Raw genomic sequence first — 57,091 nt, 5'->3', positions numbered from 1 at the left:
GGTAGGGGCGTTCATGTAAGTATTCTACGGTATTGAGTTGCGCCAGATCTCGTAAAATTTCCATTAAGCAAAGGAATTGTGTAAAGTCCTCCTTCTGCGCCAATTCAAATAATCGTTCCCCGATATCGTGTTTGTCCGGCCCGGTAAATGCAATTCCGCGAGCCGAAGCCTGAAACAGCTTTTCAACAGGCTGAAGTTCCGGGGCGCTCGAAAAATGAGATTCTACAAACTCTTTATTCAGGTGCAGGACTACTTTTTCATAATCGGTTTGTACCCCATAGTCAAAATTCAGGTGTGGTATGTTCGAACCTATCAGGACCAGATCACTTCCCGCGTAGTCTGTAATATGTTCTCCTACGTGTCTCTTGCCATGCGCATTGCGGATATAAACCAATTCGTATTCCGGATGGAAATGCCAAAAGAACAAATCGCTCAGCCTGGGATTTACCATCATGCTGAAGGAACTGTTTATGCTGTTGGTGATCGTCTCAAGTTTAACCTCCATATAGCATTATATTACTAATAAATCAGCATTAAAATATGAATAATATCAATATAGTACAAATAATGGTTAAATCACGTAAAATTCCTGGAGGGTACAGTCCTGAAATTTGTATCAGAAACAAAAAGAAAGGATCATGATAGCAATGCAACAACAAGAAAAGTCAAAAGCAGCCCCAACAAAGATCAAGGATAACCAACACACGGATATCCCAGGTAACCCTTCAACTGCAAAAAGCAGCAAGCAGCAATTGCGCAAAGAGGCCACTGCAGAATCACTTCGCGTACTGACTATGGAAGATTGGAAATTCTGGAAGGAAAACGGATACATTGTCATAAAGCAAGCGGTTCCGCGCGAGCAGGCCAAAAGAACAGCAGACTTCCTCTGGGAGTTCGATGAAAAGGATCCAAATAATCCTGAAACCTGGTATACTGCTCCCAGGGCAGATATCGCCATGAAGGAATTGGCGGGAACCGGAATGGTGGAGGTTTACAATAATCAATACCTCTGGGACAATCGGCAGACCGAGCGCTTGTATAACGCATTTGTAGATATTTGGGGGACCGAGAAACTTTGGGTTACCATAGACCGGGCAAACCTGAACTTCCCGATTCGTCCGGGACACGAATACAAAGGATTTATCCACTGGGATTATGACCCGGAAACCAAACCACAGAATGTGCAGGGGGTCTTGGCCCTGGCCGATCAGACCGATGAAAATATGGGAGGTTTTCAGTGTATTCCCTGGCTATACCGAAACTACGACAGCTGGAAGTTGACCCAGCCAGAGGACAGGGACCATTTCAAACCCGATATCACCGGATTGGAAGATAAACTGGTAAAAGTGCCACTGGAGGCTGGAGATCTCCTCATCTTTAATAGCTCACAACCACACGGAATCCGTGCCAATAATTCCGGAGATAAGGTTCGCATTGCACAGTATATTTCGATGATGCCAGCTCAGGAAAACGATCAGGATTTAAGGGATTGGCGAATCAATTCCTGGAGGGAGCGAATCGCTCCGGAGGGATACGCGTTTCCAGGTGATCCCAGAAAATGGGAGCAAACCCGATATGAAAAAGCTAACTTGAGCGAGCTCGGGGAAAAACTCCTGGGTCTTCGAAACTGGTAAACGATGGATTTAGGATTAGCGGGTAAGCAGGTTTTTATTAGTGGATCGACGGCCGGAATTGGCCTGGCCGTCGCCAAAGCCTTTTTAAAGGAAGGCGCAGCAGTTTTAGTTAATGGACGTAAACAAGCCACGGTCGATCAGACGGTGGCTTTGCTGCAAGAGGAATTTCCAGGACAGCAGGTAGGGGGTGCAGTTGCTGACTTTACCGATCCGGATTCCATTGCGCGATTAATCGATGACCTACCGCTAATCGATATTCTCATAAACAACGTTGGTATCTATACGGCTCAGTCTTTTTACGAAGCAACGGATGCCGATTGGACGCGCCAGGTGGAGGTAAACCTGATGAGTGGAGTACGCCTTTCCCGGGCATTATTACCAAAGATGCTCGAGCGCGATTGGGGTCGAATACAGTTTATATCCAGCGAATGCGCTTCCCTTGTTCCCGAAGACCTGATCGCTTACAGTACCACAAAAGCGGCCTTGCATGCGCTTTCCCGAGGTCTGGCCCAATTGTGCAAGGGTTCCGGAGTAACGGTAAACACCTTCATGCCGGGATCGACCATGACCGAAGGGGCTGCAGTTTTTCTGGAGCAGCTCGCTGCGGCGAGGAATACTTCTCCCGAGAATGCCGAAAAAAGTTTCTTTACTGAAGACCGTCCGGCATCGCTGTTGGAGCGCTTCGCTGATGTCGCGGAAATTGCCAATACGCTGGTGTATTTTGCAAGTCCGCTGTCCAGTGCTACCAATGGCGCGGTTATAAAATTGGAAGGCGGCAGTACCGGGGGATCCCTTTGAAAAGAATGTGTACATTCACTTCATGAACAAAATCGTCGCTCTTGTTTTCCTTTTAGTCGGCGTGGTAGGACATGGTCAACAGCTTCCACCAGAACGTATCAACGACCTGGCCGACCGCTATTTACCTGAAGGGATCGAACGCTTAGCCGAATTTTTAAAACTTCCGAATATCGGTTCCTCGCCTGAGGACATTCAGCGCAATTTAAATTGGTGTCAACAAGCATTCCAGGAGATTGGTTTCGAAACTGAGGTATTACTTCAGGATGGCATCAAGCATCTGCTGGCCCAACGCAATTTTTCTACAGATGCGCCAACAATGCTCTTCTATTTACAAATCGATGGTCAACCTGTTGATCCTGATCAATGGGAACAGGAGCATCCTTTCGAACCCGTATTCAAAGATTGCTCCTCGGGGAAGTGCGAATTGTTGCCTTGGGATCCCCGGAATATTAAAAAGTACCTGGAGGATTTCAATCCCGAATGGCGAATATTTGCGCGCTCTTCTTCTGATTCCAAAGGTCCGGCGGTGGCCTTGCTGCAGTCCCTTGGCATACTTGTTGAAAATGGGATTCTGCCGGCCTATAACATCAAGGTAATCATGGATTTCCAGGAGGAATTGGGATCTCCAACCCTTCCTGACCTGGTATTGGCCAATGCGGACGCCTTTGAGGCAGAAGGAATGCTCATTATGGATGGGACCCGCCCTCCTGGGAATCTTCCCAATCTCACCTTCGGAGCCAGGGGGATTGCAACGGCCCGACTTACGGTTTACGGACCTACGGAGAACCTGCATTCCGGACAATATGGGAATTATGCGCCGAATCCGGTTTTTGCGCTTTCCCGGCTTTTGGGGGCCATGAAAGACGAATCGGGGCGTGTCTTGATCCCCGGCTTTTATGATGGGGTAACCCAGGATTCCGGGTCGGCAAAAACGGACATAAAACTGAATCAGGAACCGGAAGCGCTGTTAAATCGATTAGGAATTGCTCGTCCTGAGGCTGTTGGCAAGTCTTATCATGAAGCCCTGCAATACCCTTCTTTAAACGTAAGGGGCTTACAGGCCGGTTGGGTAGGTTCGGAAGTTCGGACAATAATCCCGTCCCAGGCACTGGCCGAAATTGACATGCGACTTGTAGTGGGAACTCCTGCAGAAAAGCAAATTGAACTACTGAGGGATTTCGCCATCAGCAAAGGGTTTTATGTAATTGACCATGAGCCTTCGGCGGAGGAAAGACGTGCGCATCCGAAAATCATGAAGTTCGAGTATCGCATTGGTTCTCAACCCTTCAGAACTCCCATTGAATCTACTTTTGGATTGTGGTTATCGGCGGCTATGGAACAACAATTCGGGGCTGGACAGTATACTGTGGTACCTACAACTGGCGGGTCACAACCCATTGCTCCCTTTATAAACACCTTAGGGATTCCCGCTGTTTCCGTGCGTATTTCGAACCCCGATAACAATATTCATGGGCCCAACGAAAACCTCCGTTTAGGTAATTTTCATGAGGGATTAAAAATGTGTCTCTCGATATTGACGCGACCGGTGCGTTGATCGGTGCTAATTAACTTCGGAAGCGAACTTGATGCTAATGGAGTTCTGCGCGCTATTGATATTGATGATAGCGTTATGAAAAAGATTCATTCCTACGCGCACCTGGCTGCTTTGGTTTAAAGAAACCTCGACATTTTTGAATATCAAATCCCCGATGCGCAACTCGGGCAAGACGGCAACTTTTTCAATGATTGAACGCAAGCCTCCAATGGTATAGCGTTCCCTGGGGCGGTCTTCAAAGTCATATGTTTTGAGCAGCTCCGAGGCCAATGGACTGTCTATGGGAACGTTGAGCATGGCCACAGACCCCAAATCAACTATAGCTTTATGCACCTTCCCATCGAGTTCTATTCGCGTGTAATCTGCGCCGCTACTCCCTTGCTCCAGGGGAATCTCGGTAAATCCTTCGTCTGGAAATATTTCACTGGAGATAACAAACTCTCGCTTCGGCATATCGATTAGCCAATTTGTCCGGTCAATAATGGGCCGGCCAAGGATACCCCCGAAGTTGGGTATCTGCTCTTTCAGCCCTACATAATCCTCATTGGTAGCGAAGGTATTCCGGAAATCAACGTCACCGATTTTAAAGGATTTCAGCACTTCCGTCCCGGATTGAATTGTTCTGTTGCTCGCACCCCGAACGGTAACCCGACGACCCTTTGTCTGTGTTCTTTGAATGCTTGTTAACTGAGAGCCTGAATCAAAGAGATAGTTTTTTACCGTCCCCTCAAATTCGGCAGGAACCAGGATAATACCCTTGGTCGTGGTAAAGCTTACTTTTTCCGTAAAGTTCTCAGGTTCAACGCTTCCCCTTTGCATTTTGCGCGATAGGGAACAACCAAGGACTAAAGGAAATACAAGTAGTAATATGGCGTAATTAATCTTATTTGCCATGGATTCCGGATTAATAGGCAGCTTCAATGCGCCGCATTAATTGATCTTTTTGGGCTTCAGTAGCAAAAGAGTGGGCTATTGCCTCGATGTTACACTTTTTAAAGTGCTCCAGGCCCCAGTTGAAGGTCTTTGCCATACATTCGTACTCTTCGCTTAGTGTGGTATTGGAGATCGTCCGGCAATCGGTATTGATCCCTACCGAAATTCCATGATTGAAGAGGATATTGGCACTATGGTCCTCAATACGCTCAAAGACGTTTACCTGAATATTACTCGTAGGACATATTTCCAGGTGAAACTGATGTTCCCTGAGGTAATCCATCAACTTCGGGTCCTCTGTGCCTCTTACGCCATGGCCAATGCGGTCAGGGCGGAAGTTTTCAATGGTTTCCCACATACTCTCAGCACCTTTCGCTTCCCCGGCGTGGGCGGTACAGGGGATACCCTTATCATGAGCAAACCGAAAGGCTTCAACATGATTATCTATAGGAAACCCGGCTTCATCGGCTGCAATATCGAAGCCCACCACCCGGGTGCCCTTAAATGCTTCTACCAGCTGCACCGTAGTCATACTGCGGTCCTCGCCGTAATGCCTTAGGGTGCACAGGATGAGGTTCGCCTGGATCCCTGTTTTGGCTATACCTTCCTGGGTGGCCTGTTCTACTGCTTCCACTACCTCCCGGGGCGTTAGTCCTCCTGCTACATGGTGAAAGGGTGCAAATCGAATTTCCGCATAGATAATACGATCCGCCTCCAACTGCTCAAAAAGATCAAGGGTTACCATTCGCAATTGCTCCCGGGTTTGCATGAGTTTTACTGCCCGGTCGGCCCGGGTAATGTAGTCGGCCAGGTCGGTGCATTTCGCAGGGGCAATGAATTCCGCTTCGTACTGCTCCCTCGAAATCGCAGGATCTATTTGGCTAACGACATGGTAACTCAGGGAACAATCCAGGTGGAGGTGTAATTCTACTTTTGGAAGTGCCGAATAATCCATAGTTCGCTTTAATTACTAAGAAGGCTAAATCATTTTAGCCAGTATTTCTTTCATGAGCTTTGCTGCAAGAAAGGCGGTCATATCCTGGTGGTCCCGCTCGGGATTGTATTCTACAATATCTGCCCCAATAATCTCAACATCGAGTCCTTGAATAAGCTCAATCACCTGTCTGGAGCTCAAACCTCCTGCTTCGTGATGGCTTACCCCCGGTGCAAATGCGGGGTCAATTCCGTCCAGGTCCAGGCTCAAATACACCGGGTTTTCGAATTTGGAGATCGCTTGTAGCTCGAGATTGCGCATCTGGTGAATTTCCACCTGGAATTTTTCGGCCTGAGCGGCCTGGTGGGGGGTCAGGGTTCTGACGCCTACCTGTACCAATTTCCCGGCAAGCCCATCTTCCATGATACGTGCGAACGGGCAGGCATGCGAATATTTGTTTCCTTCGAATTCCTCGTAGAGATCGCCGTGGGCATCGATCTGAAGGATGTCAAACCTGGGATATTTTTTGGCATAAGCCTTCAGGATAGGGTAGGTAATGGAGTGATCTCCGCCCAGGGTTAACAGTTTCTCCCTGGCCTTGAGATTTCGGGTAGTGATTTCTTCAATATCGAAGTATTCTGAAACCTCAAAATCTCCAAGGTCTATCACTGCCGACTTTCCTTCCTCAAAGTCTGCTTCAACCACAGGTTCTACCCAAGTCAGATTTTCCGAGTACATATTAAAGGAGCCGCTGTGCAACGCCGCACGGATAAGGGGAGGAGCCAGTCGCGGACCCCGCAAGTAGGAAGAATGCGCGTCGAATTCAATACCCTGTATACCGATTTCAGTCATTAGGCTTGTCGTTATCGCCTGTACACGCGAACCCAGTCGACTAACATCGTAGCGCTATCTGCGTAATTCGCAGAATTACGATCCTCGAAAAACAATCCCCCTACCGCGGTATTCAGGACTATTTTTTGCTTTCTACCAAAGAACCGTGATATATTGTTTGAGCCATTCGCCCGGTAGGTATGAATCAATTCTTCATCAAAATAAATTTCGATCATATTTGCTTTCCAAACCATTTCATAAATATGGAAATCAGCTGTTAAGTCAATGCCGATATTATGTTCGGCCACTGTATTGGAATTGATATTGATCCCAGGATCAGGTCCATAAAAAATATTCGAAATATATTCCTGGGTTTCTCCCCCGCGAAACTCCAGGATATCGATTTCTCCTTGAGTAGGCCATGGGTCTCCATAGGTCCAGAATGCCGGCCACATGCCATGTCCGGCCGGTAGCTTTATTCGAGCCACAAAGCGATATTCGCGCTGTCCCTCAAAATTAGCAGGAGCAAATTGCATTTTACTTTCAATACGCCCGGACACGTATTCGAAGTCTTTGGGAGTGGCGTCTCCCGGCAGGGCCGGACCAGTGACAGCCTCCCGCTGAATAGAAATTTCCAACAACCCATCGGTAAGTTGAATTTGCTCGCCGCGATAGAATTGTATTTCTTCATTGAAAGCACCGGAATTCCAAATATTCCAGCGACTGAAACCCTGGTCAAATTCCTCTTCAAAAACCAGTTCCCAAGCAGTATTTCCTTGCTGGTTTTCGTCTGGATTGTCTGCAGCAGTGGGCTCTGAGTCAGTCTCATTATTAAGCGGTTGGTTATCACTTTGAGAGCATGAACTGATTGAAAAACAAAAAAGCGATAGAAAAAAGAACAGTGATTTACGCATCGATAGGGCATTTATTAAGCATTGTCTAAAGCTATTAAGAAAAGCTAAGAAAAACTACCGGAAAACTCCAGCCAGTGGCAGTGATTAAACTTCCAGGTTGTAGCGTCTTTTGGCTTCCTGAATCTGATCTGCTTCCTGCGTCTCCGGGTAAAAGAGGTAACTGGGAGCGAGGATGGGTTTGACCGATTCCACCTCCATAACTATAATCGAGCCGAAGGGAAACTTCCCCAAAGTCATATCTTCCAGGGTTTGTTTCATTTCCTGATACCCGGGATCGGACTCCGTAGCGATGCGCGCATTTCCTTTTAGCTGATAGCCTTTTTGGACCAACACTTCAACGAAGCTTAAGCAGACTTGCGGTTGTGTTTTAATATTGCGAACCGTTTGCGGGGAAGCAATATTGGCAATTATGACCTGGTCTTGCCCGAAGGCGGTGAAAATCTCTTTTGGGGAAACGTTGGGCATACTTTCTTCCGACACCGTAGCCAGCCAGCAAAGCACGCTTTGTTCCATCAGCTCCTTAATTTCCGGCTTAAGTATCACAGTTGTTTTTGGATTTTACAGGGATTTCCAAAGGCCAGGACATTGTCCGGGATATCCTTGGTCACCACACTGCCGGCTCCGATAGTAACATTGTCCCCGATACTAACCCCGGGGCAGATTACAGAGTTTCCGCCAATCCAGACATTATCTCCGATAGAAACCTGCTTGGCCGAAGTACGATATGGGGTTTGCGATTCTGGTCCCAGAATACGATCAGCGGCCTTGAGCGGATGATCGGCAGTATATATCTGGACGTAGGGCGCTATGAGCCCGTTCTTGCCAATGGTTATTCTGTTGCAATCCAGAAAAATGCAGTTTGCATTGACAAAGGTGCCGTTCCCTATGGTTATATTTTCCCCATAGTCACATAAAAAAGGAGCCTCTATCCAAACCTTTTCGCCCACACTACCCAGCAACTCCTGCAGGATTTGTTGTCTCCTTTCAAAATTTTCGGAATCAAGGGAATTATATTCGGCCCCGAGCCGCCTGGCTTTGTGATACATCTTCAGTATTTCCGGGTCCCGGGAATCATAGAGTTCCCCATTCAGCATTTTTTGTTTTTCGGTCATGGAATTCGTGAGGCTTAAACGGTCAAAGGCTTTGGTTCAAATCGCTGCAGTTTCTCCTTGAGTAAATCCAGGGAACCCGGGTCAATAATTTGCGTATTGATGATGAGGTCTTTCCCCCCTGTGGTCTTCAGGATCAGATCCCCGGCAAAGTATTTAATGCGTACCACCTCGTCCCAGGCTATCCGCCTTCCGAATAAGCCATTGGTTCGGATGTAATTTTCAGTAAGGACGAGGTATTTTTGAGTAGTGCAATACCAGTAATTCCCAAAATACCATAAACTCAATGCCAACCAGGCATAAGCAATCCAATCTTTCTGCTCGGTAAAGAACAGGTTTGCCACAAAGAACAGGAACCATACCAATCCCTGCAATAGGATTACCCTCAGGAATTTCCGGGTATATGCGATTTTTGTTTCAGACATCTGATTCGTTATCGACGTTATTTTCATTCCCAATTTAAGGGATAATCTGCCTCGGCGTATCCGATAAGCCAGGGCCAGTATTCGGGTTCTTTAACACCGTGGTACCAAATCCGGAATTTGCCGTTTTCAATGATCCCATCAGGGGCGGTAACTTCACTATCCCATTCAAATAGTGGATCGACTATAGCCTCAGGGTAAATTTGATAACTCCCTGAAAAGGAATTAGATCGTGCGATGCCTATACTCCTATCTGTAGAGAATACAATGTACCACCAGCCATCCTCTGATTTCATTAAGGTGGCTTCATTGATATCGGGACTATAGGTGACCTCCGAGGGACTGATTATCGGGGCTGCGATTTTTTCCCATCGTATTCCATCGGTAGAGGTGGCGCCGAGTATGCGTATCCCTGCATTCGGGCCTGTCCAATTGTCAGCCACATTCCATCCGGCATAAATCATATAGTAGGTCCCATTTTCATAAACGACCCCTGGGCTGGTCATAGCATGGCGGTCCAACGTATTATCATTGGAAACATCTCTTTGGATTATGGGAGCCTCGATACTTTCGGCAACGCGCTCAAAGCGCAGACCATCCCGGGAGGTTGCCAGGCCTATCTCGTAATTTTCGGCTTGAGGGGTATCTCCTTCACCTTCCCGGTAGCCCGTGTAATACATCTTAAATTCTTCGTTGACTTTAATTACCTCAACGGTTTCCAGGACATTATCCCAGGCATCGGGACGCTTTTCTAATGCGATAAAATCAGAAGACGCATTGGTTGGTCGCATCCAGTTTTGACCATTATCTAAAGAATAAGCCAGAGCGATTCCTTCTTCAGCGGTATAATAGAGCAGCAGGGAATCTCCGCTTTTCAGTATTGATGGATCCCCGGCTAAACCAATTGGACTACTGTAAACCGGCGACTCAGTCCTTTCAAAAATAGATTGTTCGGACATAGGGTCGTTTGCGGATCGGGAGCAGCACAATAACAGGCAGCTGACGAATCCTAACGTGAGTACGATCTTTTTCATAACAGGCAATTTTTCAAGCAATTACTACAAGTTATGAATTTTACAGTTGTGTGGGGATAGCAAGGCGACTTATCAATCTATAGGGCAACTCGTCGGGAATCTCTTTACATCTCTACTTACAGCACTTAAGTTGTGATCGAATCAAAAAAACACACCATGAAGAAGATCTATGTTGCTTTAATTTTACTTTTTGCCCAAACCTTTACCCAGGCTCAGGAATTATCGACCTACATCAGCGATGTGGTCGCTCGGGATCTGGATCGCTATGCACCTGGCTTGCAAGCCTATGCCAAGGGGGAATATCAAAAGGCTTTTGAAGGCCTGAGTGCGGAAACCAAGGCAGACGGGCAGTACGACTTCCTAAATAAGCTTCGCGGGTACGCGCTTGTTTATCAACGCGATCAGAACCTGCTAGGAAGCAAGCTCAAAGAAGATCCGCAATTATTAAATGAATTCTATCAATTCTACGCAACTCAACCTGCAATGGAAATTGCACTTGAGGGAAAAACGGCTACACCACTGGATAAAAATCTGTTCACAGCCATTTTAAATGGAAAAGATACCCTAACCGTGATGTTGGATACGGGTGCAGGAGGAGTGGGAATCAATGCAGAATGGGTTCGTAAATACAATATGGATCGGGATACTACGATAGTGCGAAGTGGATCGCTCCCTGCCTTTGGAATAACCTTTGAAAAACATCCGGTATTGATCCCGGAGATTCAAATTGGATCGATGATTATGACCAATATTCCCGGGAGTTATACCGCTCCGGATTCGGAATCTGGAGGAGAATACACCGGGCCAAAGTTCGATATGATTATGGGTCTGGACATTTTCCTTGGTTTTATAGAACAGGTAACATTCGACTGGACTACTAATGAATTGGTTTTCCACGAGAAAACTGAAATGACAGAAGGTCTTCCATTTATTTTCTATGGTAGCAAGCCCATAACTTCAACTACCTTAAGGGGAAAGAAATACACAACTGTACTTGATACAGGTTCCGGGGTGGATATCATTCCACCTGAGATTTATTTGAAGGATTATTCCAAAAAGGAGGAAAAGACCTACGAGCAATACAGTTATGTACTCTACACATTGCCCGTAGAACTGCCGGGCACCAAAATCACAGAACTGCAAATAGGAGATTTTACCCGGGAATTCGACCTGGTCCTGGATGGTTTGCCGGTACCTTTTCTCATTGGGCATAAGCACCAGAAAATGTCCTTTAACCTGGCACAAAACCGGGTGATAATAGAATAAGTCAGCGTTTTTGAATTAGCGCAAGGGCCTGCTCGAGGACCACATCACGGCCTTGTTGCAGGTCTTCCTTTTTTATAGGCACCACTATATCAGGCATTACTCCTGTATTGGGTTGTGGTTCCCGGCTAAATCCTCCCATAACCGGGCTGTCGATTTCGATTTGGGAATGAGGCAGGGTTAAAAAAATGATCTGCCCGCCATTGATATCGTTCAGGTTTCCCCCGGTTTCTCCACCGATCATCACACCGAGGTTCTGGGTTTTAAATCGAAGGGCGGTATAAAAAGCCAGGGAAGTGTTGGCAGGACTGGTAAGCAAATAGGTGTTCCCTTCATAAATCGGCTTCTTACTCTTTTTACGATTTCCCTCCTCCTCAAAGATGTAATATCCTTCCTCGGTCATTGCCGTTTTAGGCTTTAACTCATAGTACCAGGGATTATCCCCCCAGGTACGGATATGGGATTTCAGGGATTCCGGGAATGACTTGTAGCGCGTCCGTCCCTCCCGATCGTAAGCCGGCATGGTTCTGGCCAGGTATTCAAACAGTTCTATCGCCATTTCATCGTTACCTCCGTTATTCTCCCGGATATCAATAATGAGGTTGGAAATACCACTATTCCGAATTTCGGAGAAAGCCGCATCCAGAAACGCTTTATAATCGATAGTCATTGCCTTCCAGCCCATCAGACCAAAGGAATTCAGCGTAAGTTTGGCGATTTCCCCAGGCAGGATTTCAAAGGACCACATTTCGTCCCGGGTTTCGGGAAAATCCGGATATCTCGAAGCGAGTAGGGCCGACCGGTCTTCCCGGGTTAACGTAGTCACGGTAATAGCTTTGGTATCGGTTTCCCCGGGTTGTCTAATTTCCAGTTGAACTTGATTGTTCTCTATGGGATAAAGCAAGGGGAAGAAAATATCGAAGGCGTTGTACCGGAAATCGTACCCGTTTATTTCCATTTTGTATTCCCGATTCTTATCCGTTGCTCCATCGGCTCCTATATAAGGAAGCATTTCCCTTTTTATATCTCCCACCGGAATACCGTTTATGGCCACAATCTCAGTGCCTCGCTGCAGTTCGTTCTGCTGAGAGGCATTTTCTTTTAGGATCATCTCATCGCCAAACCACCGAAAGGTAAAAGGCAACTTATCGGGTTGGTAGTGAATTATGGAATTAATGATCGGGGTCTGATTATTAAAACCCGCTTTGGTATGATCGCATTGCAGGGTTGCCATCATTCGGGATACGGCCAGATAGGCTTGCTGGTGGGTTTGGGGTTCGCTAAAGGCTCCCTTAAGCCGATCCAGTGCTGCCTGGATCTCAGATTTTGATTTATAACGATAGGTGCCCGGATGAAGATCCAGGACCAGGGTTTCCACGAGTTTGTAATCCTCCAGGAGGAGTTCGGGAGGAATGGGTTCTAATTTGCTGATGTCCAGGACCTGTTCCCGATTCCACTTCGCATTGACTGTGATAAGCTCCCCGGTAGCCGGTAGTTTGAGACTGCGATTGGGCGTGTTTTCCCAGATAACGTCATTGTCCCTTTCAAACAATACGAACTTGTACTCCAGGTCTGCCCCGGACTGGGGAAATGTAAGCTGAATCGAATACCCCGTGCCCGAAGGTTGTAGCACGGCAGAACTTTCCCAGCTCAAAGGGGCCGTATTCCCCCTGATCCCAACATTTTCGGTCCCTTCAGGAATATCTTCTACGAAAAATGTTACCTCAGTTTGAGCATTTAGTGTAAAGGACAGCAAAAAAATGAAGCAGGGAAACAAATTCTTCAAGGCAGGGAGTATTAGCGGTTTTCCTACAAGATACAACTCAATCTGCGATCTCCTGATCTAATATTTCCAGCATCTGTTTTATCCGGCTGCGCAGGGTTTGGGATTGGAGGTTGGTATTCTCAAAAAAGGAGATGGTCCAGCTAACCAAACCTTCCAATTCAACATCGAAGAGCACGGCTTGCAAATCGACAGTTTTTTGGGTAGGCCCCATAGTGAACTTATAATTCAAATTTCTATCCTTCTCAAGAGCTTCGATGGGGGAATATCCCTCTTGCCAAACACGATTGTTAACATTTCGGGCAATGCCCAATCTAGTCAGGCAGGGCGCGGTAAATTCAGTTCGTATTTTTTGAAATTCTAGTTCCAATTCCTGAACCTGATAAACATCTGATGACCAATTAGAAAGAATTCTAACTAGTTCCTGGTTCCTTATCAGCCGGATTTTTTCTGACCCTACGATATCATTTTTAATGGGATCAAAAGTTGGATCGAGCACCAAATGCCAAAGCGCATCATAAAGTTTATCTGAAGTTACCTCTTCCGGATTGTCGATATAGCTGAGCAATTGGTGGCAGGCCTCAATGCCTTCCTCACGCATAAGAACCTTTTCGTCTAATTGCGCGAGATTGCTCTGGTATTCCGCGCGTAGTTGTTTTAAGATGAGTTGCTCCTGCGCCAGGTCTTTTTGCTTTTCATTCCAATTGTTTATCGAAAGCGCTATCAGGATACCAATTACCACCAAAATGATTTCCCCGATTGCATAAAGCAGATACTTGCTTACTCTGTTTTCAGCGATCAATTGCTGGCGGATTTTACGGAAGAATTTGATCATGCACTATGGATTGTGGATGGAGGCTAAATTGAGGAATTCTGTCTCAACAAAAAAGATGCCCCATTCCCCATACTCGTAGTTGCCCAGGTTCTCGGCCCGGCTAAAGAAAAAATACTTACCATCCCTGGAAAACCGTGGACTGCTCTCTTCATTAGTAGTATTCACAAGCGGGCCAATGGGTTTAGCCTTACTCCAACCGGTTTCTGTGCGCTTGGAGACAAATATATCTTCACCGCCGGCACCTCCCGGTGCTCCATAGGAGTTGAAAACCAAATACTGACCGTCCGGGGATATCACTGCGGAATACACCCAGAATTTCTCATCATCAAAGAGTCCTGTAATGACTTCAGGCTCCGAATAGGCTCCGTCCTTTAATGTTGTTTGATATAGTTTAATGCTTTCAGAACCTCGATTCATGGTAGTGAAGTAAAAGGTTTCGTTGTCGTTACTAAAGAAGAAATTGTTGTTGGAGGATGGCCATTGTTCCCCGCTTACCTGCACTTGATTGATGGGTTCGGGCAGGGGTTCAGGCGTACCCCATCCTGAGGCTGTCTGTTCCATGACCCAGATATTCATATCGAAATTACCCTGATTTGGTTTGCCGGGTAAGGGCCTTTCAGACCCAAAGTAGAGATACTTCCCGTTAGGCGTAATCATGGCTGTTTCGTCCCGGTTTGTGGAAAAAGGTGCGCGCGTTGGATTGGACCAGTTCCCTGCTACGAAATCGGTTTGATATATGGCTTGTTTTTCGCCGGGCGCCCGGCGGGAAAAGTAAACGCGACGTCCGTCTGCCGAAAAAGTCAGTTCAAATTCACTATTATCTTCCGTGGCAATTATACCGGGTGCAAAGGGAACAGGTGTAGCAACCACATCTTCGGAATAGTTGACCGCTGGGGGATTTGCCTCGTTGTTGCAACTGATCATTAAGAGTATTATCAGTAGCGAAATAGGATACTTTGTTATCACGATTTTCTGGTTCTAAGTGGGTCTTCTTTTCTTATCCGAAATACTCATTACAATGCTCTTCGGTTCTAAGTTTGCTTCAGATAAGGAAGGGTTTCTGTTTTCGGCTATTCCCAATGCTGCGTAGACCAGTGTTGTCACAGCACTTTCAGGGAAATCCTCAATGTTTTTGACGCTGAGGTGTCGGATGAGTTTGCCGTTTCCACTTAAAACTAAGGAAGTTTTAGGTAATTCCGATCCCCGGTTAAAACCAAAGTTTACGTGATTTGCATAAACCGAGAGATGGCAGAAAGCATCCTTAAGTTGCTCCGATAAGGAATAAGCGATGGCTACGGCATTGTAGTTGTCCCAAATGAGCTCATTGCACTGAGGAACAGTTTTCAGAATAAAGTCCCTGAGTTCCAGGACTAATTGCTGAATAGCATTGCCGTAGGGCTGCAAAAATGTAGTGAGTTGTGGATGTGGCTCCATCAGGATTTGATTTTACCTTCGAATCGCATTTTTTCATTTCCCTTTTGAATATCGATCTGGCCTCCACTGTCTATACTGAAGGAAATTTGGAGCAAGTAGCGTTCTCCTTTAATCACACAACTGAAATCTGCCTGCAGACTCCTTGTCTGATCGTTCCATCGCGTTTGATAGCCTTCCAGAACCCCAACTGTTCGTATTCTAGATTTGTCCCCAGTGGCATTCACCCAATCGATTTCCTGGATACGCACTTTCGAAGGTTCGATGGCGAAATAACCGCCGGTACCGTTGTATGGGGTATAGGGCAGTACTATTTTTTCGGTTTGGAAAAAGAAAGTGGTATCGATCATCGCTTGCTTATAGCGCTGATACTGCTCTGTTTTACGCTCTTCTTTGCTCTTTTTTTTGGACTTTTTTTGAGCAAGTCCAACTTGCATTGTTCCAAGTGTCAACGCTATGAGTATTATTGTTTTTTTCATTGGGAGATGAATTCATTTTTGCAGCAAAAAAGCATCGCTTTACCTGCATTTAATTTCCGGGCCTAGTTATTCAAAGGAAAGGTAACCCCTATGGTGAATGCCCCGGCGAATTGTTGTACGGTTGGTTGAAAGAAATACATGAATCCCAGATCAAAGTTGTTATTCCGACCAAGTTCCAGGCCAAACGAGACCGGTAGGTGATAGATCAGCCCACTTCTTTCAATGGAATCAAAGAAAGTTTGTGTCTCGAATTTACCAATGGAAGCTCCAATACCCGCTTCGATGTAGGGAGCAACCCAGCGAATGGGAGCCCTTATCCTGGCCTTGCCGCCGATTAAAAATGCTTTGGATTCTGCAAGCTCTGCGGTAGGCGTTCCATCGATATCCCGGCCATCGGAATTGGTAATCAGTATCCCGGCATAAGGCCGAAATTCCACCCAGCTGGCGGCCGAAAGCACTAATTCTCCCTGAGCAAAAAAGCCTGTATCCGAGATATCGTCTAGACTGTTGTAGGGGACACTTATACCATAGCCTAGTTGCGCGTTTATCGCTTTTTCTTTAATGAACTGGGCAGAAACCAGGTTGGAAAACAACAGTGCAATTAGGATGTGCAAAATTCTCATAGGATGGGGCATCATATTATTTTGACTTACATTTATCAAGTTAGGATTTTTCTCTGGACCTATGTTAGGAGTTCTCGTCGTATTTGCACTTTCCTGGCTGCTTCTGTGGCTTTTTGCAAAGGAGCACATCACCTCGCTTGGTATTTCACCTACTCTTCACAGAATTAAAGTTTTTTCGGTAGCGATGATCCTTATGGCGGTTTTCTGTGCCTTGAATCTTTTGGGACAGGCTTATTTTCAGGACACCTCCTACATAAGAAATCCGGATTATGGAATTAGTGAAGCTCTTTTTGGCACCTGGTGGACTTTCAAGGCAGCATTATTTGAGGAGCTCATATTCCGGGGTGCCATCCTTTACCTCTTGATTAGACGACTTGGGATTAAATGGGCATGTATTCTCAGCGCCGTAGCTTTTGGTATTTATCATTGGTTCAGCTACCAGATGTTTGATCGTGGCTTGATTCCGATGATTTACGTCTTTTTGCTGACTGGTGCTGCTGGATGGATGTTTGCCTTTGCCTTTGCCAAATCCAAATCTCTATGGCTTCCGCTAGGCTTGCATTTTGGATGGATTCTGGTAAGCATTGTAATACTATCGGCAGGACCCTTAGGGGATTCCCTCTTTGTGTTGAAGGAGGAAGGGCTTGAACTGGGAGGATGGGAACAACTGCTCTTTTTCCTATGGCAAACCCTGGTTGTACCCGGGGTAATAACCTGGTACCTGATAAAGAAATACAATCAGCCCTGAATTTGCTTTCCAGAGCGCAAGGCAAATGCACAGGAGAACACCCAAAGGACAAAGGTGGCTTCGACCACTCTTTGAATCAAACCTACGTAATCCGATTCGCCCGCACCAATCAATAAACCCACGGAGGCAAAACTCAGGAAACCGAGCATTATCGCTTGTCTTGAAAACTTCCTGAATTGATCGGATTTATTGGTCCCAACTCCTGTAAGCAGGATACAAACCGGTGCAAAGAGGTAGGTGAGTATTCCCATCAGGTTGTGGATCAACTGTGAAATGCTGGGATCTATTAAATCCGTATTGCATCCACTGTCGCAGGGGAAAATGGATACGACAACCGTGGCCAAACCATAAAATATGCCGATACCAATAATGTTGACCCGGGTCAGCTTAAAACCGCGGAAGTAGGGCGCAGCTTTGAAGCAAAACAGGGCGATCAATATTCCACTTGGAATGTATCCAATGGCCCTTAAATACCCTCCATACGCGGTGTCTATGGCATAAGATTCGCTTATGAGCTGGCTTACCGGACTATATCCTTCAATCAACAACCCACCGACAATCGCCGTCAGCACAAATAGGCTTACACCAATTATTCCGATCCAAAATATCCGATTTGTGTTCATCAAGCATGAGTTAACCCCGATTGATCTATCAGGCTACCTGCAATATAGGAACTTAGCGCTTGGGGAATTTCTTTAAGCCATAGAAATAGGTGTAAATCATAAATCCGATAATAATCAGTATTCCCAAAGCAGAAGGAATGTACTGGCTATGCGGTTGGTATTGCTCCAGGACCGTGCCTACAAAGGCCGAAAGCAATGCGGAAAAGGCACTAGTCATCTTATAAATGTGTTCGTAAAGCCATATTCTGTTGCGAACATATTTGTCCGCAGGGATCAGGAACTTGAGCATGTCGTAAGTAACGACCAACAGCAATGCCCCTACAGTGCTGTAAATAATTACAGGAGCCCAAATCATTCCAATGGACTTGAAATAGTACAGAAAGTAGGTCAGTACCAAAATACTGGTAAGAGCAACCAGGATGTCCAGACGCTTTATCCGATTGGTTTTATTTTGTAATACCCGGTATCCTGAAAAAGAAACATACCCGCTCAATACAGTAATGACGAGGAGAAAAACATTTCTCCCATAAATGAATACTCCGATTAAACCGGTTAGGATAACAATGCTTATTAATCGAAGAAAGAATCTGCCACTTACGTTATGAATTTTTCCGCCTTTAAGGCTGAGCAGGGCAACAAGTCCCAGGAGCAACGCTATTGTCCCTGTGACCACGTGGAGTACAATGTTGGCTTTATGTGCTATTTCCATAGTTACGGTATAAGTACATGCAAATAGCAGTAAATCAATAAGGTACGAAAGGGAAATATGGTAAGTGACCCTTAATTCAAGTAAGCGATACCCAATTCTTGGTGAATGGATATTGAATCATTAGGCTAACGACAAGGTTCACTCTGTCAGGTCTATTCGATCTTTATGAGTTTTCGAATGTTGGCGGTATAGCTCTTACTACTTGTAATCGGCGCAACCGGGTTTGGGAATGCGATCTGATAACGTCCATTTAAATGCGGACGAATCTGTGTGATATGATATTGATTTACAATATACTTCCTGTGCACCCTGGAAAATCCTTCGCTCAACCGGGACTCCAGGAAGCGTAGGGAGTAGTCGCATAATTTTCGTTGTCCTCCAGTAGTATGAACAAAGGAATAATTGTCATGCGCTTCGAAATAAACTACCTGATCCAGGTCTATGAAATGGATATTTTCGCCTTGTTTAATGGGGATTTTGCGAATAGGATCGTTTGCAGCGACTTCTGGATCGTTGCCCTCGGGCAGCGGGATATCCTGCTCACTAGCTTCGGATCCGGAAGTCTTTTTTGAGACGTCAAACTGAAAGAAGCTAAACCCCAGAACCAGGGAGATAATACTATTATATAAATACATTTTCCCTGCCGATAACGGCTTGTAATCCCCTCCGCTGAAAACGGAGGACCGGATGATTTGCTCGGTTTCGGTGGCAACCAGGGCGGCTAAGACAAAGAACAAAGCCACAATCGCATAGCGCTTCCAGGAAGGTTTCAGATTGCTTTCTAACCAGCTTCGATTGGCACCGAGGACAACAAGCACATAGCCAATAATCAAGCTGGTCGACATGGCCTGGATGGTCCATTGTAACCAATTGTTTTCCCCATGCATTACGAAATTCGCGCTACCAATTCCTATACCGACCAGTAGAATCTGAGGTAAGAACTTTAGCCCCTTCTTAAAATTGAATCCGGATTCGTTCATCATTTACTGATAGAGCACATAACGCGGCGGCTGAATTCCATTTAGACGCAAGTAGACCAATAGCTGTGCCCGGTGGTGTGCTATATGATCTGCAAGAAGCATTAAAATTTGGCGTTTGGAGCGGTCCAGTCCAAAATAGTCGAGGCGTTCCCCAAGCCGATTTTGATCAAATTCCAGTATGAATTTATGGGTTATGGCGAAGGTCCGTTCCACCGTGGCCATCATTTCTTCCTTGGATTTGGTATGCACCTTGAGTTCATTATCGGTTTCCCAATCTCGGGCCGGGCGCTCCCCCAGGAGCGACTGACTGTGCCAATCCATGGCCCAGGAAATATGCATCAGGTGTTCGGCGAAAGAGAGCGATTGTGGGGTGGGCTTGTAACCGTAATGCTCTTCCGGCATCAATTCCGCTACCAATAGGGTATACTTTTTGGAATTTTCAAAGCGTTCGAGGTATTCTTCGATGTAGGTATCCTCCTGGGCATATAATAAAAAAGGAAATATGAGTAAGAGTGAAGTGAGCAGGCTTTTCATTGTAGTGCAATATGGATGGAACTACCTTGAAGATAGGGAATCTCTTTGGCTTACTTAACCCAACCATATGCTTCTTCCCAATTCCCAATCTTCCGCTTAAAATAATAGGCGCCAATAAATCCTACTAAACCAGCCGATAACCCTACTATTCCGTAGAACATTCCAAAATTGGTATCGATTCCGACAAGTCGTGGGACGCGGGTTAGTATCTCGGCGATAAAAGCACTGTAAAGTCCAATTACCGACCAGTACATCCAGGCGAGGTGGCGCACTATGGCATTCTTTACTCCCTTACGATAAAGCGGGAGCATCCCCAGGATTAGGGTAATTGTGCTCACCAGCGCAAAGAAGTGCAAAATCCCAAAGGAATTATGCAGTCTGTAAATCATGAAAGAGGTGGCGCAAACCGTAAGCATGGCTATCCCGTAGACCCTGCCCGTTCTCCTGTGCCACCGGGTACCCTTGGTTTTTGCAAGAATTAAGCTGCCGCTCACCAGAGCGACCAGTGCTGCGAGGGTGTGAATCCAACCTGTAAAATCGTGCGGCATGTTTTTTATTTAAAGATGCCCATGAGCCGGGGATATCCACAAGTTAAGGTACCGAATTGTAGAAATTCTGGGATGAATTGTAACTAAAAATCTTTACCTGGATTTTATCGGAAAGGCGCAAGGGCGGCTTTGGCTTTCTCATACTCAGGATTGATTTCAAGGCATTTCTCATAGTGTGCAATAGCCTGGAGCGTATCTCCCAGGTGTAAATAGGCATTTCCGAGCAATCGCCAGGCATAGGTGGATTGGTCGTTGAGATCCTTATAAAATTCGAGTACCTCCCTGGTCTCATTCCAGTATGCTGCATTTTCCAGAATGGCTCCCGTACTTAGGATATCGTCGTCGTCAACGTAATAGTTATCTGTAGTATCGGCACGGAGTTCTGCCCATTTCAGACGTGCAGCTTCGATACCCCCTTCCCGGTATGTTTTGGAAAAGGGATATTTAGCGGAGACTGAATAAGTTTTCAGATCGTCCGCGAATAATATTTCAGAAGCTGCATTGATTATCCTGCCAGTTCTTGAATAATCCCTGTTTGCCATGACCACGATTGAAACGGAATCTTTTGGATAGAGATAAATAATAGCTTCAAAACCGGTGTCCTGTCCCTGATGCATTATCACTGGCCTGTCCAAATAGGACTGCAAAAACCAACTAAGCCCGATATTATCACCCCAGGGGGTGGCAAATTGAGGGGAAAGCATCTTCTCATAATGGTCTTTACCCAAAACCTCAATACCATTTATTTCACCATGTGCAAGATTTAGTGTGGCCCAAAGCATCATGTCTTCGAGGTTGGTCACCAAGCCGGAACTCGGGAACAACCGCTCGTTGTAGGGATAAGGGGTCCAAGGCTGGGTTTGGAGCCCATAGGAATAGGAAAGGGCCCAATCCTCTGGCAGGGTATCTTTGGGTTTCGTGTAAACGCTTTCGGACATTCCTGCTGGAACCAGGATTTCTTTGGTGACGAATTCCGAAAAGCGCATCCCACTTACTCGTTCGATTAACAATCCCAGTAAGTCGTAGGCCGAATTACTATAGCTGTATTGCGATCCGGGTTCGAACTCTAATTGTATATCGCGTAAGAGATCCAGGTTCTCTTCCAACGCCCCGGGGCCGAAACTCGGATCTGTCCAATCTGCAGTTTTAATGTTGGCCGGAATTCCCGAAGTGTGGGTAAGAATGTTTCTTATGGATATGTTTTCATACCCCTGACCTGCCATCACAAATTCAGGAATATGCCTTTTGATTTTATCTTCGAGCCTGAGGGCTCCAATATCCACGAGTTTGAGTATGGCTGCTGCAACAAACGGTTTTGAAAGTGAGGCGATGTGGAATTTGGTTTTGAAGTTGACAGGAATCTTCTTCTCTGCATCGGCATATCCAAATGACCTGGCATAAACAGTCTGATTCCCCTTGGATATGCCTACTACCAATCCCGCCTTGTTATCGGTCTGTTCTCGTAAGCCAACTATGTACGGAGTGAGCAGGCTATCCAGGCGACTTCCCGACTCCCCGGCCAGAATTATCGACTCTTCTTTCACAGCCACTTCCGGAGCACAACTGACTACGATAAGTAGACAGCTTAGTAAGGATATATACTTCATTTTGGTTGGTTTTTATCTCTGCCTACATAAAGACCTATTTAGTTCGATAGCGTTACAGTTACGGGTATTTGTCTGACTTTTCTGGCCATTTTGTTAAACTTTTTATAAAAAAGATTAAACAAAAGCAACGTTGCAATTTACATCCCATCAATTTCCCAGTAACTAATTCTATCTAAAAAAATCCTATGAAACACTTTGTGAATTTTAAATCGACCTTACTGCTCCTGGCAGTTACCCTTTTCGCATTTTCATGCGATCCTAACGACGATGACGATCAAATGCGTGAGATGGACGACAATATTGTTGTTACCGCGCAGAACACTGAAGCCCTTAGCAACCTTGTTGCCGCTCTTTCCACCGCAGACGAAAATGAAGATTCCGACCTGATCGCTACTTTAAGTGGAGATGGTCCCTTTACCGTATTTGCCCCAACTAACGAAGCCTTCACCGCGCTGCTGAATTCTCTGGATGGATTTGATACCCTGGAGGATTTCGATACCCCGGAAGAACGAGCCATTTTGGCAACAATTCTGCAATACCACGTAATTGCTGGTGCTGCGGCTGCTTCGACTGACCTGAGTGAAGGGCAGGAGCTGACTACTGTTCAGGGTGAAATCCTTACGGTTTCCCTTGAAGGCGGTGTATTCATCAATGATGCAACCGATGTAGATGCCGAAGTCGTTATTCCGGATGTCACTGCTTCCAACGGTATTGTTCATGTCATAGACAAAGTGTTGGTACCTCAGGCCATCCTCGATGCGTTGGCAGGAGAGGAAGACGATATGGAGGAAGATTCTAAAAACCTCGTAGAAATCGTTGTGGAGACCGAAGCGCTTTCTGTTTTGGAAGCTGCCGTAATCAAAGCTGACCTGGCCGGAACTTTAAGTGGTGATGGTCCCTTTACTGTATTTGCTCCAACTGACGACGCTTTCCTCGCCCTGCTCGATATCCTTGGAGACGATTACAATAGCCTGGACGATTTCGATACGGAAGCCGAACTGGCGCTGCTAACAGATATCCTCCTGTACCATGTTATTCCTGCGCAAGTACTCGAAGCCGATTTGGCCGAAGGATCAGTAGGAACTGCACTGGCCGATAATTCCCTGGAGATAATCGCTTCAGGAGATACTTTTGTAATCGGGGATGCTTCTGATGTTAATGCCAATATCACTGGAACCGATATCCTCGCCTCAAATGGCGTTGCCCACACCATTGACAAAGTGTTACTACCTCAAGCTGCCATTGATTTTGTAGCTTCCTTGCAAGCCAAAAACATTGTACAGATCGCTCAGGAAACCGACGATCTCAGTATTCTCGTTGATGCCCTGATTGCTGCCGACGCCGGATTGGTGGAGACCTTGAGCGGCGACGGGCCATTTACCGTTTTTGCCCCAACCAACGAAGCCTTTGTGGCACTACTTGATGCCCTGGGCGATGACTATAACAGCCTGGACGATTTTGATACCGATGAAGAAATCGATCTGTTGGTAGCTATCCTTACTTACCATGTAGTTTCCGGAACCGCTGCCTTTTCAACAGATTTGAGTGACGGACAAATGATCCCGACCGTAAACGGAGGAGATGTAACGGTTCGTATTAATTCTAATGGCGTTGCTATAGAAGATGCTTCCGGAGGGCGCGCCCATGTAGACATTGCGGATGTTGAAGCCAGCAACGGGGTAGTTCATGTAATTGACAAAGTACTTTTGCCCCAGGAGGCCGTAGACTTCCTCGCGATGATGCAAATGAAGACTATTGTTGATATTGCCACGGAAACCGACGACTTGAGCCTTTTGGTCGATGCACTGGTGCAAGCCGATGCTGGCCTCGTGGAAACCCTGGACGAAGGTGGACCCTTTACCGTTTTCGCACCTACCAACGCAGCCTTCGCGGAGTTACTGGATATTTTAGGACCAGACTACAGCAGTCTTGCCGATTTTGATACTCAGGCCGAAAAAGACCTCCTGGTAAAAGTGCTCCTTTACCATGTGGTATCCGGCGCTTCCTTTAAGGCAGATCTGAGCTCGGTTAGTAGTGTTACTACTCTTCAGGGGGAAAACATTGGGGTGAATATCCGAAGCAACGGGGTTATTAACCTCGAGGATTTTTCCAACGATCACACCCAGGTAACCACTGAGGATGTGGAAGCCCGAAATGGGGTGGTACACATCGTAAATAAAGTGCTCCTGCCTCAGGAAGTAATTACCGCCTTGGGATTATAAACGGCCCTTGCAACCCGTTTTAATTCAAGAGCCTCCTGAATTTTCAGGGGGCTTTTTGTCTTTCTGAATAGCCTACCAGATTAGAAGCATAAGTCGCTATCTGCGGATAGTTTCCCGAGGTATTGGACAGTACAACTACAACTGTTTTAGATTTTGGGACGATCATGAGTTGGCTTGTACAGCCGGTTTGCCCGCCGCTATGACCTATGACTACATTTTCAATTGGCGCGGGACCATAGAGAAACCAACCCAAACTGTATTTGTTCCCATCGTATTCCACAGGCTGGGGCTGAGTCATATTTTCCAGGACCTCAAGGGGAATGAGTTTTCCTTCTAACAAGGCATTTCCAAACTTCAAAACGTCTTCCAGTGTACTGTGAAATCCGCCTCCGGGAATTCGATTGCTCAAATCGTTTTGTTTACCAGCCTTTGCCTTTCGACCGTTATTGTGATAGAGACAGGACTTATTGGGATAGCTCTTGCCTATTTCCTCAATTGTAGTATTGTTCATGCCGGCCACCGCAAAGATGTTTTTCTCCATGTATTCCCAATAGCTCATATCGGCGGTTTCCTCAATGATGCGTCCCAGGATAACATACCCATAGGTCGTATAGAAATACTTTGAGCCCGGCTCAAAGAGCAAGGGTCGGTTAATAAAGACCTGCATGGCTTCCTCCAGTGTCCCGAAATGTTTTGTGTTTTCTATTTCCTTTTCGTCCAGGTATTGCGAAACACCCGAAGTATGAGCGAGCAACTGCTTGGTAGTAATTCCTTGCTTATCCTGGGGGAGGTTTTCCAGGTATGTGGAAATAGGAGCCTCGAGATCGAGAACGTCTTTTTCGGCCAGTTGCATGATGGCCACTGCCGTGAAATTTTTGGCTATCGAGGCTATCCGGGTTAGCGTTGAAGTACTAAAAGCATCGCTTTCGCCTTCGCATAAAAAGCCTTCAGCCCCTGACCATACCAGTTCCCCGTCAATGGAATACCCTGCTGCGATTCCGATATTCCTTTTCTTTCCAGTAAGATCAGCCAAGGCAGTCTCGGGATTAAAAGTATCCTGGGCGGATAATTGAAAGCCAAACAAGAGAAATGCAACGAGACTTTTCGATATGGTTTTCATAGTTTCTGAATATGAGCGCTTATTTAAAAGACGCTAATTCCCGCTTTATTGTTGCCTAGCTCAATATGCAATAGTCAACTTTAGTGGTTCAAAGCTTTTAATTTTCTCTTGTCGGCCCTGATCAAAATACAAAGTCAGCCAAACCCGATTTGACGGTTTAAAGAATACCTGCTCCGAATGTTTAAAAAAGTCGGTGTATTGTTGACTGGAACTTTCCGGATATTCGAATAGTGCCTTGTCCAGCACGCTTATCCCATTTCGATGGGATTTTGGCTCGTTTTCGTATTTCTTCGGCCCTTTAAAAGGCAGTCGAAATGTCCAGGGCAGTTCTGATTGTTCTTCATTTTTTAGTACATCTACGGCCATGCCTTGAGGAAAGTAATTGGGCTGGTAGGGGAAAGCATCGGTAAATAAGGCATCACTTTCTTTGGTATTAACAAGACATAATCCGAAAGGGGAAAAGCCATGGTCTGAATTTTTCGCTCGAACCCCTAATCCGCTGGAAAGTGCAGGCTCACTATTGATTTCCTTAGGATTGTGGACCCATAGTATTTCCAGAAAGAAGTTTTCAAAGTAGAATTTTCGATTAGTTGTACCCTGTCCAGCATGGACACGACTACTACCTTCTGTCAAACCAAATTTGACCAAGTCATCGGCTATTTCTCCGTCTGGATCCGTAAAAATGAATATATGGTCAACTCTCACGATAGTCTCTTGGCGCATTAGGCGCTGCTACACTTACTTATTGTCAAACCCATAGATGGTCGTGTGCATCCCGGCAATTTTCCATTGACCGTCTATCTTTTCCATTAGGCGAGTCTCCCGCTTTAATCCCCGAATTGAATCCATTGCCTCATAGCTTACCCAAGCTCCATTGCCATACAACCTGACGGCGATTTCATCGAGAGGTTGTGGGGCAGGTTCCGGGTCAGGATGTTCCAGAAAGAATTCCCGCACAAACCCATCTACTTCTTCCCATCCTCTGGTTTCCGTAAAGGTATTCTCTGGAAAATCGATATAGGTCTTGGTCACAAAAGGGCTATGCACCCACTTCGCTTGCCAGCTATCATAGTCCCGGGAAAATGCAGCAGCCGTTTCCGCATTGAGGGTAGCGAGGATTGCGGCTTCCTCTTGTACTGCAGATGGGGTACTTGCACTAGGCGCACGGCTTGACTCAGTACCTTGCCTGCAGCCTGTAAACAGGATCAGACCTATAATCAATGCAATTGTTGATATGCTTTTAATTTTCACGCGCTTAAGTTCTATTTAGTGGAGCTAACATTAACTCAGATAAGCCGAATACATCCAAACAAGCTTCTCCTGCTCCCGGATATAATCGCTCATAAGTGCGTTGGTGCCTTCGTCATTTATTTCGGCCGACAGGTCCAGAATGTGCCGTTGCTTCGTAAGCAGCGTTTTGAAGGCACTCAGGATTTGCTCGATTGCCTTTCGGCCATCAGTGACCTCCTTGCTTTCAGGTATATCTGCTTTTTCGAGGTATTCTGTGAATTGGTGTTGCGGGCTGTATCCGAGGGTCAGAATTCGCTCCGCTACTTCATCGATCTTCAAAAAGAGGTCGTTATATAATTCCTCAAATTTCAGGTGCAGCTCAAAGAATTTGTCTCCGCTAATATTCCAGTGGTATCCACGCGTATTTTGATAAAAGGTGGAATAATTTGCAAGTAAATCGTTAAGTAGCTGGGCCAGTTCCTGGCTTTTTTCGGTGTTCAGTCCTATTCTATTTAGACTTGCCATATTCTTTTTTCTTCTAAGTTACCACACTTAAACGAATAATCCTTTCAATCCAAGAGTTAGTTAAAGGGTACTGGATCCAGGACAATACGGGTTTGAGCTATGCGGTTCCCCTTGAAAAACTCAAGTATGGTATTGCCGATTTCGGGAGACTGCATAAACAAATCGTGTCCGCCGTTTTCTATAACGAGGTGTTGCCCTTTTGTAAACTTATCGGCTAGGGCTTTCCCGCTGGTGAGATAGGTTCTCCCGTCAAGGGTTCCGCTTAACAACAAGGCCTGGACATCGTTATTTTCCATGCGACGGAATGCTTCAGGGAGCATGGGAAAGTCAAGGCCGGTCATCATCTCGTAGAGGAGGAAATTTATTGTGCTCCCATATAGCGTATTGTTTATTTGCTCGTTGATCTTTTGTGCCCGCTCACGAGACATTCCGCTTTGCATATCCATGGCAAAAGGCATAGGCCTGATACTATTCAGGACATAGCGCTTAATCACCATTACATTTGCAGCAATAGCGCTAAAATCACCAGCATACATTTCGGAATAAAGCTGGGGCAAGTTTTTAGAATCCGATGGGTTCTTAAGGTAAAAAGTTGCGATGGTGGCTTGCAACTCGAATAGCGAAATCCCTACTGTATCTACATTTCCCTGTCTGTTGATAAAAGTGCCTGTGGCCGGTTGATTTGCGAGGCGATTGTGGACGGCATTTATAGTATCCAGCAGGTTGGGGTATTTCGTTTCCGAGCCAAAATTATCTGCAGCAAGCGAAGCGATATGTTTTACAAATTCCTCCGTGTTTTCAGGAAGTTTAATGGTTTCATTGGGTCCTTCCAGACTGGCAAGTACCATTCGGTCAATCGTATTTTCAAAGAGTCTGATGTATTCGAAAGCCAGATGTGAACCGTAGCTGATACCCCAAATCGAGATCTTTTCCGAGCCCAGTGCCTGTCGCAGGGCATCGATATCTATTGCATTTTCGGTGGTATTGTAAGCGCTAAGGTCTACTTTTTCTCCTTCCCAATAGTCCATACAGCTTTGGGCATTTCGAATGGCCTTCTCGACGTATTCTGATTTTTCGATTGCCTTTTCGAGTTGGAATTCGGCGCGATAGGGACAGTCCGGTAAGCGCTGTGACATTCCCGTTCCTCGTTGATCAAAGGCGATAACATCGGCCACCTGTCTGAGCTTCATAAATAGTTCAAACCGCCTGCCTCGAGCTGTCCCTGTCCCTGAGCCCCCAGGACCTCCCGCCAAATAGACTATGGGAGTACCAGGATTCGGATTCGTGCTTTTAAATCGTACAAAGGCCAATTGAAGGGAATCCATGCCTTGTTCGTTTCGATTTTCTGGAACATAGAACAGTCCTAATTCTGCCGAAACCGTATCTCCCGCTCTGGAAATGAATTCATAGGGTTCCATAGAGAGCTCTTGGCCAGACAAGAAGGCACTTTGCAATAGCACTGCCATAAGAAATAAATATCTTGAACTCATTGGTATTACGCTTTTTCTAAAGTTATTACTTCTTGTCAACTACCCGGCAGTTTTTTTCCCTGGCTGGAAAGCAATACCAATTTTTTAATTCGGTTTTGGCGCGTGGTATCTGTTTTGGATAGCTTGAGCCAGCGAAGGGCAAATCGCAAACTTGAATCGTTTAAGGCACTAAAAAATGATAAAGCCCCTTCCTCTTTGCTTAGTGCATCTTTCAGGTCTTCAGGAATGATGAGGTTGTCTACATCATCCATAAAGTTCCATAGTCCGGCGGCCTTAGATTTTTGAATGGAGGCCAATCCGCTCTCGTGCATTTTACCAGCTTCTATTAATCGTGCAGCTCTTTCTTTGTACGTTTTGGCCCAGTGTTCCACCTTTCTGGGCGAAATGAGTTGCATGGTACGCGTATCGTCCAGCTTTCTCCGGATTCCATCGATCCAACCAAAGCATAGGAGCTCGTCGAGAACATCCCATCGGGAAACATACTTTTCGGGGGTATTCTTTTTGTAAGTAACTAACCAAACACTTTGTTCTTGAGTATAGTTTCTTGATAGCCAATCCCTTATCTCATGTATTGAAGTGATTTCGACTTGCTCAAAGCTTTCGGTTTTGATCATGAATCTTCTCTGATTATTGCAAAAATGTGGGCATCGGACCAGCCGGATTTTAAGGGAAGAACACTGCGTTTGGTCCCTTCCTGTTGCATTCCGGCTTTTAATAAGACCTGAGCACTTCCAACATTATCAACTGCGCAACCCGCTTCAATCCGATGCAGGTCTAACGTTTCAAACCCGAATGCGATCAGGGTTTTCAGGGCTTCGGTGGCATAGCCCTGATTCCAATGATTGGGATGTAGCTTTAACCAGACCTCGGCACTACGGAATTTGGGTTTCCCCATTGCTAGAGCTATAAGGCCAATAAAGGCAGCATCACTTCGTAAATGGATCTTAAAGGTTCTGTTGTCATCGGGAGTCTCGTTCTCCTTCACCCATGCGGTTACGATCTGTTCCGTTTGCTCCAGGCTTTCTGGAATCCCAAGGGTATTGTACTTATCTGTCTCCGGAAGGAGGTGCAATTGATGTACATCTTCCAGATCTGAAAATTCTAGAGGGGAGATGCTTAATCTTGGGCTTTTTAATTGGATGGACATAACAAACTAAGTCTTTGAAATTACTACCTTTTTTCCAATTAGTTCATTGCGTTTCAGGCTTTTGAGGAGGAAGTTAGCAACGGTTTTGCGAGATATCAGCAGTTTGGGTTTATCATTACCACCAAATAGCTCCAATACCTCTTGATCCTTTCGGGTATTGGTTAGCCCCACAGGACGTACGATAGTCCAGTCCAGGTTTGTGACGGACAGAATTTGCTCCTGACGTTCATGATCCCGATAGGCCACTCCGATATTGCTTTTTTCAATAAGCCACTTGAACCATAGGGGTATATCCTCGCGGGTTTCTGCCACACCCCACGCCGAGCATATCGCAATTCGGCGAACGTTCATCTTCCTGGCCGTTGAAATTAGGGAGGACATTGTCTCGGAAAGGAAAGTCTTTGGAGTTCTAAGGGGTGCCCATGGAAAATCGGAAGTACGCGAGATGTTCAAGACACTAATTATCGCATCGCACCCTTGGATTGCTCGTTCAATATCCGCGGCTTTGGTCGGATTACCTTCAAAAATTTCCAACCCAATACGCTTTTGGATCCTAGTGGAATTTCGCGCCAGGCAGTTTACCTCAAATCCGGAAGAAAGCGCTTGTTGCAATACCAAGCGACCTGTTCGTCCTGTTGCTCCGAGTAGTAGGATTTTCATTCCGGGTAGCTGGTTTATGGATCTAATTGTTCAAGATCAGTTCAATGGCCTTATCCAATAATTCATCCCGCCCGTTTCGAATTCCTTCGATACTTGGATGTACAGTGATATCGGGTACGATGCCAACGCGCTGTGTTTCCCTTCCATCGGGATAGTATACGCCTATGCCTGAGATAAGTGTTCGAAGCCCACCCGGAAGGACTATGGAAGAAACATTTCCGTCTGCTCCCGCCGTGGTACTACCAATAATTGTGGTGTTGTCTCCAGCGCGAAATGCCATTGTGGTATACTCCGCCTGACTTTGTGTGAGCTCGTTGACCAGGACAACGAGCTTCCCCGGGTAGGAGCTTCCTTCACTGGGTATGTAAAGATCATCGGTGAAAGTAAACTGTCCCGGATTATCGATACTACCCTGAGTGAACTTTACAAAAGGAGTAGGGGTGGAAGTAAAGAAGGAGCCCAGGGTAAACGGAACGAATGTTGCCGGGTAGTTGCGGATATCGATAATGATTCCGCGAGTGTCTTTGAATTCATTTTTGATTTTTGGGATATCGTCTTGTTGAATGGTTTGAAGCGTTATGTATCCAATATTATCCGCTAATAACTTATACGATTTTTGGCCGCTTTCCGGATACCAGTTGAACAAGTTCAGACTATCGGCGGGAAATAGATCAATAGTCTTATTCTCACTAACTCCTCTCATGGTGGAGACCTCGATAACTGTGGAGTCAGCATTGGAACGCAGCAGTTCCGGTGCCATGTTCCTCATACGCGTCGAAGGGTTGGAGGCAGGATAGAATTTTTGTTTCTCCTGAATAAGCTGAGCTACAGGAACCCCATTGATCTTAGTGATAACATCCCCCGGCTGGATTCCTGTGTTATCTTGCTTTTCAGTATTGTAGTATTCGGTTACCACTAGTTGATTTTCAATGAAGCGAAGGTGGAATGGAGGATAATTTTCACCCTTCCATGCATCGATTTTATCCCCGCCTCCCCAGAGATTTGCGTGTGTATCCTGAATATCGCCGATGATTTGTAAAACTGCTTGTTCGTATGCAAGCTCATTGGCTGCAGCTGCGAATCTGGGAATATATTCTTCAAGCTTTCCATCCCAGTCTTCATCCATCAAATGCTTGTAGGGAAAAAAGTAATGGATCATATTCCAATAGCGATACAGGGAAAGCAGTCTGAAACCGTCGTCCGGATACGACATAGCCCGATAAGGATTTTCATTCTCAAAAACTGGGTTTCCCACATTGGGAGCCATGGATATATAATGATGCCCTCCCGTTACCCGATTTTTATAGATATGTAGGAGTTGGTCACGAAGTTCCTTATGTTGTTCTGTTATCCATTGTTTATCCATTGCTGCAAAAGCATTTTTATCCACTTTTGCGCATGGGTTACATCGGGGCACTTCACCCAGGGACTTAATCCATTGTACTAATAATTGGTTTGATTCCTCGTTGCTTTCTGTTGCCAGGTAGCCAGGTAAAAACCGGAACAACTCATAATCCCAATTATAATTTCCTGAAGCTATAGCCGGATGATGGTATTTCAGGAAACCCCAAACCCGACCCAGTAATTCCAACCGATTTACGTCCTCTTTTGTTAATTCAGGCAAGTCAATCTGAGAACCACTATCAAACTCTTTATCCGTCAAAGCCCGGGGTAAATTGCGTTCTATTTCCGCCAGACCTTGTATATCCCTGCCATCAATAGTTACGGTAAAATTGTCGAACCAGGCTTCTCCTTTACCCGTTAATATTCCGGCAGCTATGATCGTTTCACCATTTTTCGGGTAACTCAGGGAAATTGAATACTTCTGCCAGTCCCGGGTACCGGTAACATTTTGATTCCGCATATTATCGAAAACCAAAGACTGCCCATTACCATCGACACGTAACAATAGGCCTGCGTAGCCCTCTTCTACATTCTTGATTTTCATGTATCCTTCCAGCCTTATGGTACGTCCCTCGTACCTGGCGGGTATTTTGCAGGCGATTGAACCAAACGAGTTACCTGATTTGTTGGAGCTAATTTTCGCCGATCGCTCTCCTGAGAATGCGTCTTCCGAGATACTCAGATCGTAGTCTCCCCATTGTATCCAGCCATCCGACAATGAATCGGCATGGGCCTGATTCTCAAAATCTAGATTAAATTTCTGTGCTTGTAAGACAAAGCAGCAGAAGACTGTAAAACAAGTGAGAATCTTTGTTGATTTCAATTATTCTAAATATTGGGTGATACTTACTTTTCTGCTTTCCCGGTTGGCATTACGAACTCGTGCCAGAAGTTCATCTAACTGAGATTTACAGAGGTATTTCCCTTTAATCAACACACCATGAATACTTCGTGTGTTTCGAATATCATTCAAGGGGTTTGCATCCAATAGTACCAGATTTGCTTGCTGTCCTTGCGCAATGCCTCCGGATCCTGCATTTAACCATTGAGAACCCTGTACGGTGGCCGCCTTGAGTACGTCCAATTCGTCGATTCCGATCCTACATAATTGTTCCATTTCATCGTGCATCGAAAACCCGGCAATAATTCCCGGATTACCAGCATCTGTACCCACAGTTACCCTGACCTTGTTGCGAAACAAGGCCCGGGTCATTATGTTGACAGCTTCGGTATAGGTATCCCAATAAAGCTCCGCCCTTTTAATACCCTCAGGATCCGTATTCCAGGGATCTTCATAGCGATTCCCGCCAGGTAACCACCCGGGATTAAAAATGGAGCCTTCCAATATTCCCGGGTTGAGGTATTCCAATTCAATAGACTTGAGATACGAATTCAGATCGAGATCCTGGGCTTTGGCGCGCGGATAAACATCGATAGTGGTAGACACAGTAATGTCTTTATCCTTTAGCAGCACAGCGATTTCATCGGCCTTTGCCCGTACGAAGTCGAGATAAGCTTCTGTATTTTCATAATAGATCTTTGAACGGCCACCAAATTCCCGTTCTATGGCTTTTGTAATCTCTTCGACATGTGCAATTTGTGATTGGTTGGACTCAAAGAGTTCTGATAAGGAGATTGCAGGCGTTACATGGCCGAGCATAGGGATGTTCTGCCGTTCGGCTTCCTCTGAGAGCGCCAGGTAGTTTTCCCTGTCCAGACTATAGGCTTTTAAACCATCATAACCCAATGCTTTGAATTCGCGGACGGCGCGTTGGGTAGTCTCAGGATCATTATAAACTGGAATTGGTCCAAGCCGGCCATAAATTTTACTGCGGATGTCGCGGGCGGTATTCATCGGCCCAGCGGCTACAAAGATGTCCGGACTAAGCCCTCCATTTTTGGCCTCTTCACGCCATTTCAAGTACAAGCCATCCCAGGAATTCATAATGGCGACATGGGTAATACCATTGGCCAGATACAGCAACAGGTCGTTCTTGCTTTGATACGGATGGATATGTGTGTCGATAAGCCCGGGAATTACATATTTGCCTTCGCCATTAACCACCTCATAAGTTGGATTCAGGTCCGTGGTCGCTCCAACGAATTCGATTCGATCGCCAGTAATAAGGAGGGTCTGATTGGGTAGAATCGAATCCATTTCGAAGGATATAATATTAACCCCTATTATGGCTAATGCACCTTGAAGAGGACTAATAGCATCAGTGTTGACTACAGGTGTTTTTTGGCCCGAGAGTTTTTCTATTTCATTTTGAATGTAGAAGTAGCCAATCACAAGTAGGGCCAGTATTAGAATAAGGGTAAACCCCAGGACCTTTTTTAGTATTGAAATGAATCGTTTCATCAATTTATTTGGTTAGCTAAGAATCAAGAGTATTTAGCAATTTTATCGCTCTGCCCGAAACCGACTTACGTGGATCGGCGCTATGTCTTTGCAACTGCGGAATTATCCAATTTTTTAAGTTTTCATCTTTTTTGGCCCACTGGGACAAAGTTACCATGGTTTGATTCAGAACAATCCAGTCGTTGTGATTGGCGAGATTGTGTTTCATTAGCCGGGTTGCCTTTTTGATTTGACCGGCAGACATATCGCTAACCAGGACTTCAAAGAGTTGGGACAAGGTCCATTGGGTAGAAGCCTGATCAATTTGCGAAATCTCGTCCAAAAACCTGTCCAGATAGGGAAGAAGCAAGGACTTATTTGCTTTGCAGATCCGCTTCATACCATTTGAAGTGCGAAGGCGAACTACTTCATCATCGCTGAAATAACAGTTGAAAAACTCGTCGAACAGCTCATTGTTGGCCAGTATCTCTTCAACCACTGCAACTGTATCGCCCAGCGAATTAGGGTGGCCGCCTTGAAGCCGTTCTGCGAATCCTCTCATTCGGTTAAAAATTTTAAATCCAGATAATGGTTGTTCGGGTCATTCGGATCAACATATAAGATAGTTTCTCCTTTTATTGCCAAATGCATTCTGAGCCGCTCCGGATCCATTCCCACATCAATTCGGTAGTTAATCACCTCATTTGCATAAGGTATTTCCAGGAGGATAACATTGTGATCGACGTCTACGGTTTCATTTCTGCGGGCATAGCCGCTTCCCACTTCCACTTCCTGCAAATAACTATTGGTATGAATCTTTACTTCATCCAGGTTTACGGGGACTTTTTTACCGGTTCGGATTAATTGCTCTTTCCGCCTCGTTTCTTTTCTCTCGGCATTTTTAATGAATCGATTGTTTCGTACAATCACAATCACCATGGGAAGCACCAATAAAACGCCCAGTCCCAGGAAATATGGTTTGATATTGTCGGGAACATCCTTCCTTCCGTCCCCCAGAAGAACAAAGTTCAATAAGACGAACCCCAGAATGGTTAGTCCGATAACCGCCCAGATCCAGAGATTTGTGAGGAATTTTTTCAATTGGGATTGCGAGTAAAAATTTATTGTGAATTCAGGCGACTCTTAAGTATACGATAAATTGGGCAACTCACTACCAAAACTATGAGGCAAACCCTTGGGAGCTGGATAAAATGAATCCGTAAATTTCGTCATCTCATTTTTTGAACAGATTAGTCAAAAGGAATTAAATCAGGCTCCAGATAATTAGTTTTTGCCAGAGGTAGGTTGTAGATATCAAAACTATAATGGCAACGCATTAATCTCTTGAATTCAAAATTCAATTGTGGGAACTCCTCGATAAATTCAGGGAACGCTTTACTATTGGACTTGGCCATAAAATGATATACAGCCTTTAAAGCGGCCACGGTTAGCGTTTCATTGTATTTACTTGCTGCTCCTAAGATGCTCACGTAATTTTTGAGAAGTAAGGGGAATAATTGCAGCGATTCAGCAATGCCATATTTGTTTATCATCAGCCAGGCTATTCTCAAATGGGCTTCATGTGAAAATAGCGCGGGATTCAGGCTACCACTTCGGAATTGATGCTCAAAGGTTTCGTCAGAAAGGTCAGAATGATTTTTCATGGTACATTATAATCGATTAGTTGTTCCGCATTCCTTCTAAAACGGTCGTACTCACCCAATAAATGTCCATATTGCTGGTATAGAAGAGAAACTTTCCATCTGGCGTCACATAGGGGCAGAATTCATAGGCGTCGGAGTTGATGTCATCTCCCATGTTTATAGCCTCGGACCACGTTCCATTGGCATCCTTAAAACTAATGTAAAGATCCCCGCCACCCAATCCTTCCTCCCGGGTCGAACAAAAAATAATATAGGATTCATCCGGTGCTATATAGACATCGGCTTCATAAGCTGCGGTATTGATCGATTCAGGCAGGCGAACCGGGGGTTGAAATTCCCCTTGCTTAAACTCAGAATAGTAGATATCATGGTCGGTACGGGTGGAATCTGTATCTGAAGAATCGCTCCGGGGGTGGCCATTGGAGGAAAAATACATGGTCCCTGCTGAGGCGAAGGAGATATAATATTCATCTTCCGGGGTATTGATATTACTGCCGGCATTGATAGGCTCCGACCATCCCTCGTCGGTTCTCTCGCAATACCAGATATCGATATCTTTAGGCTCACCGGCGCCATCTAAGGCCTGATTCGAAATAAAATACAGGCGTTCTTCGTCATTGGAGAGGAAAGGATCGTTGTAACCATATTTTTCATGAGCAACGATTACTTCGGGCTTACTCCAGCGATTCCCTTCCATCTTCGAGCGGCGTATCTCATTGCGGGAACCAATATCCACTCCGAAATAGAATTCATTGCCGGCCCGATTAAAGACAGAGCCAAATTCCTGTTCTTCGGTAGAAATGAAATTGGGAGCAAAAAGCTCGGGCGTTGACCCGGGGGTAACCTGCCCCAGATACCTTCCTTTAAGCTCATAGTTACGCACCAGACCGGGGTCTGCACCCTTCAGGAGCAAAGCATTCGCGATTTCTTCTTTTCCCAGGCGCTGGGCAATTTCCAGGGCGGTGCTTCCTCGTGTATTCTTTTGATTGATATTAATCCCAGCCTGTATCAGTTTCTCAATGGCTGGCTCATTATCGTAAAAGACAATAAGTTCCAGTAAGGCCCCGCCATGCCTGGCCTGCCATTCGGTGTCCTTTTGCCGGTCTAGTAAGTTATTCAATACTTCCGATTGCTTACATGCCACAGCCCAGTGCAATAAGGTTCTCCCGCGCCTGTCCAGGGTGTCGATAGAGGTAGTAGTTAGCATACTGTCCAAGCGAACTTGATCGCCGCTACAAACCGTGCGGAAGATGTTTTGTCCCCTAATACCTTGTAAGAACATAAGCAGGAACACTATCGGTAAAAGGCTTCCCTGCTTCATTTACTGAGTATTGGTAAATGTATCTTCAAAGGTTTTGACCCAGGTACCGTCGATACGGCGTTCTCCGTATTCCCGGAAGCCTCCTTCGGGGGTGCTTCTAAAAAAGAAGCGGGTGTTTTCGTTGGGCATCACTACCAGTTGCCCGTCGATCAATTCGGCCGGGTAAACTGCTGCGCCACTTTTCGCAAACCGGTGATAATGGTATTTCTGATCTTCTTCACTAAAAAGGACTATTGTATGAAGTTGCAGGAATTCTGTATTGAGCTCAATAACCAGGATGTTCTTTTCCAGATCGTAAGAGATCTTTTCGTATGCTGCACCTTCCCGGGTTACTTTTCCATTTTCATATATCCGGGTAGTCCCTATCCATTCACCCACCAGGAAATCGAGTTTTTCCATCATTTCCGCCTTCTTGTTCTGCCCATATGTTGAGCTGCTAAGGATGAGCAGGAGGAGGAGATATAGATACTTTGTAGTCATAAACTTTTTCATTCCCTTATCGCATTCCAGATATCTAAATATATTTTCCATTCCCCTTTTACCTTCCTCCAAATGATTACATATTTCCCTTTCCAACTGGATTCCGATCCGTCTGCGCGTAGGGTGGTTCCTTCGTAATATCCGTAATCATAGGCTTCATCCCCCAAAACATTTATTTCCTCAGGAGTGATTTTATGATACTTGGTGCTTAGACCTTCAGGGAGGGTCCAGTAACCGATAATGGCTTCCCGACCTGTGATAATGTCCCTGTTGTTGGGAAAAATTTTTGCATCAGCGGTGTATGCCATCCCAATGGCTTGGGTATCCCCATTCATGACCGAGGTCGAAAAATTCCTGATATTCGATAGAATTGCGTCAATATCTTCTGAACTACCCTGATAGGTCTGGGCTGCTAAGAAGTTTAAGGATGCAATGAAGAAGAGAAATAATGAGGTAGTTCGGAGGTATCGGGCATTTGGCATGGAAGAATTACTTTTTAGTCCTCAACTTCTCAATAAAGTGGGTTGCCTTGTGGGTGCCAAAACTGATAAAAACACCCAGAAATGCAGCGAAAAAATTAAACCCAATGTCGAAGAAGTCAAAGACACGATAAGGTAAGAAATATTGGATACACTCATCTATTGTACCTATCATTCCCGTGATGACTATAGCAAACAGAAATGGGTATGTCACCGCGTCATCTTGTTTTTTGCGCTCCATTAGCGCCTTATAGATCAGAATTGCTAGCAAACCATATTCCACCATATGCGAGCGTTCGGACACCGAGAGTCCCATGCGCAGCACGGCCATGGCAAATACGGCCAACGCACCGGCATAGATCCAATACTCGTATCGTCGGTTCAGATTTTTAAATCCACTAAGAATAAAGGCGAATACAAGCAGCAGGAAAAGGTAGAACGTGCTTTGTTCAATAATGCGCTTGTTCACCATAAAGTCAATAACCCGACCCCCGAGAAATAAGGTGGCGAAAATCGCCAACATCGTCAAGAAGGCCCACATCCATAAACGCCGTTCCTTTTGAGAAGTAAATGGGAATGGCTTTTTCATAGTGGGAGTCTAATGGTCCTGGCGCGTTTTTCAATTTTCCTTTTCCCGCAAATAGAGATACAAAGGAAAGCCACCTGCAAGCCCCAAGAGTAGTGTTAGTAGCCAGACAAGACCAATATTTCGTACACCATTCTTTTTGCTGTCGGCATACGTCCAGATAAAGAAAACCAGTACTGCGAACAGTAAATCGATCATAAAGATGGTAGAAATCCGGTTGCTGAACATGGCCTCCAGGGTTGCTGCGGGTTGGGTATAGAGCAAAATATTTCCGGTTTCAACTGATTCTATGGCCACAAGTATGCTCGGGGCAATGAACCCTATAACAGCGAGAACGAGATATATTTTTTTCATAACAGACTACTGAACAAAGTATACCTTTTTAATTTTTCCATCTTCAATGTGGTAGATCGCGATGGCTTCGACAAAGGAAGAACCGAAACGCACCCGTTCCTGGTCGATAACGACATTTCCCTGAACGATTCTTCCCTTAAGTTCGCAATGTAGATTAGGTGTATTTGCAAACATCCCAGAATATTGCTGACGCATTATTTCTTTTCCGGTGTAAAGCAGCGTATTCGGGAAGGAATATACCTCTACGTCTTCCGCGTAAGGCTCCAGGAAGCCATCAATATCCCGGAGGTTATAGGCATTTAATTGCCTTTGGGCCAGATCCTCCGGGCTGTCTTTCAGGAGCTCCTTCGGGTTAATCACCTCTCCCTTGTTAATGATGGTGTTTATTTGGGTCAGATTCTTTAAATCTGCTATGGGGTTGGCGTTCAGAAGGACCAAATTAGCCGTTTTGCCCACAGCAACAGATCCCATTTTGTCTTCCAAATCCAAGATTTTAGCGCCGTTCAGGGTCGAAGCCTCCAGGATTTTCCAGTTGCTCATCCCGCTTTGTTGCATTGCCTGCAATTCGGATAAATAGGAGGAAGCGTGCAGGGTGCCAATATTTCCAGCATCGGTACCGGTTGCGATGGTCACCCCGGCATCGGAGAGTAATTTGAGGTTTATTTTACTGATGGAATCCGTTCGTTTCCCACGAGCGAGTGTTGTGGGGGCATTTGCATATTGGCGGTAGCCTTCCACAACTGTGGTATCCGATAAGTGCCTTAGATCCAAGAGAGAACCTAGCTGATAGGGATCGGCATTTTGCAGTTCATGAGCGCTGAATTCGAGGCGTTGCCCAAAGGTGTTGGTATAGCCAGCAGAAACAATCAGGGTAGGGCAGAGGACTACTTCGTTTTGCTTCATCAGTTGAATGAAATCCTCCTGCAGTACTTCGTCATCGACACTGTGGACCAGGAAATCCGCACCATTTTCTACAGCCAGCTGGGCTGTCACGCGCTGGGTGGCATGAACGGCTACCTTAAGGTTATTGCGGTGGGCTTCTTCTATAATGCCTTTGACAATAGGCAAGTTCTTTTGAGCGCTTTCAGCAACACTGAGACCATCGGCCCCGGCGATATACCAGATTTTGATAAAGTCAGGATTGTGTTCCAATTGCTCCTGAACGCCTGCAATACCTTCTTCAACTGTTGTGGTCAGCGTAAAGGGTGTATCATTTGGACCGTATTCTTCATAGATTGAAGGTTTATAGGTGGTCAGGAGCGGGCCCGTAACATAGATGTTCGGGGCATGGGACTTATCGGTAAACTCCTTGCGTTGCTCTAAAAAACTGTAGGTGGAACCAACATCGATCACTGTGGTGATTCCGTTTTTAAGGTAGCGCCTCAGCTTCCCTTCCATATCGCTCTTGGTCAGGGCAACTTCATCGGTTATCGATTGGTAGGCACGCAGGTCTATCACATCGGGCCGAGCGTACAGCCCGCCATTTTGAAAGAAGTGGATGTGGGCATCTACCATGCCCGGAATGAGGTATCCCTCCGAGCCATCGACTATCTGTGCATTCTCCGGAACCCGGATCCTGTTACTTTTTTTAATGTCGGTGATCTCGTTACCGGTTACCACAACCGTTTGATTGGGAATCAGGCGTTTTTTCTCTACATCGACCACAGTAACATTGGTGATATAGGTTTGAGCCAATAAGGCAGCGCACGGGCAAAGCAGGAGTAGTGCAAGCAGGAACTTGTTTTTCATTTTGTCAGGTTGAAACGTGTTCCTGGTAAGTTAGTAAAAAGCTTAATTCAATCAGGGGGAATCCTGCTGTCTGATTTCAGTGGGAAAGTTTATGAGAGGAGGAATATGAGATCTGCTAGCACTAAAATTTGAAGTATGAAGACCAGGGTCCCAATGCGCTTCTTGAATCGGAAGCTGATAAATAGTACCAGTAGAAATATCAGCGGCAATATTAGTCCTGAGGCCAGACGTAAGGAGTGATAGGATTTCTGCGTACTACCGGGCAATCGACACCAATTTGTCTGACTAAATATTGGGGATATTGTATAGCCGACAAGTTGTCCTTTGATTGCTGATTTTACAAGGTCTTCATCAATGAGGAATTCATGATCTGCTGTTATCACCTTATACGAGTAATGGTAATTCCCTCCGGCATTATAATAACGCTGAAGCGTCTTACGGACTTCCTGAATTTCCTTTTCATAGGAGGTGCCGGGAGCAACAAAATCGACCAGAATAGTCAAGGCGGTGATACCAAAAATACCGATATACAAGAGCTGCTTACTATTCAAGTTCACTTGTATTGGACTTCTTCTTCCCGAACTTTAGTAAGATAGGTTTCTACTTCGGTAAACGTATATTTTGTAGTACTGAGCATCTCCTTACTGAATAAAAAGAATATTTCTTTCTTTTCGGGATCCGTCGACTTAAGATTCTCAAAGATGTAATCGACTAACTTTTCCGATTTCAATTCAATTAAATCCTTGGATTCTTCAATTTCCGTTAGCGTCGCAATTTGTTCAAAATCAATTAATTCAATTTTTGTGTTTGCGATTGCCTTCCAGGAGCTTGTAATGATTGTAGGTCTTTGAATGCCACCAGAACGCGTGATGATTTCGAAAATAGAGATCGATTCGTCATTCATATAATAGCCAATACTATCAATCAGTGTTTGCTGCTTAGGAATACTGGCTGCAATGTCCTCCAGACTTTCTTCTAATTCAAGATTAATGGACTTATTAATCTGTCTGAGGTATTGCTGATCCTTTTGTTCCTCCCTCCAATTGCTCACCGAAAGGGCAATCAGAATACCGATAATCACTGAGATAATTTCCCGGATTAGATATTTTAAATGCTTCATACTTTTTTGTAAGCGGTAACCCAAGGATTCAAGTTAAGGCCTTTACCCTGGTTTTTTCAACACTATTCGGAATTTATTCAAAAACCGCCACGGCCCGCACTGGCGAGCCCGTTCCGCCTCTAATTTTCAAAGGCAAGCCAATAAATCTGAAGCGCCCCCGGCCAATGAGTAAATGCAGATTGACCATGTTTTCGTAATGGGTGAAATTCAATTCCCCGCAGATATGGTGTACCTCTTTGTTGGAGATTCCAGGAACACCTGGAGACATGGTTTCCACCCCAAAAGCGGCAATTTTCTTTTCTCCCAGCCAGCGGGTTGCTGCAGCGGTTAATCCCGGACCGTTCCCCCAGTCTTTTCCTCCAAAATGCTTGCGATAGTGATCGGTATAAAGGAGAACCGTATCACCTGCCTGAATATCCAGTCCTGCATGCTGGCAGGCCGCTTCCAACCCTTCGGGCTTGATTAATTGGCATAAATCCTTATGTGAAAAATCCAGGCAGATCCCTTCGGTGTAAAACATAGCCAGCGGCATGGTATCTATGGACTTCCCAACATGCTGGATTTCCATATGGTTAATGGCATCGACATGGGTACCGGTATGTTCTCCCAATTCCAATTTATGGACTGCTGGAGTCCGGGTTACTGGGTTTGTCTCCCCATTCCACTCCTCATGGGAATTATGTACGCTCATCTTTACCTGGGGAAGGTCCTTGTACACTGGCATCCCCTCAAAAATCTCCTGGCTAAGGTCTATGATTTCTGGCATGGCTCTCTCAGTTCTTTATTTCATTGCGGCGCATAGGCATGGCATCGATAATGGCAAAAAGCTTTTCCAGGGTAACTATGTTTTTTTCACGCAGTTTTATTACTCCGTCAAGACCGATTAAGTGTACTTCAAAATCCTCTTTGGGATTGCGATAGTTACCCAGAAAATCTGGAGGAATTTCTGCCTCATAATTTGATTTTCCATCCGGATAACTCGTAAAACTCAATTGATCCTTTTTGATCGCATAAAGAACTAGTTTTCGTTCTTTTAGTTCGCTGTCTGCACCTTCAAATTCTCGCAGCTGTTGGGTGAATTTTACAGCAGAATCGCCATTGGTGTGAACGATCAGGACCCTGTTTTTCCAACGGAGATCCGCTATGTTTTGCGCGTGTAAATTCATGTTGAAGCAACAGATTACTAGTACAATTGTAAATATATTTCGGATATGGGTCACGTAGCGCAAGGATATGCTTTGGTTATTGACATAAACTATTGTTCACGATTTTTTAGAAATCCAATATCCAAGTCTCCTTCGAAATTGGGAGTTGGCAGCGAACTTTTTAGTAAATCGGAGTTCCCTAAGGTGAAATCACCATTACTCGGATCTGCAAATAATGGTGCTTTACGAGTAATACCACTGCCCTGGGGAGGGGTAATTCCATTGGAGAAATTAGAGTTGGTAAAATCAGCATCCAACGGGTACTGTTGCCCGGGTCCGCGCTTCACGTTGAATTGTTTTATACCGTCGACCACCAGGTTACTCAAGCGGATATTCTTGTTAGGTTTTGAGGTTTCCCAGAGGTAATAGTAGTTATAGACCGTAACGTGATCTATGGTAATGTTTTCGGTGAGATACGTGTTACGTGGGAAATTAAAGGCTATGGCAAATGCAGAATAAGGGGTGTCATTGGTATTGTTAAACAGGCAATTCAAAAGGGCCACATCTCTTGCTGCATATTGATACTCCGAAGCAAATAAGGCTTCATCCCATCCCCAGGACATGAATCTGGCGCCATTAAAAACGGTGTTCTCAATCGTTATGAATTGGGAGGCATTGGCTATCCGGGCCCCGTGAATTTCCCGCCGCGCATCGGTATCGGTAGAGTTTATCTCACCATTTCTAAAGACAATGTACTGCGTATCGGGGAATTGGGTCTCAATCAGGGTATTGGTCACGGTAAAGCCATCGATGAGGTGATTGGTTGCACCTTTTCCTTCCAGTGGTTTTACCGCAAAGCCATGGCCGGGATACACTGCTCCTTCCGGATTGGTAATGGTAATATTCTCGAAGATTCCGTCGGCCGTGTCATGGCCGAGCAGAAAGTGATAATCAGTAATATTTCCGTCGGCCGAAGCATGATTGGTATAGACCCCTTTGCCTGTGGTGCAAATAACCTCTATGTTTTGCAGCCTGGGCTTTTTGGAATTGGTCAGGCGGACGCCCTCTGCACCAGCATTGACCACTCTTGAATTTCTGACTTGGATACCATCTCCTTGCAGACGAAGCCCGTATCCGGTATATCCACCATTGGGAAATGCAGGGGAAAATAAGTATTGAGCTACTTCAGCGACATTGTGATTCCCCGGTTGGAAGATGTAAAGATTGCTGATCTGATTGTTGCTACCTGAACTTTCAAAAGGGCGATTATAATAACGGAAGGCAAAGTTTTTAAAGTGGATGAATGCCCCACTTATCCGGATCCCCTGATCCTGATCCGGACTGCCGTCAGTCGTTGTGCCGGTAAGTGTGGGGGCTATCGCGGTATCCGGCTCCGTAGTTGTACAAATTGAGCAAGAGGAAGTGGATTGCAAATCTCCAGGCTTGTCCCGGTACCCTTCGAAGATGATAGGATTCTCCTGAGTCCCGGAAACCATGAGATTGAGTTGGGCGGCCCCATAGTTACCCGCTTTTACCCAATATGTGTGTCCTGCCCGAGCTTTTGAAAAGGCTTCGACCAGAGTCAACGGATCCTTTTCCGTTCCAACCCCACCTCCGGAAGCCGAAGAGGATACGTAATAGGTTTGGGCAACAACAGAGGTGCAAAGCAGCAAGCAAGCCATAAGCATGTTTGTTGCATTGAAAAATCTCATAAAGCCACAGCTATTCACACTACTCTTCCAAAGGTTCATAAGCTACGCTTGCTCTGGTTTTCCCTTCCGGATTGGGATCCAGATAAAGTTCGTGATCTTTTAAAAGCTTGACCCGCTTAGATTCTCCTTTTAACACGGTCGTTTCCTGAATGATTTTTCCATCCTGCTGGATTCGGAATGAAAACTTCCGCTTGCCCAAATTTTTGACTATGGCGTAACAGTCCTGACCAAAGTAGGGGTTAATGGTCGCGTCCTGACCGGGTCCTTTCCCAGTCATGATCATGCTTTGTGAAGGGTCCAGGTCAAACTCGGTTTGTGCCGATGCAATCCCATGTACCAAGATGCTTAGGAGAATTATAAGTATTCCTTTTTTCATAGTTGTTTTTTACAAGATAACCCGAATAGTTGGCAAAACCGTCCATGAGGGACTTCCACCAGGCCCACTGATCTGGCTATTTTCGAGTGGAATTACTCCTCAATTTCCAATTCAATGATATCGAGCACTTTATTTATGAAAAGTAACATTTTCTCCTGTCTTTCCGACCGATTTTAGGCTTTACTCCTAAGACCCGGAAATTTAGGAATTGTGTTTTTGACCCTTAATCAGACTCCATATAAGATTTACAGGAAAGAGTAGCTGGCCCACCAAGGTGATAAAAAGAAGAACCGCTGCTATCATTATCAAGTTCTGATCGTAGTCCATATCCCGTAGGAATTGTTGGTAGTCTTCCCCGGGGTACGTATCCCTTTTCATACGCAAAGCGATCCATGCCAATAATGGCAATAACAAAGTAATCGCCAGATGTGAATCAAACAGGAGCTTAGAGGGGTATCTTTTGGCCTTGTAAATGACCCAATATCCTGTGCCGTATAACATAAATAGTACAGCAAGCGCATAGGCAAAATATCGTTTCTCCATTACGAAGTAGGTGTCGTGGATATTTACGTCTACGGTCGCATTTCCGGCAAATGCACCTACTACAATCGCCAAGAGGGACAAGGCCCAAAAAATGTGATGAGCGTATTTATGATTCACCGCATCGGTTATGCTATAAAATTAAGGGTTTACCCAAATTTTATTGCAGACAAATACGTCCAGACAATGAAGAGTACTTGCAAAGGCACCCGAAACCAGAGATAAGCCGGACCATTACCATCAAAAGTGCCTTGCTGATAGTTAATGTGTTTAACCGCCGCAAAGATATTTGCGGGCAACAGCATTATAAAGAAAACGATCAGGAACCAGGCGGTAAATACCCTGAATTTTGGAATGAAAAGCCCTATGGCTGCCGCGATTTCGAGAACCCCGGTAAGGTAAACGATGGCTGTTTTAAAGGGTACAAATCCCGGCAACATCATGGACATTCCCTTTGTAAATAAAAAATGGCCGAGCGCAGTGAATAAAAGCATTACGGCTAGGGCAATTCTTCCGGACAGGGCAAATTCAAAATTGCCGGTGAAGATTTTGTGTGCCAAAAAAGAAATGACAAAAACGGTAATTAAAATGAGTAGCGGTTTCATATCTGTGATTTAAAAACAAAGGTCCTTCAGACCAGCGCTTTAAACAATGAACCTGGGTTAAGTAATTCGTTTTCTGATTCGGCTTAAGGCTTGTGGGGTAACGCCGATATAAGAAGCAATATATTTTAACGGAATATGCCTAAGAAGATGCGGTTGTTCAGTGAATAAATTCAGATAGCGCTCTTCGGCACGCTCATTCATAAATGAAAGTTCCCGGCGTACTTTTTTCAGATAAAGTTCTTCGCTTGCTTTACGCCCAATGGCATTTCCAACTTCGGTATCTGCATAGATTGTTTGCAGGTCTGTAAAGCTTATTCGCCACAATACCGTTGGGGTAAGTGTTTCAATTTGGTAGGTGGAAGGATTCCGGGTTATGAAAGAATCATAACCGCTCGTGAAGTTATTTTCAAAGACAAAATTAAAGGTGAGGTCGTTTTCAATTTTAGGAATGAAATAACGAATGATACCCGTTTCCACGAACGACAAGTACTGTTCAATCTTCCCAACGCTAAGGAGCGTATGTTTTTTACGAAATTCCTCCCGAATTAACTTAGAACTGAAAATCGCCCATTCCTCATCGCGAATCTTTTGCTTAATAGCTTCCTCGAAAACTTTTCGGATCACTTGCATCTTGGGATGTGCCCATTAGTCGTAATACGCCTCTTTCAACTGCCTCCAGGTAACTAGCTTAATGTCCGATTCTTCGAGCAAGGTTTTACAGGCCTCGCTCGTAAAGAAGTCATAGTCTTTTTGTCTCCAAACATTTCCCCATAAAGGATGGTCAACAGTCATTCCCTTCATTTCTTCATTGTCATAGGCAGTATGGATCAATATGAGCGATAACCCTGGTTTTAGGCCTTGCAAGACTTTGGTATAATAATCTGCAACCCCTGAATTAAAGTCATCCGGTTGCATGGTGTACATCTCATCGACTACTACCCTTACATCGTACTGGTCTTTTTGTTCCTGACTTATAAATTGATTAAGGACAAAAACAGGGATCTGGTATTGCTGCCCCATTTTTAAATAAACCTCTCGTAATTCCTCCGTTTGAACCAGGCATCCCATATGGGTATCAAAGTGGGTGGGGCTAAGGCCCATGGAATATGCTTGTTCTATCTGGGCCTTCATCTCTTTTTCAACTTCTTCAAGATTTAAATCGGTACGGCAGGCTTCATGGAAAAAGCCGTATTCATTTAGCAGGCTTGGAACCTCATTTGCAGAGGCAACAGGACCCCATTTATAGTTTTTCAACTCAGACGAGAGCGTAAGGTGCAATCCAAAATCATGGGTGTCTGGATTTGCTTTGGCATATTCGGTCACTTCCGTAACCCAAGGGGTAGGCATCATGACACTTGCAGAATTTACGGATCCCTCTGCTATAGCCCTCAGGGAAGCCATATTCTCTGAATGGGAAACCCCTAAATCGTCGGCATGGATAATCAGTAGCTTCGCATCCGGGGAATAGCCCAGTTTGGTCGCTATGTTTTCCTGCGCTATCAGGAAATTTTGTATTCCCAGGCAAAGGATTGTTAGTATGGTAGAATGTTTAAGATTCATATATTAATTATTGAGTTATTCCATGAAATTCCTCCGGGCTTAGCTAGGAACTGAAAATCGCCCATTCCTCATCGCGAATCTTCTTTTCGATTGCAGCCTCAAAGATTTGTCGGATCTGTTCCATGTACTCCTTTTATCGCCGCTATCAATGATTCAGCAAGAATTTTACTCACTGTATTTTGATTCAATCATCTGGATCAAAATATTGGAAGTTTCCAAGGCCTCTTCATAGGCCTCGGTCGTGTTGTTTAAATTTCCCAGGTTGGTCTTTAAAAACGCCAGCAAAACCTCATCTTCCAGGATTTGGTTGTTGTCCCTTGGAACAGCATATTCCCCAAATTTCCATTCGCTCAAATTCCTACGGGTATAAGGCAACCAAAAACTTTCGAATTCAAGTTTGTCGTCGCTCGTCTCTTGCTGAACCGACGGAATCGCTCTTTCGTAGTATCTGGAAATCAAATTACGAAGCTCCCGATCTTCCAGGTTCCCGAGATTTAATTCTTTGAGCAGCTCATATCCCTTTGAAGAGGAAAAATAGGGTCTGAACAAACCAACACGTCCCAAATCGTTAAAAAGGGAATCGTTGAAAATCACGTGCTGTTGTACCGCCTGGATGATGCGTTTTTGTGCACTCGCATCTTCATTTCGCATAGCAAGAATTATCTCCAACTCTTTTTTGTCTTCCAACAAGTCGTCTTTGATCTCATTCAGCACTTTCTCAATTGCTTTCTCTTCTTTCCGGTCCTCATTCCAATTATTGATTTGAAGTGCTATAAGTATTCCGATTACTACAAGAATAATTTCACCGACAGCATAAAGGAGATACTTGCTTAGCTTATTTTCGGAGAGCAGGCTTTGGCGGATACGTCGAAAGAATTTAATCATCAGTTGAGGTTTGGTGATTAATAACCAATAGCAGCACCATCCGGCCTTGAGGAATCAGGGGCGCCTATAAGAACCCCGTTCTCTGCATCAATGACAATCCCCATCAATGCACCTAAAGAAGCTCTGGGTGCGAGTTTATGGCCCATTTTTTCAAGATTCTTTCTCGTGTCCGGCGATAACAAGGGCCTTTCGTATCGAATCTCATCGGGAAACCATTGGTGATGGATTTTCATGGCCTCAATTGCCATGTCTATGGGCATATTATACTCCAGCACATTAAATACCGTCTGAAAAACCGTGTTGATGATGGTTCTGCCCCCTGGGCTTCCAATAACGAGATAAGGTTTACCATCTTTTGCTACTATTGTAGGCGTCATGCTGGATAGCATTCTTTTTTCGGGTTCAATGAGGTTGGGATTGGTGCCGATCAAACCTGTACTCGTGGTAATACCGGGTATAGGATTGAAATCCCCCATTTCATTATTGAAAATAAAGCCCAGCTTGGGAGATCCCATTCCCGAGCCATAACCGTGCTCCAGGGTGTAGGTTAGTGAAACCGCGTTACCGGCTTTATCGACAACAGAAAAATGGGTGGTGCTGGTACCATCGTAGAGTTGCCCGAATCTCGTTGTATCGCTTGGTGATGCCCTTGAGAAATCAATGTTTTCAAAACGCTGTTTGGCAAATTCCTTGGACGTAAGTTTGGCTATCGGAGTATCCAAATTAAAATCGGGATCCCCGAGATGTTCCGCCCGGTCTGCAAAAGCCCGTCGCATTACCTCCGCCACCAGGTGAACATATTCGGTACTATTGAATTCGATGGTACTGTGGTCGGCGAGTTCCATGAGGTTCATCATTTCGATCAGGGCAACTCCTCCAGAACTCGGAGGGGGCATCGAGTAAATTTCGTAACCCTTGTAGGTGCCCTTAACCGGCGTTCGTTCTATAGCCGAATAATTGCGAAGGTCTTTTTTGGTGATGATTCCTCCATTTGCTTTCATATAGCGTGCGATCTCATCCGCCACTTCCCCTTTGTAGAATCCATCGTGACCCTTATCGCGGATAATGGATAGGGTTTTGGCGAGTTCTGGCTGTTTCCAAACTTCCCCAAAGGAAGTGAGTTCCCCATCCTTGTTTTTGAAATAATCCTGCAGAAAGGGGATAGGGGAGTTCCCGTTGAAAAAGACTGCCGCGCGGGAGAGGCCCCAGGTCAATTTAAACCCGTTGTTGGCCAAGTCCACGGCTGGCTGTACCAACTGGGCCCAGGGAAGCTTCCCGTATTTTTGATGAGCGAGATATAGTCCCGCTACCGTTCCGGGCACACCAACGGATTTAAGACCGATATGGTTATTGGTAGATTCCCTGCCGTACAGATTCAGACTTTTACCAAGTTCTCCGGATTCATCCAGAAACATATCGGCGGTAGCCTTCATCGGTGCCTTTTCGCGAAAATCTATGGTAGTTGCGGATCCTGACGCATCCATAAATACCAGGAAGCCTCCTCCTCCTATGTTTCCGGCAGTTGGATGGGTGACCGCCAATGCAAAGGCTGTAGCCACGGAAGCATCAATGGCATTTCCTCCTTTTTTCAGAATATCGACGCCGACTTCAGATGCGATTTCACTTGCCGATACCACCATGCCATTCCTGGCGTAGGTTTGCGCAGTAGCGGCCTGGATACCTATTAAATAAATAAGCAGGCAGGTTATTCTTTTTAGCGATTTCATACAGTTAGTTTGGTTGGAGTTAGTGAAGCAGAATTATGAAGGTATTAATTTATCTCAAACGTTTTTTCCAAAAACGATACACCGGATAACTAATAATCAGTAGTATAAGGCAGATCCAGGTCTCTAGTGGAAGGATTATTGAAAAACTAACCCAATCCATGCTGTCTGTTGTAGCTGTGCTGAAATCGGAACTAAACGCAACTATCAGAGCCAGGATTGCAACTATGAAAAGCCGATAGTAAATAGAAAGCCTTCTTTTGGACATCTTCAATTATTGCAATTTACTGGAACATATTTCTAATCGTCTCCCCTGCCCAAATAGGCCCGGATCGAGGTTATTTTCCCTTCGGGATTAATAGTGATGACGTCGACAACATACAGCTCCTCCGTTGAATCTACGGTTATTTTCAATTCTGCAGCAACTGTGTTCTCATTTTCATAGGTGGCGAGTACTTCAATTTCAATAGTTTCAGCGTTTGCAAAGTTTTTCCGCGTTTCGTCCACCGCTTTTTCCTTCCCTTCCACGTAAATCTTCCAGTCGCGCAGCACAATCCCATCGGCAAACATCTTTTCAATGCTTCCCAGATCTTTCTCGGCATATTTCTTCAAGTACTCTAGACAGCGTTCCTTATTGCTGCTTGCTGTTGGAGGGTTATTAGGAACATTCATGCGGTAACTACTATCCAGGTTGGAAAATTTATCTCCTTAATTGTTCATCAAATTACTTAAAACCCTTCCAAGTTAATGATATTCATGTTCATGACGCGCTTGTAATCAGTAGCGAGTTCTCAGAATAATTAAGTAGCTTCAACACCGCAAAATCCAATCAATTTCTGGAATGATAAAATTCGAGTGGAAGGGCGTAATGCCTGCAGTTACGACCAAATTCAAAACGGACGATTCACTGGATAACCAAATGTTCAAAACCAATATCCGGGCCCAGGTGGCCGCGGGGGTGGAAGGCATTGTCCTTGGGGGTTCCCTGGGGGAAGCCAGTACGTTGCGGGAGGAAGAGAAAGCACAGCTGATCAAGGATACACGTGAAGTAGTTGGCCCTGATTTCCCCATTGTTATGACCATTGCTGAACAGGCTACCAGGGAGGCAGTTCGCATGGCAGAAATGGCCGAAGAAGGGGGTGCAGATGGCCTTATGGTGCTGCCCCCGATGCGTTATAAATCCACTGATCGGGAAACGCTGGTATACCTGCAGGAAATTGCAAAGGCCACCGATCTGCAAGTGATGATCTACAACAACCCGGTCGATTACAAGATCGAGGTTACTGTTCCTATGTTCGAGGAATTACTCAAACTCAACAATGTGGGTGCGGTTAAGGAGTCTACGCGGAATATTATGAATATCGGACGCCTGAGGAATGCCTTTGGGAATGATCTGAATATCCTAACCGGGGTAGATCCCCTGGCCCTGGAGAGTTTGCTGCTCGGAGCTGACGGTTGGGTAGCTGGCCTGGTATGCGCCTTCCCTGAGGAAACCGTCGCAATCTATAAATTGGCCAAGGCCGGAAGGGTGGAAGAAGCGGTAGAAATCTACCGTTGGTTCCTCCCACTTTTAGAGTTAGACATTAGCCCGCAATTGGTACAGAACATTAAGCTGGCCGAGGTGGCCACAGGGATCGGGACGGAACCTGTGCGTCCGCCGCGTTTGCCTTTAGTGGGTGAGGAGCGCGAGCGGGTACTGGCTGTTATCGATAAAGGAATGCAAAACCGTCCGAAACTGCCGAAATTTTAGAATCATGAGCGAGATCACCGGAAAGAATTATATCGGGTTTGAACCTTCGGCTGCAGGGGATAACCGTTTTCAAACCTTTAACCCCCAGGAAAACGCAGCGAATCCCTGGGAGTTTGTCGAGGCCAGCGAGAAAGAGATCGACCAGGCGGTTGGAATGGCTGCAGCGGCATTTCCATCGTTTAAGACCCTTCCCGGAAAGCGCAGGGCCGAATTCCTCAGAGCTATTTCCGATGAAATCGAAGCCCTGGGGGATGCGCTCATACAAACCTATATGTTGGAATCCGGCCTTCCGGAAGGTCGTGCCAAGGGCGAACGCGGACGAACTATGGGGCAATTGCGTGCCTTTGCGGACCTGATCGAAGAAGGTTCCTGGGTAGAAGCGGTAATCGATACGGCCCAGCCCGATCGCACCCCTGTTCCCAAACCGGACTTACGCAAAATTAGTGTGCCTATTGGACCGATTGCGGTATTTGGATCGAGCAATTTTCCCCTGGCGTACTCTACTGCTGGTGGGGACACTGCCAGCGCTCTGGCAGCGGGATGCCCGGTGGTGGTTAAGAGCCATCCCATGCATGCTGCAACGGGAGAATTGGTGGCAAGCGCGATTGTAAAGGCTGCACAACGCACCCAAATGCCAGAAGGTGTTTTCTCCAATCTGAACAGTAGTGGCATTGAAGTTGGGCAGCAACTCGTTAAACATCCCGAAATCAAAGGGGTTGGATTTACCGGGAGTATAAAGGCAGGAACCGCCCTGTATCGATTAGCGGCCCAACGCGAAGAGCCTATCCCGGTATTTGCCGAGATGGGTAGTATCAATCCCGTGATTTCCTTACCCGGAGCCCTCGCTGAAAAAGGGGAGTGGTGGGCTGAGCAGTACGCCAATTCAGTTGCTTTGGGAGTTGGGCAGTTTTGTACGAATCCCGGACTAATCCTCGGGCTGGAGAGCGAGGCATTGGAAGCATTTACACAAATCCTGGGTAAGGAACTATGTGCCAAAGATCCTGCCTGTATGCTACATCCCAAAATCCTGGAGAATTATCAGGAAGGTTCGGCTCAGATGTCTGGTAAGTCGGGGACGCAACTCGTTGCCGAATACAACGGCAGCCTTCCTCCGAATACACCGGCAGCTCGCGTCATGCGCGTAAACGGGACAACATTTCTGGAAGAACCCGCCTTGCAGCACGAAGTATTTGGCCCTTTTACTCTGGTGGTGGCCTGCGAGGACGAAAAAGAACTCATCACGGTTATCAATAGCCTCGGCGGGCAGCTAACAGGTACCCTGCTTGCTGCAGCAACCGAAATTAACCAGCACCCGGAGGTAGTCAGTGCCTTGCAGCAAAAAGTAGGAAGACTCATTTTTAACGGGGTGCCCACGGGGGTGGAAGTTTGCCCGGCCATGCAACATGGCGGCCCTTTCCCGGCTTCTACAGACAGTCGGTTTACCGCAGTGGGAACCTTGTCAATACGCCGGTGGGTACGTCCGGTTTCCTATCAGAACTGGCCGCAGGATCAGCTTCCACCTGAATTGCAGGACAAGAATCCAATGGGATTACTCCGTTTGGTAAATGGGGAAGCCACCAGAGAACCTATTTAGCGTAGCGAAACATTAATATAGGAAACGCACATATGATCAAAGGAGGAACGTTTCAATGTATCGATGCCCATACGTGCGGGAATCCGGTTCGCGTTGTCAAAAGCGGTGGGCCTGATCTCCATGGGAAGGACATGAGCGAAAAGCGGCAGCACTTCCTGCGCGATTTCGACTGGATTCGCAAGGGGCTTATGTTCGAACCCCGCGGTCATGACATGATGAGTGGAAGTTTGCTTTTCCCCCCGCATGATCCTGCAAATGATTTTGCTATCCTCTTCATTGAAACTTCCGGTTGTTTGCCCATGTGCGGACACGGGACCATAGGAACGGTTACTATTGCTATTGAGCGAGGGCTGGTGATTCCAAAAGTCCCGGGAAAGCTTCGTATGGAGGCACCCGCGGGTCTGGTCGAAATCGCCTACCATCAGAATGAAAAAGGCAAAGTGGAATGGGTAGAACTGACCAACGTTCCAAGCTATCTCGCGGCGCAAGACCTGGAGATCGAATGTCCGGATCTCGGGCCCTTGCGTTTTGATGTTGGTTACGGGGGGAATTATTATGCCATAATCGATCCGCAAGCCAATTATGCGGGATTGGAACATATTTCGGCTGCACAAATCCTGCAGTGGTCTCCCGAATTGCGAAAACGCATCAATGCGCGATATCCTAACCGTTTTATCCACCCGCTTAATTCCACGATACGGGATGTGAGTCATATCCTCTGGACAGGGAAGCCATTAGATCCCGGCTCTTCGGGCCGAAACGCCGTCTTCTACGGGGATAAAGCTATCGATCGTAGCCCCTGCGGTACTGGAACTTCTGCTCGCATGGCGCAATTGCACGCTAAAGGAAAGTTAAGCCTTGGAGAGTCCTTTATCCACGAAAGCTATATCGGTTCTACCTTCACTGGGATTGTAGCCGATACGGCTGAGATCGGACCCCAGGCTGCAATCATTCCTAAAATCCGTGGGTGGGCTAAGATCTACGGGGAAAATACTATTACTATCGATCCTGAAGACGATCCGTACGCCTATGGATTCCAGGTGGTTTAAGCTACGCGAGTCACTTTCGTTGCTTACCCAATGAGACCTTATAGTCGTCCACGGTTCCCTGAATCTTGAGATTCAGAAACTTCGTATTCCGTTCAGGATCTACCTTAACGATATCATCGACCTGTTCGGGATCCACAATCGAGTCTTTGTTACCTCCGAATAACTTTTGCCAGGTTGCCTTGCGCACGGTTTTCCAGGGTATCCGTAAGTAATAGTCAATGTTTTGATCACTATCGTGTGTTCCGGAAAGTTCCATGTGGCCAATGGACGACTCAATGGTCATGGCCGGAATACTGATCTTCCCTTTGTCTATTGCCAGGTTGTTTTGCAAGGTGTCGAACCGAATGCTTTTCAGGTTCTTGTCGCCCATATAATCGGAGAGCGCCAACATCGGATCATAGTTCTTTAGTGTTCCGCTATAAACCTTTACGTCCATTTCCAGGTTGGATTGGTCCAGATCCGGCACCAGATCCGGATAAACTCGGATTTTGCCGGAAATACTTGCCGTTACCGCGCCCTGAAGATTCTCTGATACGAGATGGTCCTGCCCGAAATTTTCAAATTTGAAGAGTAATTTTTCAAGATCCACATTGCTAACTTCCAGGTTCGGTTGCATGTAAATATGATCCGGATCGCTGCCGTTAAAGTAGCCGCTTAACCGGATGTTTCCCCCTGCCGCATCCATGTTCAATGTATCTACATAGAGGTAGTGATTGGGCGTGGTTCGCAATGCCGCCTCAATATTCTGAAGGTCTATCCGATGGTATCTGAACCGCCCGATATTCGCTTTGTAGCGCATATTGGGAAAGGGCAATTCGTAGATATTAAAAGCCGTGGCATGTTCGGCTACATCTTCGGTGGTAAAGGTGGCTTGGGTCGCTGCAGGAGGATTTGGATCAAATCGGAACAATGCATCGTAATCGATATAGTCTGCGCTTACCTCCAGGTAATTATCCTGTTGCTGCTGATTTTCGTTATCGCCCAGGAAATAGGCCAGGTCAATGGTAAAGGTGGTGGCGCCAATTTCTCCATGAAAGTCTTTGATTACGAGCTGCTGATCCTCATAGTGGATGTTTCCATTAAAGTCGTGAAAGCGCTCCGGGTGTAATTCCATTTTGGTGTCCAGCTTGTCCAGGGCGAGATCAACCGACCGAAGATTGGAATCTTTATAATGCATGCGCGAGGTAAAGTGCAATCCCAAATCGTCAAATATTTCATGGCGATATTCTTCCGGGACATAGTTTTCACCCTTATACGAAAAGACATCTTCAAGGCGTAACCTTTCAGAAGTAAGGCCAATATCCAGCTTAACATCCCCTTCAAGCTCCGGTTGGAACCAAAAGGCATAGTCGTGTATTACGGCGTCCAGGGTAATATCGCTATCGTCTATAAATCCCCTGAAATCGACCAGGACCAGGTCGGTGGAATCGATTAAGACGTCCGCGTGAAAATCATGCAAGGTATGCGGGTAATGTTGCAGTTCGGCAAAGAGGCTATCGATATAGAAATGGCCCTGAGGCAAGTATTCAGATTCCGTTATGTCCCGGGCGGAGGCGTTGAAGGATAGCCCCAGACTGAGGTTCTCAATTTGTTCGTCAATACCCGATCGGGTGGAATCCTGCGCGCTTTGCGCGGCATCCTGGCTTTTAAAACCTGTTAATTGGGCTATATCGAGAGACTTCGAAGCAATATCTAAGTGGGCCACTACCGGGATATCGGTATGGTGGACGATGGCGGGTAAGTCCGACAGATATCCGCTTATATTTACATCGGACTCCCCCATGATCATATTGAATTGCTCAAGTGAGGCTTCCTTGCCGTCCATCACCAGATTAATGTTCAATTTATCCAGGGGAGCCGGAAGCCGATCGGATTTCAGGCTGAGTTCTTCCACCTTTAATTCCGCGAAGTAGGCCTGGTTTAATTGCTGCA

The 57,091-nt window shown here is 45.7% G+C and carries 63 protein-coding genes (2 of these 63 cut by a window edge); 9 read left to right on the top strand and 54 right to left on the bottom strand.

Annotation, left to right across the window (positions count from 1 at the left end):
- Positions 1-505: the 5' portion of a helix-turn-helix domain-containing protein gene (locus tag BM318_RS12680; protein WP_092982955.1), read on the bottom strand. 332 nt of this gene lie to the left of the window's left edge; the window shows 505 of its 837 coding nt (coding positions 1-505); it begins with the start codon at positions 503-505; its stop codon lies beyond the left edge, outside the window.
- Between the two features lie 142 nt (positions 506-647).
- Here BM318_RS12680 and BM318_RS12675 point away from each other — a divergent pair, with 142 nt between their 5' ends.
- Genes BM318_RS12675 through BM318_RS12665 form a run of 3 tightly spaced genes read left to right on the top strand, consistent with a single transcriptional unit; the run spans position 648 to position 3,987 of the window.
- Entirely contained in the window at positions 648-1,634 is a 987-nt protein-coding gene (locus BM318_RS12675) for a phytanoyl-CoA dioxygenase family protein (RefSeq protein ID WP_092982954.1), read from the top strand.
- Between the two features lie 3 nt (positions 1,635-1,637).
- A complete protein-coding gene (locus tag BM318_RS12670; RefSeq protein WP_092982953.1) occupies positions 1,638-2,432 on the top strand; it encodes an SDR family NAD(P)-dependent oxidoreductase in 795 nt (264 codons plus the stop codon).
- 22 nt (positions 2,433-2,454) lie between these two features.
- Positions 2,455-3,987: a M20/M25/M40 family metallo-hydrolase gene (locus BM318_RS12665; RefSeq protein WP_092982952.1), complete on the top strand. Its 1,533-nt coding sequence runs from the start codon at positions 2,455-2,457 to the stop codon at positions 3,985-3,987.
- 6 nt (positions 3,988-3,993) lie between these two features.
- On the opposite strand, the gene BM318_RS12660 is transcribed toward BM318_RS12665, so the two are convergent.
- The 8 genes from BM318_RS12660 to BM318_RS12625 all read right to left on the bottom strand — a co-directional run bounded on the left by BM318_RS12660 (position 3,994) and on the right by BM318_RS12625 (position 10,164).
- Positions 3,994-4,881 (bottom strand): pepsin/retropepsin-like aspartic protease family protein, encoded by an 888-nt coding sequence (locus BM318_RS12660; protein WP_143099983.1) that lies wholly within the window; start codon positions 4,879-4,881, stop codon positions 3,994-3,996.
- A 10-nt stretch (positions 4,882-4,891) separates the two neighbouring features.
- Positions 4,892-5,875 (bottom strand): adenosine deaminase, encoded by a 984-nt coding sequence (gene add, locus BM318_RS12655; protein WP_092982950.1) that lies wholly within the window; start codon positions 5,873-5,875, stop codon positions 4,892-4,894.
- A 24-nt stretch (positions 5,876-5,899) separates the two neighbouring features.
- A complete protein-coding gene (speB, locus tag BM318_RS12650; RefSeq protein WP_092982949.1) occupies positions 5,900-6,706 on the bottom strand; it encodes an agmatinase in 807 nt (268 codons plus the stop codon).
- 11 nt (positions 6,707-6,717) lie between these two features.
- The gene (locus tag BM318_RS12645) at positions 6,718-7,599 is read right to left on the bottom strand and encodes a glycoside hydrolase family 16 protein (RefSeq protein ID WP_092982948.1); all 882 of its coding nucleotides are present in this window, start codon (positions 7,597-7,599) and stop codon (positions 6,718-6,720) included.
- Positions 7,600-7,683: 84 nt separating this feature from the next.
- A complete protein-coding gene (locus tag BM318_RS12640) occupies positions 7,684-8,142 on the bottom strand; it encodes a pyridoxamine 5'-phosphate oxidase family protein (protein ID WP_092982947.1) in 459 nt (152 codons plus the stop codon).
- On the bottom strand, positions 8,139-8,711 hold the full coding sequence (locus BM318_RS12635) for a sugar O-acetyltransferase (RefSeq protein WP_092982946.1): 573 nt from the start codon (positions 8,709-8,711) through the stop codon (positions 8,139-8,141). The genes BM318_RS12640 and BM318_RS12635 overlap by 4 nt, the downstream gene beginning before the upstream one ends.
- A 14-nt stretch (positions 8,712-8,725) precedes the next feature.
- A complete protein-coding gene (locus BM318_RS12630) occupies positions 8,726-9,133 on the bottom strand; it encodes a hypothetical protein (protein ID WP_092982945.1) in 408 nt (135 codons plus the stop codon).
- 23 nt (positions 9,134-9,156) lie between these two features.
- Positions 9,157-10,164, bottom strand: a complete 1,008-nt coding sequence (locus BM318_RS12625) for a glycoside hydrolase family protein (protein ID WP_143099982.1) — start codon at positions 10,162-10,164, stop codon at positions 9,157-9,159.
- A gap of 156 nt (positions 10,165-10,320) precedes the next feature.
- On the opposite strand from BM318_RS12625, the gene BM318_RS12620 reads away from it, so the two are divergent.
- Positions 10,321-11,430, top strand: a complete 1,110-nt coding sequence (locus BM318_RS12620; protein WP_143099981.1) for an aspartyl protease family protein — start codon at positions 10,321-10,323, stop codon at positions 11,428-11,430.
- Position 11,431: 1 nt separating this feature from the next.
- Here BM318_RS12620 and BM318_RS12615 read toward each other — a convergent pair whose 3' ends face one another.
- The 6 genes from BM318_RS12615 to BM318_RS12590 all read right to left on the bottom strand — a co-directional run bounded on the left by BM318_RS12615 (position 11,432) and on the right by BM318_RS12590 (position 16,578).
- Positions 11,432-13,183, bottom strand: coding sequence for a S41 family peptidase (locus tag BM318_RS12615; protein ID WP_245759849.1), 1,752 nt, complete (start codon positions 13,181-13,183; stop codon positions 11,432-11,434).
- Between the two features lie 67 nt (positions 13,184-13,250).
- Entirely contained in the window at positions 13,251-14,045 is a 795-nt protein-coding gene (locus BM318_RS12610; RefSeq protein ID WP_092982941.1) for a DUF6090 family protein, read from the bottom strand.
- Between the two features lie 3 nt (positions 14,046-14,048).
- Entirely contained in the window at positions 14,049-14,969 is a 921-nt protein-coding gene (locus BM318_RS12605) for a TolB family protein (protein WP_092982940.1), read from the bottom strand.
- 54 nt (positions 14,970-15,023) lie between these two features.
- Positions 15,024-15,479 (bottom strand): DUF1801 domain-containing protein, encoded by a 456-nt coding sequence (locus BM318_RS12600; protein ID WP_092982939.1) that lies wholly within the window; start codon positions 15,477-15,479, stop codon positions 15,024-15,026.
- Positions 15,479-15,955: a hypothetical protein gene (locus BM318_RS12595; protein WP_092982938.1), complete on the bottom strand. Its 477-nt coding sequence runs from the start codon at positions 15,953-15,955 to the stop codon at positions 15,479-15,481. The genes BM318_RS12600 and BM318_RS12595 overlap by 1 nt, the downstream gene beginning before the upstream one ends.
- Positions 15,956-16,017: 62 nt before the next feature.
- Positions 16,018-16,578, bottom strand: a complete 561-nt coding sequence (locus tag BM318_RS12590) for a hypothetical protein (protein WP_092983532.1) — start codon at positions 16,576-16,578, stop codon at positions 16,018-16,020.
- Between the two features lie 184 nt (positions 16,579-16,762).
- Between BM318_RS12590 and BM318_RS12585 the strand changes: the two genes are divergently transcribed.
- Positions 16,763-17,326 carry a CPBP family intramembrane glutamic endopeptidase gene (locus BM318_RS12585; RefSeq protein WP_218155003.1) on the top strand — a complete coding sequence of 188 codons (564 nt, stop codon included), beginning with the start codon at positions 16,763-16,765 and terminating at the stop codon, positions 17,324-17,326.
- Here BM318_RS12585 and BM318_RS12580 read toward each other — a convergent pair.
- From BM318_RS12580 to BM318_RS12555, 6 genes are all read right to left on the bottom strand, one after another.
- Complete coding sequence (locus BM318_RS12580) at positions 17,317-17,949, bottom strand: DUF998 domain-containing protein (protein WP_092982936.1); 633 nt, start codon at positions 17,947-17,949, stop codon at positions 17,317-17,319. The two genes, BM318_RS12585 and BM318_RS12580, sit on opposite strands and share 10 nt — an antisense overlap.
- A gap of 52 nt (positions 17,950-18,001) precedes the next feature.
- Entirely contained in the window at positions 18,002-18,658 is a 657-nt protein-coding gene (locus BM318_RS12575) for a hypothetical protein (RefSeq protein ID WP_092982935.1), read from the bottom strand.
- 152 nt (positions 18,659-18,810) lie between these two features.
- Positions 18,811-19,641 (bottom strand): LytR/AlgR family response regulator transcription factor, encoded by an 831-nt coding sequence (locus tag BM318_RS12570; protein ID WP_092982934.1) that lies wholly within the window; start codon positions 19,639-19,641, stop codon positions 18,811-18,813.
- On the bottom strand, positions 19,642-20,172 hold the full coding sequence (locus tag BM318_RS12565; protein ID WP_092982933.1) for a DinB family protein: 531 nt from the start codon (positions 20,170-20,172) through the stop codon (positions 19,642-19,644).
- Positions 20,173-20,222: 50 nt separating this feature from the next.
- Positions 20,223-20,720, bottom strand: a complete 498-nt coding sequence (locus tag BM318_RS12560; RefSeq protein WP_092982932.1) for a DUF2306 domain-containing protein — start codon at positions 20,718-20,720, stop codon at positions 20,223-20,225.
- Between the two features lie 104 nt (positions 20,721-20,824).
- A complete protein-coding gene (locus tag BM318_RS12555) occupies positions 20,825-22,327 on the bottom strand; it encodes a serine hydrolase (RefSeq protein ID WP_092982931.1) in 1,503 nt (500 codons plus the stop codon).
- Positions 22,328-22,512: 185 nt separating this feature from the next.
- Between BM318_RS12555 and BM318_RS12550 the strand changes: the two genes are divergently transcribed.
- Positions 22,513-24,549: a fasciclin domain-containing protein gene (locus BM318_RS12550; RefSeq protein WP_092982930.1), complete on the top strand. Its 2,037-nt coding sequence runs from the start codon at positions 22,513-22,515 to the stop codon at positions 24,547-24,549.
- Positions 24,550-24,592: 43 nt separating this feature from the next.
- Here BM318_RS12550 and BM318_RS12545 read toward each other — a convergent pair whose 3' ends face one another.
- The 32 genes from BM318_RS12545 to BM318_RS12390 all read right to left on the bottom strand — a co-directional run bounded on the left by BM318_RS12545 (position 24,593) and on the right by BM318_RS12390 (position 51,438).
- Positions 24,593-25,669: a serine hydrolase domain-containing protein gene (locus BM318_RS12545; protein WP_092982929.1), complete on the bottom strand. Its 1,077-nt coding sequence runs from the start codon at positions 25,667-25,669 to the stop codon at positions 24,593-24,595.
- 60 nt (positions 25,670-25,729) lie between these two features.
- Positions 25,730-26,392, bottom strand: a complete 663-nt coding sequence (locus BM318_RS12540; RefSeq protein ID WP_092982928.1) for a hypothetical protein — start codon at positions 26,390-26,392, stop codon at positions 25,730-25,732.
- A gap of 15 nt (positions 26,393-26,407) precedes the next feature.
- The gene (locus BM318_RS12535) at positions 26,408-26,920 is read right to left on the bottom strand and encodes a nuclear transport factor 2 family protein (protein ID WP_143099979.1); all 513 of its coding nucleotides are present in this window, start codon (positions 26,918-26,920) and stop codon (positions 26,408-26,410) included.
- A 30-nt stretch (positions 26,921-26,950) separates the two neighbouring features.
- A complete protein-coding gene (locus tag BM318_RS12530) occupies positions 26,951-27,424 on the bottom strand; it encodes a Dps family protein (RefSeq protein ID WP_092982926.1) in 474 nt (157 codons plus the stop codon).
- Between the two features lie 56 nt (positions 27,425-27,480).
- A complete protein-coding gene (locus BM318_RS12525; protein ID WP_177218311.1) occupies positions 27,481-28,890 on the bottom strand; it encodes an alpha/beta fold hydrolase in 1,410 nt (469 codons plus the stop codon).
- Positions 28,891-28,949: 59 nt separating this feature from the next.
- Complete coding sequence (locus tag BM318_RS12520) at positions 28,950-29,528, bottom strand: YdeI/OmpD-associated family protein (RefSeq protein ID WP_092982924.1); 579 nt, start codon at positions 29,526-29,528, stop codon at positions 28,950-28,952.
- Positions 29,525-30,061 (bottom strand): GNAT family N-acetyltransferase, encoded by a 537-nt coding sequence (locus tag BM318_RS12515; protein WP_092982923.1) that lies wholly within the window; start codon positions 30,059-30,061, stop codon positions 29,525-29,527. Before BM318_RS12515 ends, BM318_RS12520 begins: the two co-directional genes overlap by 4 nt.
- Positions 30,062-30,067: 6 nt before the next feature.
- Entirely contained in the window at positions 30,068-30,721 is a 654-nt protein-coding gene (locus tag BM318_RS12510) for an NAD(P)H-binding protein (RefSeq protein WP_092982922.1), read from the bottom strand.
- 22 nt (positions 30,722-30,743) lie between these two features.
- Positions 30,744-32,948 (bottom strand): S41 family peptidase, encoded by a 2,205-nt coding sequence (locus BM318_RS12505; protein WP_092982921.1) that lies wholly within the window; start codon positions 32,946-32,948, stop codon positions 30,744-30,746.
- Positions 32,949-34,283 (bottom strand): amidohydrolase family protein, encoded by a 1,335-nt coding sequence (locus BM318_RS12500; protein WP_218155002.1) that lies wholly within the window; start codon positions 34,281-34,283, stop codon positions 32,949-32,951.
- A gap of 220 nt (positions 34,284-34,503) precedes the next feature.
- The gene (locus BM318_RS12495) at positions 34,504-35,028 is read right to left on the bottom strand and encodes a hypothetical protein (RefSeq protein WP_092982919.1); all 525 of its coding nucleotides are present in this window, start codon (positions 35,026-35,028) and stop codon (positions 34,504-34,506) included.
- Entirely contained in the window at positions 35,025-35,567 is a 543-nt protein-coding gene (locus BM318_RS12490; protein ID WP_092982918.1) for a hypothetical protein, read from the bottom strand. Before BM318_RS12490 ends, BM318_RS12495 begins: the two co-directional genes overlap by 4 nt.
- A gap of 149 nt (positions 35,568-35,716) precedes the next feature.
- Positions 35,717-36,130: a hypothetical protein gene (locus BM318_RS12485; RefSeq protein ID WP_092982917.1), complete on the bottom strand. Its 414-nt coding sequence runs from the start codon at positions 36,128-36,130 to the stop codon at positions 35,717-35,719.
- A 16-nt stretch (positions 36,131-36,146) separates the two neighbouring features.
- Complete coding sequence (locus BM318_RS12480; RefSeq protein WP_218155001.1) at positions 36,147-37,451, bottom strand: hypothetical protein; 1,305 nt, start codon at positions 37,449-37,451, stop codon at positions 36,147-36,149.
- On the bottom strand, positions 37,452-37,943 hold the full coding sequence (locus tag BM318_RS12475; RefSeq protein ID WP_092982916.1) for a hypothetical protein: 492 nt from the start codon (positions 37,941-37,943) through the stop codon (positions 37,452-37,454).
- Positions 37,940-38,413, bottom strand: a complete 474-nt coding sequence (locus BM318_RS12470; protein WP_092982915.1) for a YybH family protein — start codon at positions 38,411-38,413, stop codon at positions 37,940-37,942. Before BM318_RS12470 ends, BM318_RS12475 begins: the two co-directional genes overlap by 4 nt.
- Positions 38,414-38,420: 7 nt before the next feature.
- Positions 38,421-38,999 (bottom strand): VanZ family protein, encoded by a 579-nt coding sequence (locus BM318_RS12465; RefSeq protein ID WP_092982914.1) that lies wholly within the window; start codon positions 38,997-38,999, stop codon positions 38,421-38,423.
- 30 nt (positions 39,000-39,029) lie between these two features.
- Positions 39,030-39,350, bottom strand: coding sequence for a DUF2834 domain-containing protein (locus tag BM318_RS12460; RefSeq protein WP_092982913.1), 321 nt, complete (start codon positions 39,348-39,350; stop codon positions 39,030-39,032).
- A gap of 6 nt (positions 39,351-39,356) precedes the next feature.
- A complete protein-coding gene (locus BM318_RS12455) occupies positions 39,357-41,099 on the bottom strand; it encodes an amidohydrolase family protein (RefSeq protein WP_092982912.1) in 1,743 nt (580 codons plus the stop codon).
- 89 nt (positions 41,100-41,188) lie between these two features.
- On the bottom strand, positions 41,189-41,650 hold the full coding sequence (locus BM318_RS12450) for a hypothetical protein (RefSeq protein WP_245759831.1): 462 nt from the start codon (positions 41,648-41,650) through the stop codon (positions 41,189-41,191).
- A 2-nt stretch (positions 41,651-41,652) separates the two neighbouring features.
- A complete protein-coding gene (locus BM318_RS12445; protein WP_092982911.1) occupies positions 41,653-42,219 on the bottom strand; it encodes a hypothetical protein in 567 nt (188 codons plus the stop codon).
- Positions 42,220-42,292: 73 nt separating this feature from the next.
- A complete protein-coding gene (locus tag BM318_RS12440; protein ID WP_092982910.1) occupies positions 42,293-42,985 on the bottom strand; it encodes a cyclase family protein in 693 nt (230 codons plus the stop codon).
- A 7-nt stretch (positions 42,986-42,992) separates the two neighbouring features.
- Complete coding sequence (locus BM318_RS12435) at positions 42,993-43,385, bottom strand: DUF4174 domain-containing protein (RefSeq protein ID WP_092982909.1); 393 nt, start codon at positions 43,383-43,385, stop codon at positions 42,993-42,995.
- Positions 43,386-43,474: 89 nt separating this feature from the next.
- Positions 43,475-45,076 (bottom strand): hypothetical protein, encoded by a 1,602-nt coding sequence (locus tag BM318_RS12430; RefSeq protein WP_092982908.1) that lies wholly within the window; start codon positions 45,074-45,076, stop codon positions 43,475-43,477.
- A 19-nt stretch (positions 45,077-45,095) separates the two neighbouring features.
- Complete coding sequence (locus tag BM318_RS12425; protein ID WP_092982907.1) at positions 45,096-45,452, bottom strand: hypothetical protein; 357 nt, start codon at positions 45,450-45,452, stop codon at positions 45,096-45,098.
- Positions 45,453-45,653: 201 nt separating this feature from the next.
- Positions 45,654-46,112 (bottom strand): hypothetical protein, encoded by a 459-nt coding sequence (locus tag BM318_RS12420; protein WP_092982906.1) that lies wholly within the window; start codon positions 46,110-46,112, stop codon positions 45,654-45,656.
- Between the two features lie 29 nt (positions 46,113-46,141).
- Positions 46,142-46,597 (bottom strand): DoxX family protein, encoded by a 456-nt coding sequence (locus BM318_RS12415; protein WP_092982905.1) that lies wholly within the window; start codon positions 46,595-46,597, stop codon positions 46,142-46,144.
- Between the two features lie 57 nt (positions 46,598-46,654).
- Positions 46,655-47,227, bottom strand: coding sequence for a Crp/Fnr family transcriptional regulator (locus BM318_RS12410; RefSeq protein ID WP_092982904.1), 573 nt, complete (start codon positions 47,225-47,227; stop codon positions 46,655-46,657).
- 15 nt (positions 47,228-47,242) lie between these two features.
- Positions 47,243-48,157 (bottom strand): polysaccharide deacetylase family protein, encoded by a 915-nt coding sequence (locus tag BM318_RS12405; RefSeq protein ID WP_092982903.1) that lies wholly within the window; start codon positions 48,155-48,157, stop codon positions 47,243-47,245.
- A 165-nt stretch (positions 48,158-48,322) separates the two neighbouring features.
- Positions 48,323-49,042: a DUF6090 family protein gene (locus tag BM318_RS12400; RefSeq protein ID WP_092982902.1), complete on the bottom strand. Its 720-nt coding sequence runs from the start codon at positions 49,040-49,042 to the stop codon at positions 48,323-48,325.
- A gap of 17 nt (positions 49,043-49,059) precedes the next feature.
- Complete coding sequence (gene ggt, locus BM318_RS12395; protein ID WP_092982901.1) at positions 49,060-50,769, bottom strand: gamma-glutamyltransferase; 1,710 nt, start codon at positions 50,767-50,769, stop codon at positions 49,060-49,062.
- Positions 50,770-51,066: 297 nt separating this feature from the next.
- The gene (locus tag BM318_RS12390) at positions 51,067-51,438 is read right to left on the bottom strand and encodes a nuclear transport factor 2 family protein (RefSeq protein WP_092982900.1); all 372 of its coding nucleotides are present in this window, start codon (positions 51,436-51,438) and stop codon (positions 51,067-51,069) included.
- Positions 51,439-51,610: 172 nt separating this feature from the next.
- Here BM318_RS12390 and BM318_RS12385 point away from each other — a divergent pair, with 172 nt between their 5' ends.
- From BM318_RS12385 to BM318_RS12375, 3 genes are read left to right on the top strand one after another with little or no spacing between them, the layout of a single operon-like run.
- On the top strand, positions 51,611-52,516 hold the full coding sequence (locus BM318_RS12385; protein ID WP_092983529.1) for a dihydrodipicolinate synthase family protein: 906 nt from the start codon (positions 51,611-51,613) through the stop codon (positions 52,514-52,516).
- 4 nt (positions 52,517-52,520) lie between these two features.
- Positions 52,521-54,110 (top strand): aldehyde dehydrogenase (NADP(+)), encoded by a 1,590-nt coding sequence (locus BM318_RS12380; RefSeq protein WP_092982899.1) that lies wholly within the window; start codon positions 52,521-52,523, stop codon positions 54,108-54,110.
- Positions 54,111-54,142: 32 nt separating this feature from the next.
- Complete coding sequence (locus BM318_RS12375; protein ID WP_394333341.1) at positions 54,143-55,159, top strand: 4-hydroxyproline epimerase; 1,017 nt, start codon at positions 54,143-54,145, stop codon at positions 55,157-55,159.
- Between the two features lie 10 nt (positions 55,160-55,169).
- Here BM318_RS12375 and BM318_RS12370 read toward each other — a convergent pair whose 3' ends face one another.
- Positions 55,170-57,091, bottom strand: the 3' portion of a protein-coding gene (locus tag BM318_RS12370; RefSeq protein ID WP_092982898.1) for an AsmA-like C-terminal region-containing protein. It continues 1,288 nt past the right edge of the window; only the last 1,922 of its 3,210 coding nucleotides appear in the window; its start codon lies beyond the right edge, outside the window — the gene reads right to left on this strand; it ends in the stop codon at positions 55,170-55,172.

This window comes from Robiginitalea myxolifaciens (assembly GCF_900115205.1).
In the GTDB taxonomy this organism is placed as follows: Bacteria; Bacteroidota; Bacteroidia; order Flavobacteriales; family Flavobacteriaceae; genus Robiginitalea; species Robiginitalea myxolifaciens.
This window is presented reverse-complemented; position numbering and strand designations above follow the sequence as displayed.

Bases quoted from the DNA above. Each gene is read 5' to 3' on its own strand.
- BM318_RS12675 (WP_092982954.1), top strand. From the start codon at position 648: ATGCAACAACAAGAAAAGTCAAAAGCAGCCCCAACAAAGATCAAGGAT.
- BM318_RS12530 (WP_092982926.1), bottom strand. From the start codon at position 27,424: ATGGCAAGTCTAAATAGAATAGGACTGAACACCGAAAAAAGCCAGGAA.
- BM318_RS12635 (WP_092982946.1), bottom strand. From the start codon at position 8,711: ATGACCGAAAAACAAAAAATGCTGAATGGGGAACTCTATGATTCCCGG.
- BM318_RS12425 (WP_092982907.1), bottom strand. From the start codon at position 45,452: ATGAAAAAAGGAATACTTATAATTCTCCTAAGCATCTTGGTACATGGG.
- BM318_RS12660 (WP_143099983.1), bottom strand. From the start codon at position 4,881: ATGGCAAATAAGATTAATTACGCCATATTACTACTTGTATTTCCTTTA.
- BM318_RS12580 (WP_092982936.1), bottom strand. From the start codon at position 17,949: ATGAACACAAATCGGATATTTTGGATCGGAATAATTGGTGTAAGCCTA.
- BM318_RS12375 (WP_394333341.1), top strand. From the start codon at position 54,143: ATGATCAAAGGAGGAACGTTTCAATGTATCGATGCCCATACGTGCGGG.
- BM318_RS12500 (WP_218155002.1), bottom strand. From the start codon at position 34,283: ATGGATTCGATTCTACCCAATCAGACCCTCCTTATTACTGGCGATCGA.
- BM318_RS12575 (WP_092982935.1), bottom strand. From the start codon at position 18,658: ATGGAAATAGCACATAAAGCCAACATTGTACTCCACGTGGTCACAGGG.
- BM318_RS12520 (WP_092982924.1), bottom strand. From the start codon at position 29,528: ATGATCAAAACCGAAAGCTTTGAGCAAGTCGAAATCACTTCAATACAT.
- BM318_RS12670 (WP_092982953.1), top strand. From the start codon at position 1,638: ATGGATTTAGGATTAGCGGGTAAGCAGGTTTTTATTAGTGGATCGACG.
- BM318_RS12380 (WP_092982899.1), top strand. From the start codon at position 52,521: ATGAGCGAGATCACCGGAAAGAATTATATCGGGTTTGAACCTTCGGCT.
- BM318_RS12540 (WP_092982928.1), bottom strand. From the start codon at position 26,392: ATGCGCCAAGAGACTATCGTGAGAGTTGACCATATATTCATTTTTACG.
- BM318_RS12475 (WP_092982916.1), bottom strand. From the start codon at position 37,943: ATGAAAAAGTTTATGACTACAAAGTATCTATATCTCCTCCTCCTGCTC.
- BM318_RS12600 (WP_092982939.1), bottom strand. From the start codon at position 15,479: ATGGAGCCACATCCACAACTCACTACATTTTTGCAGCCCTACGGCAAT.
- BM318_RS12465 (WP_092982914.1), bottom strand. From the start codon at position 38,999: ATGAAAAAGCCATTCCCATTTACTTCTCAAAAGGAACGGCGTTTATGG.
- BM318_RS12620 (WP_143099981.1), top strand. From the start codon at position 10,321: ATGAAGAAGATCTATGTTGCTTTAATTTTACTTTTTGCCCAAACCTTT.
- BM318_RS12485 (WP_092982917.1), bottom strand. From the start codon at position 36,130: ATGAAAAATCATTCTGACCTTTCTGACGAAACCTTTGAGCATCAATTC.
- BM318_RS12590 (WP_092983532.1), bottom strand. From the start codon at position 16,578: ATGAGAATTTTGCACATCCTAATTGCACTGTTGTTTTCCAACCTGGTT.
- BM318_RS12550 (WP_092982930.1), top strand. From the start codon at position 22,513: ATGAAACACTTTGTGAATTTTAAATCGACCTTACTGCTCCTGGCAGTT.
- BM318_RS12525 (WP_177218311.1), bottom strand. From the start codon at position 28,890: ATGGCAGTGCTATTGCAAAGTGCCTTCTTGTCTGGCCAAGAGCTCTCT.
- BM318_RS12545 (WP_092982929.1), bottom strand. From the start codon at position 25,669: ATGAAAACCATATCGAAAAGTCTCGTTGCATTTCTCTTGTTTGGCTTT.
- BM318_RS12665 (WP_092982952.1), top strand. From the start codon at position 2,455: ATGAACAAAATCGTCGCTCTTGTTTTCCTTTTAGTCGGCGTGGTAGGA.
- BM318_RS12515 (WP_092982923.1), bottom strand. From the start codon at position 30,061: ATGTCCATCCAATTAAAAAGCCCAAGATTAAGCATCTCCCCTCTAGAA.
- BM318_RS12415 (WP_092982905.1), bottom strand. From the start codon at position 46,597: ATGAAACCGCTACTCATTTTAATTACCGTTTTTGTCATTTCTTTTTTG.
- add (WP_092982950.1), bottom strand. From the start codon at position 5,875: ATGGATTATTCGGCACTTCCAAAAGTAGAATTACACCTCCACCTGGAT.
- BM318_RS12470 (WP_092982915.1), bottom strand. From the start codon at position 38,413: ATGCCAAATGCCCGATACCTCCGAACTACCTCATTATTTCTCTTCTTC.
- BM318_RS12410 (WP_092982904.1), bottom strand. From the start codon at position 47,227: ATGCAAGTGATCCGAAAAGTTTTCGAGGAAGCTATTAAGCAAAAGATT.
- BM318_RS12630 (WP_092982945.1), bottom strand. From the start codon at position 9,133: ATGTCTGAAACAAAAATCGCATATACCCGGAAATTCCTGAGGGTAATC.
- ggt (WP_092982901.1), bottom strand. From the start codon at position 50,769: ATGAAATCGCTAAAAAGAATAACCTGCCTGCTTATTTATTTAATAGGT.
- BM318_RS12405 (WP_092982903.1), bottom strand. From the start codon at position 48,157: ATGAATCTTAAACATTCTACCATACTAACAATCCTTTGCCTGGGAATA.
- BM318_RS12435 (WP_092982909.1), bottom strand. From the start codon at position 43,385: ATGAATTTACACGCGCAAAACATAGCGGATCTCCGTTGGAAAAACAGG.
- speB (WP_092982949.1), bottom strand. From the start codon at position 6,706: ATGACTGAAATCGGTATACAGGGTATTGAATTCGACGCGCATTCTTCC.
- BM318_RS12440 (WP_092982910.1), bottom strand. From the start codon at position 42,985: ATGCCAGAAATCATAGACCTTAGCCAGGAGATTTTTGAGGGGATGCCA.
- BM318_RS12480 (WP_218155001.1), bottom strand. From the start codon at position 37,451: ATGAAGCAGGGAAGCCTTTTACCGATAGTGTTCCTGCTTATGTTCTTA.
- BM318_RS12560 (WP_092982932.1), bottom strand. From the start codon at position 20,720: ATGCCGCACGATTTTACAGGTTGGATTCACACCCTCGCAGCACTGGTC.
- BM318_RS12400 (WP_092982902.1), bottom strand. From the start codon at position 49,042: ATGATTAAATTCTTTCGACGTATCCGCCAAAGCCTGCTCTCCGAAAAT.
- BM318_RS12445 (WP_092982911.1), bottom strand. From the start codon at position 42,219: ATGAAGCATTTAAAATATCTAATCCGGGAAATTATCTCAGTGATTATC.
- BM318_RS12555 (WP_092982931.1), bottom strand. From the start codon at position 22,327: ATGAAGTATATATCCTTACTAAGCTGTCTACTTATCGTAGTCAGTTGT.
- BM318_RS12570 (WP_092982934.1), bottom strand. From the start codon at position 19,641: ATGATGAACGAATCCGGATTCAATTTTAAGAAGGGGCTAAAGTTCTTA.
- BM318_RS12625 (WP_143099982.1), bottom strand. From the start codon at position 10,164: ATGAAAAAGATCGTACTCACGTTAGGATTCGTCAGCTGCCTGTTATTG.
- BM318_RS12495 (WP_092982919.1), bottom strand. From the start codon at position 35,028: ATGAGAGGATTCGCAGAACGGCTTCAAGGCGGCCACCCTAATTCGCTG.
- BM318_RS12585 (WP_218155003.1), top strand. From the start codon at position 16,763: ATGATCCTTATGGCGGTTTTCTGTGCCTTGAATCTTTTGGGACAGGCT.
- BM318_RS12430 (WP_092982908.1), bottom strand. From the start codon at position 45,076: ATGAGATTTTTCAATGCAACAAACATGCTTATGGCTTGCTTGCTGCTT.
- BM318_RS12605 (WP_092982940.1), bottom strand. From the start codon at position 14,969: ATGATCAGTTGCAACAACGAGGCAAATCCCCCAGCGGTCAACTATTCC.
- BM318_RS12595 (WP_092982938.1), bottom strand. From the start codon at position 15,955: ATGAAAAAAACAATAATACTCATAGCGTTGACACTTGGAACAATGCAA.
- BM318_RS12390 (WP_092982900.1), bottom strand. From the start codon at position 51,438: ATGAATGTTCCTAATAACCCTCCAACAGCAAGCAGCAATAAGGAACGC.
- BM318_RS12460 (WP_092982913.1), bottom strand. From the start codon at position 39,350: ATGAAAAAAATATATCTCGTTCTCGCTGTTATAGGGTTCATTGCCCCG.
- BM318_RS12510 (WP_092982922.1), bottom strand. From the start codon at position 30,721: ATGAAAATCCTACTACTCGGAGCAACAGGACGAACAGGTCGCTTGGTA.
- BM318_RS12610 (WP_092982941.1), bottom strand. From the start codon at position 14,045: ATGATCAAATTCTTCCGTAAAATCCGCCAGCAATTGATCGCTGAAAAC.
- BM318_RS12645 (WP_092982948.1), bottom strand. From the start codon at position 7,599: ATGCGTAAATCACTGTTCTTTTTTCTATCGCTTTTTTGTTTTTCAATC.
- BM318_RS12565 (WP_092982933.1), bottom strand. From the start codon at position 20,172: ATGAAAAGCCTGCTCACTTCACTCTTACTCATATTTCCTTTTTTATTA.
- BM318_RS12455 (WP_092982912.1), bottom strand. From the start codon at position 41,099: ATGAAAAACAAGTTCCTGCTTGCACTACTCCTGCTTTGCCCGTGCGCT.